The following is a 55,932-nucleotide window of genomic DNA, read 5'->3' as shown; positions in this document are numbered from 1 at the left end:
AGTTGTCACACCAGCGTGGGCGAATCAATGCTTCGGGGTCTGGTGGCCAGCCACGGGAGGCGTGTTTTGTATTATCTGGTGGTGGAGGGGAATCACTGGCAGCCATCGCCGATGCCGAAAAGGCTGTAGCCGACAACACCAGAAGCAATGGTAAAAATATACGATGTCTCATAATATCACCCGTGAATAATCAGATTATCCTTGCTATTGGCTTCCTTCATTTCCAGCATAACTCACGCTTCATCATTATTGAACAAACAATTGAGTTTGTTGAACGAAAATTTACTTAAAGAAAAAATAATAAGCACTAATATTTTTTGCAGTATTTCAACTTATAGCAGAATAAATGCGCGTAGATGGCGTAAAAACCTGATGAGCAGGAATACTTACACACTAAAAATGCTCCCGCAAACAGAGCAAAATGAGAGAGAGGAACGTTTGCCCCTTACATTTCCACCAAAGATTCTGGCCTTGTCTCTTGTAAAGGGCATACGTATTGCGTTTTATCTCATTAAAAAAGCATGTGACGTGTTAATTATGCATAACGCTCTTTTAATTGCTTCACGTTTGAAATGAATAATTCAAAACCAGTGAGCGCCTCTTCTTCGGTACTGGTTTGCGGCAAGCGATAAAGCGCCACTAAAGCAGTATTGTCTGCGTCAGCGCCGATAGTGACGGTGCTGGCGTAGTTAAGACGTAAAAAATGCTGCAAAGTTAGAGTGTCGTCAGGCAATGGCATAAAGGGACAGCACATTTCCAGTGTATGATCGGATTCATTAAAATAAACCTGTATTCCATCATCAATGATAAGCAGTGGCTCATCTTCTGGCGCATCCAGGCCTAACGCGGCATATAAACGATTTAATAGACTTTCCATATAGTTACCTCAAGACTCAAGATGTGATTAATGAAGAAATGCCTTTTACTGACTGCCAAATATTTTCATCCCCAACTCGTTTTTGATAGGAAAGATTGAGCACCTCTGGCGATAAATTTTTCATTACTTTGTTTCCCGCCCCGCCCGTATTTTGTTTCTGAATCTCCAGGTTACCGCTATTCAGTAATACTTTTTGGAAAATTTTCTGTCCACCGCTATCCGGAAGACTACCAGGCGCACTTAACATATGGGTCTGATGTAAGGAAATGATCTCTCGCTTGATTTCTGAATCCATCATTCCTGTACGATCTTTGCCGCTTTTACAATTCCAGGCGGGCACCGCGTCAATTTCATGGGCTAACATGGCAAGGCGTTGTGCGAGTTTATAGGGTTCGCCGCCATCTTTATGATGTTGGTTATTTTTCCAGATATCCTTAATCTGGCGCGCTAATGTATTTACGACCTCATAATTATCCGGGTATTGCGCCAGCCATTCGCCAACCCAGCCACCTGGTCTGGCTTCAGGGCGTAAATCATTGCCTAATAACTGATGTAGCGCTTCGGCATTATATCTATCCGATGCCTTAAGGCCAAAGCCGAGCTTGAGCGCCAGCTCATTAACCCCCATATTAAATGCGGCAACGTCCGGTTTTATTTTTACCGTCTGTAGATCGCCATCTTTATTGCGGATTTTTAAATGAATCATTTTTCCCGGCTGGGTCAACGATTGCCATGCGCGCATTTGATCCTCGACCATCGTTCCCTCTTTGCCGAAAATATTCGACGCGGTGAGTAACCCGACGGATACCAGTTTAAGGCTTACCGCTTCGCCCTCTAAGGCTCTGTTAAGCAACTCAGGTTTACTATAAAGTGCCGCAGTTAATACTTCTTTGGCTTTGTTTTCAGCGCCGACCTGACGCAGAAGCGGATCTTTTTCATGATAGGGGGAAAGCACGCCATGACGTATCCCACAAAAAAGCGTTTTATCTTTACCGTCCTCATGCACACTCACCGTGGACATCCACAAATTATTGGCGTGATGAATATTCCTGGTATCCCAACTGCATACGCCCTTTCCCTGATAAGCACTGGGAAAGATATCTTTTGCGCCGATTTTCATCTCTGCGGCAGGGAGCTGCGTGTTGGTATAGTGATGCCCGTTATGCGTGAGTGTATGTTTTATGGTTTGCCAGGGCTGGTTATTAAGCTGCTTGACCTGAGCGTCTCTAAACGCTACTGCCGCAAAGCGATGAGCTTCTTTTGCAGGTAAGCCATCCTGCTGCTGAGTGCGTGCTGCAATAAGTTCGATAAGATTTTTCTTCAATGCTTTTGCCGCGGCTTCTTCTTGTTTTGTTGCTGGCCGGTCCGCTTTAACTTTGGCTAACTCCATTTGGTTTGCCATTGACGCCAGGACTGGGTCTTGTTTACCCAGAACGGTTGCCGCGACGGTAAGAAGATCGCGCTGTAAGTTATAGAGGTTATGCAGCGAGTGGTTAGATGCCTTCTGATGCTGTAGATAATTCCCCCATGTCGCGCCGGGTTCTCGCAGGACAATAATTTCCGGGCGAACGTCGGACGCTTTAGCCGGTGCTTTGCCCTGGCCTGATAGAATCTGCATTCCGTTGTATAAGGTTTTTTGTAGGCTTTTAAAAGCCTCCTGGGTTTTTAGTGAAGCTGAGTGATAGAAGCTCTGTATTTGCATAGCGTTTTTAATATTCCTGAATAGGGGAGTGGGAACATTCAACAGGGTTAACAACCCTTTAAAAGGATGTGACTTTTATGCACCAGGAACTTTAAAAAAATGTCCTTTTTAATGAGGAAACGCTTCTGATCAGGCGGGGAGGCATCCTGACGTCCATACGTAGTGGCGATCATGGGGGAGAGATCGGTACATCAAATGTTCATAAAATCTACAAACTTCACAATTTAGGGCACAACTTTTATTGAAAACCCACCTTCTTGACTCAGATCAAATTCACCGATTTACTCCTGCGTAAAGTAACGGCGTTACATCAAATGTTATACAGGTGTGTGTATGCCAGCAAAGCCCCGGACAAGTAAGACCGTGACGAAGAATATTCGTTTTTCCTATTCCATGCTTGAACAGATAGAATTCGCGTTGAAATCTGAAAAGACGCGGAATTTTTCAGCATGGGTAAAAGAGGCCTGTCGGGAAAAGTTATGTAACACGGGACATAAGCTGTAGTTATCGTCTTATGTGGAGGAGGCGGCCATTTTGAAAAGAACAACGTGCTTATATACCTCCTGGGTCTTTGCCGCTTTTGTCTCTCTGCTGATATTTGTCTGGAGTGTCATAAATTATCCTCTCTATGAATCCATAATAATTATTGTCTTTTATATCTGGCTAATTCTGGTGCCGCTTTATCTTATTGTGTATGAGTGGCTAATAGATTGTCATTAAATTTATGGTTGCGTACTTGAAAAGTGATATTTCATATCTGTGCGGTAAGTCATTGTCGTAATAATATTATTGGTCAGACGACGGGCGAGCGTTTGCGCATTTTGCATCGTTTTATCTTCAAAATTTTGCAGTAAGCGTTGCGCTTCTTTCGGATGCGACGCATATAATCTCAGATAGCTCTGCTCCACCTTATACTGCTGCTTAGCTGTTTGCTGTTCAAATGTTTTCCAGGCGTGTTGCACATCTGGCGCAAACGCATTGTAGTCCTGCATAACCAGCGTTTGCAACGTGCGGAATGTCCAGTAGGTAGAGTCGTTGCTCGCCCGATCGGTTCCTTTATCATCTCCGGGTTGATAATGACGCATTCCCTGATAATAGGGGAGATAGACGCTAAGAGATGGCATTCCATAGGCGATGTATTCTACGTTACCGATAGCCTGCGGTAATTTCGGTCTGACCTGTAAAATATGTGACTCCTGGGTACGAAAAACGGATATGGGTCGCCATGGTTCTTGTGGGTTATGACTGGCATAAGGGTCGTGCGACGTTCCCTGATAGTGATTGCGTAACGCGTTTTTTACTGCCGCTACGCTAATTTTCGTTATTGGCGTTAAAAAAACAGGAAATGTTTCCCCTTCGCTAACGACCGTATCCAGATGCGGATTAAACTGATGTTGTAGCGTCCAGACGCGCGGATAATTATAGGTGGTATCGTTTTTGTTATCCTGCGAATAGGCTTGATGAAAGTCGAATTCGCCGCGGGCCGGATCATATAATCCCTGCTTTTTCGCAAAGCTTACTAACGTTGGTGACGCCATATAATTCGCGTTATCATTCGGATCGTAATGGCGTAAACGTCCCTGATTGGCGGAAACGAAATAGCTATCTGCCGGAAGTCGTACTGCCAGCCATTGATGACCGCTTCCCGTCTCCAGATACCATATCTCTTTGCTATCAATAAACGCGACGCCGAAACCTTCGCCCGCGCCTTTTTGTTCAATAATGTCTCCCAGTAATTTGGCGCCCTGACGCGCCGATTGCGCCACTGGCAGGATCACGGACTCAATGGCGTCTTCCGTGATTCCCGTTTTTGTCACGTAAGGATCGGCAGCCAGCGCCGCTCTGCCGTTATAAATGGTTTCCGTTGCGCTCATTCCGACGCCCGCCGAATTGAAACCGGCTTCACCCATGGCGTTATCGTTAGTATCAAAGTCATGAATCGCCGTATAGCGCATCGCTGTCTCCGGAAGCGGCCAGCTAAAATTGTTCCGATGTGCTTTATACTCGCCTTGTTGATGAAACGCGATGGGATGAATAACCTTATGCTTGGCGTTATTTGCCGAGCCATCTTCGTTGCGCGCGATAATGAAGGAGCCGTCAGCCGAAGCCTGATTGCCTACCAAAAGGGTAGTACAGGCGATGACTTTACCCATACCCAGCAGCGTAACGGCGAATGCAAGATACTTTTTCATAAAGGTTCCCACTGAATAACGCGTTATGGGATGAATTGACCCTGGATTGGAAACCGAGAAAGTGATCGAGCCAGCAATATTCTTTGCCGGCATCCTTTATTTTCTCTTTATTGAGGTTGTATTGATAACCACAGCCCTGTGGCAGGGAAGGGGAACAGAACCTGTACTGACCTTAGCTATCACCGCTATCAGGCAGACGAACCGAAAAGATATTATGTTCATCGGCATAGCGGTAAGATGCCGCGCCACCGTGCAATAGAGCAATCGCATTAACCAACGATAGCCCCAGACCGAAGCCGGCAGTGTGGCGGGCATTATCTCCTCGCCAAAAACGCCGGAAAAGCTTATCCGCATCGGCGGGGTGGCTGCCCGGATTAGCGACCCGAATTTCTGCAACGTTATCATCATAAGCGCTTTCAATACGTATCACGGCGTTTTCATCAGAATAACGGATGGCATTCGTCAGCAGGTTTGAGAGCACTCTTTGTAATAATATTTCGTCAGCCCATACCGTTCCCTGACATTGATTTATAAAACAGATGCGCTTCTCCTCGGCAAGGGGGCTAAGATAATCCAGCATATTTTCGACCAGCGCATTGAGCGAAACAGGCTGTTTTTTTACCGCTATATTCTGGTGCTCCGCGCGTGCCAGAAAGAGAATATTTTCTGTCAGTCGCGACAGTCCCTCCAGCTCTTCAATATTATCGACAAGGGCTTGTTGATACTCTTCGGCGCTGCGTTCCTGACTCAGCATCACCTGGTTTTTCCCCAGTAAAATATTAACCGGCGTGCGCAGCTCATGCGCCAGATCGTCGGCAAATTGGTTCAGGCGTTCAAAATCGTCGGAAAGCTTCTGGCGCATGGTATTTAGCGCTTGCCCAAGCGGCCTGAGCTCAACGGGTAACGCCTGTTCCGCCAGCGGCTGGCGAAGTGTGCCGCTATCTGTCGCCGCGGTGAGTCGGCTGAGCGACGTAATGGCCCGCAGCCCGTTTCTGATGACTAATGGACTGAGCGCCGAACAGACGAGGATCGCGATAAGGCTAATCAGCAAACTGTTGCGGCGATATTGCGCCAGCATTTGCCGCCTTTCCGTCGCCAGCCTGGCGATAGTAAGGGTCAGCGGGTCATCGCCGCTTCTGGCATTTACTCGTACCGCGGTCAGCTCCGTGCCTTGTACCGCCTGGCGAAATAAGGTTTCGCGGGTGAGGTTTTTAGCCAGCGGAATTTCGTTAAAGCGTTGGTCGGGGATGCCGCTATGATTAATCGCAACATTGTGGCCTGTTGCTGAATGAATCAATAAGATATCCTGCTTCGTATCCACCATCCGATTGAAATAGAGCGGCAGATTTTCCGGCCTGGCGCCATCCAGTAACAGTTGCTGCATTTGCGCCGCCCGATTTATTAGCGTCATATCATCCCGATACGTTAATTCTTTGCTCAGCGCGTTATAGAGCGTCCAGCTAATGCCGGTACAGGCGAGGATAAGGATGGCGATAAAAGAAATTGTCAGGCGCAGCGTCATTGATAACTTAACCATTCTGCGACGTTTCCGCCTGTAATCGATAACCCATCCCCCGGACGGTCATAATGAGCTTCTTTTCAAATGGATCGTCTACTTTGGCGCGCAGCCGACGAATCGCGACATCAACGGTGTTGGTTTCACTATCAAAGTTAATTCCCCAAACTTCGCTGGCGATCGCGGTTCGGGGCACGATTTCTCCTGCCCGGGACGCCAGTAACCAGAGGAGCAGGAATTCTTTGCGGGTCAGGGAAATCGGTTTGCCATTTCGTGACACCGATTGCTTTGTGGCATCCATGTCCAGACCATTGATCGTCAGTCGGGTAAAGACCGGGACGTGCTGTCTGAGTTGAGCTCTCACCCGGGCCAGCAGTTCGGCGAAGGAAAAAGGCTTAACAAGGTAATCATTAGCGCCCGCCTCAAGACCTTTGACGCGATCCTCAACCGAGTCGCGCGCCGTCAGGCAAATGACAGGGGATTGATGCGCAGTGCGTAACGCGCGTAAAACCTGCCATCCATCAAGCCCCGGCAGCATAATATCAAGAATAATCAATGAATAATGTTCCTGAAGGGCCAGGTGTAATCCGTCTCGTCCATCACAGGCATAATCAACCACATAGCCTGCCTCCGTGAGTCCCTGACGTACCCACTCAATGGTTTTCTGGTTATCTTCAATCAATAAAATCTTCATCGACGCAGTATGCCATAGGCTTGTTAGCGAATCCGTAAATCTCCAACAAGATGACATAATTGTCATGTCCGTGTAAGGTTAATCCTGGACGCGCCAGATATATTTTCCTGCATCAATACCGTAAAGGAGTGAAGCATGAAACGATATATACTGGCTACCGTGATAGCATCTCTTGTTGCAGCCCCGGCAATGGCGCTGGCCGCTGGCAACAATATTCTCAGCGTACATATTCTCGATCAGCAAACAGGCAAACCGGCGCCCGGCGTGGAGGTGGTACTGGAGCAGAAAAAGGATAACGGATGGACGCAATTAAACACCGGGCATACCGACCAGGATGGACGTATTAAAGCACTGTGGCCCGAAAAAGCTGCCGCGCCGGGGGATTATCGCGTTATTTTTAAAACCGGCCAGTATTTTGAAAGTAAAAAACTGGATACGTTTTTCCCGGAGATTCCCGTCGAGTTTCATATCAGCAAAACGAATGAGCACTATCATGTGCCGCTGTTATTAAGTCAGTATGGTTATTCAACCTATCGCGGGAGCTAATTTAGAGCCTATCCCATTAGGGCTATTTTACTTGCCATTTTGGACCTGGGCAGTGCTCGCCAAAACGCGTTAGCGTTTTGAACGCCGCTAGCGGCGGCCCGAAGGGCGAGCGTAGCGAGTCAAACCTCACGTACTACGTGTACGCTCCGGTTTTTGCGCGCTGTCCGTGTCCAAACTGGCTGCGCCAATAACGCCTGGTGGGATAGGTTCTTAGATTGTATTAATCGCCGCGATTTATGGCGAGCAAACATCGCGGCGGGAATAAAAATCTTCAGCGTATCGACTCTTCTCCCACAAGCGGTGGTTATCCCGCTTGTGGGCATGAGTGACGGTTAAACAGGCGCTTCCATCTCAAGTCTGACCGGATGAAAACGGCGTTTGAAATAAATCAGGCCATGCCCATCCTGGCTAAGAATAATATTTTTGATCGCCACCAGATACACCAGATGCGTGCCAATGGTTTGTACCTCGCTGATCTCGCCTTCAAGACCGGCCAGCGCGCCGTTAAGTACCGGCTGGCCTAGCGGCCCGTTTTGCCAACATGGCTGGTGAAAACGCTCTTCCATTGCCATCCCCGTCATACCGGCAAAGTGGCGCGCCATCAGCTCCTGCTCATGGTTAAGTACATTAATGCACAGCCTGCCGTTGCCCTGAAAGACGGGGTTCATGGCGCTATTGGCATTAATACATACCATCACGGAGGGCGGCGTATCGGTGACGGAACAGACCGCTGTTGCGGTGATACCGCAGCGTCCGGCGTGACCCGCCGTGGTTACGATGTTGACCGCTGCCGCCAGACTTGCCATCGCATCGCGAAAACGCAGACGTTGTTCATCTACTTGCATGAGAACCTCCTGCCGCGTTATTTCAGCAGCTTATCCAGTTGATTGATGTCGTCGTTATTGTGCAAATGCGAAACCGTCCAGCCATTCTGATCGTATTCGGAGAGGCAGCGATCGACCATTGCCATCATCTTATCCATATTGCCGGAGCTCTGGGCCTGACGCAGGCACTGCAGACGAATTTCATCCTGGCTGCCCGAGTAGTTAATCTCGTACAGCTCATGGCGACCGCCAAACTCGCTGCCGATGGCATCCCACATCAATTTAAGAATTTTGATACGTTCAACATGGTCCATTCCGTTAGAGCCGCGTACGTATTTCGCCAGGTACTGGTCGATTTGCGGATTATTCAGATCGCGGGCGCTGGAAGGCAGGTAAATCAGGCCGCTGGTAACGTTACGTTCAATAATATTTTTAATTTTCGCGTAGGCCATTGGGGCCATGACACGATAGGTTTGCAGCGCGGCGTGGTCCGGTAGCCAGGCGCCGTTTACCCACGGGGTTGCTTCAGAACACATAGAATCGCTCAATGCCCAGAACATATTGCGCCAGGCCACGACTTCGCCGAGATCGGCCTGCACGCCCCGGAACTCTACGGTACCCGTACATTCGAGCGATTTTTTCAGCAGCGCGGTAATGAAATCAAGTTTAACCGCCAGACGAACACAGGCTTGCAGTGGATACATACGGGCAAAGCCGCCTTCCATCGTCCAGCGACGGCAACGATCGAAATCACGGTAAATTAATACGTTTTCCCACGGGATCAGCACCTTGTCCATCACCAGAATGGCATCGTTTTCATCAAAGCGGCTGGAGAGGGGATAATCAAACGGCGAGCCCGTCGCGCCCGCGACCATTTCATACGAGGCGCGCGAAATAAGTTTTACGCCTTCGGCATCCATTGGCGCGACAAACATCAGAGCGAAATCCGGGTTTTCGCCCATCACCTGGGCTGAGCCGAAACCAATCATGTTGTAGTGAGTCAGGGCGGAGTTAGTGGCGACGACTTTCGCCCCGCTGACAATAATCCCGGCGTCCGTCTCTTTCTCCAGCTTGATATAGACGTCTTTCACTTCGTCGGCAGGTTTGTGGCGGTCAATGGGCGGGTTGACGATTGCATGGTTAAAGTACAGGCCGGTCTCCTGAATACGGGTGTACCAGTTGCGGGCGTTCTGCTCAAACTGGCCGTAGAAGGCTGGGTTAGCGCCCAGAGCGCAACCAAAGGCGGCTTTGTAATCCGGTGTGCGTCCCATCCAGCCGTAACTCAGGCGTGACCACTCGGCGATAGCATCACGCTGTTGGCGCAGATCGTCAGCGCTTTTCGCCACGCGGAAAAATTTATGCGTATAACCGCCGCTGCCGGTATCAGTATTCCAGCACAGGGTATCTTGCATCGACGGTTTATGTAATGCGTCATACAGTTGTGCGACAGAGGCTGCGGCATTGCGGAATGCCGGATGTGTCGTAACATCTTTAACGCGTTCGCCGTAAATATAAATTTCCCGCCCGTCCTGCAGGCTTTTTAAATACTCTTCGCCCGTTAACGGACGCTTGTTATCAGTACGAAAATCTTCAGGTTTCATTGCGGCCTCTTCCTCGTTAATCGGAATGTTTTGTTAATAATATGTTTCTTATTTGTTGTTTAATTGAATAGACAGAAGCGTAAACTGTGAAGAGACTTTCAGGACAACGGCGGGTACTTTTCAGATGAACGTCGAAGAAGAAGAGTAAAATGCGATCGCCGTCAACGTTGTAAGCGGGAGGGGATTCCCGTGTCGGCGGCGTGGGAAGGTAAGAATACTATGCTTCCGCTTCGCTATCAGGATGCTGGCGCCCCAGAGCAATAAGATCGTCCAGCAGTAGCATCAATTGCTGTGTTTTTTCGGGCGTGAAATCGGCCTCAATTTTTCGATAAGCCTCTTCTACCTGGCTCCGGGCACGGGCGTACAACGTTTGTCCCTGCTCCGTCAACATGACATATAACTTACGCTGATCGTTAACCGGCTTGAGTCGCAACACCAGTCCGTCTCGCTCCATGCGCGTCAATATTCCGGTCAGACTTGGACGCAAAATACAGGTACGAAAGGCCAGCTCGTGAAAATCCATAGAGGGGCTATCGGCCAGGATTCGCACAATGCGCCATTGCTGGTCGGTCAGATTGTGGCTTTTAACGATGGGGCGGAAATAGGTCATTGCCGCTTCGCGCGCCTGAAGCAAGGCGATGGTTAATGAATCATGCATAAGCGTTTCTCTTTTGCAGAATTATTAATACCTGAATAATCGTGTTTACCGATGTGAGCTATGACATCTGTTTTATGTCCAAAGTTTAACAGAAACAAGGAGTTTTATTTAACTCTTTGATATGTATGCATTTAATAATAAAATTGTGAAAATATTGTTAATCACATCACAAATACTTTACTTCAGCTTGCTAAATGTACAGCGAAAGCATAAATCTAATCATTAATATATTAATGAAATCACAGCCCGTTAAATCGGCCTGAGGAGTTTATGTATGAAGGGTACTGTTTTCGCCGTTGCGTTAAACCATCGCAGTCAGCTTGATGCCTGGCAAGAGGCTTTCTCTCAGCCTCCCTATAATGCGCCGCCTAAAACCGCAGTGTGGTTCATCAAGCCGCGTAATACGGTGATTCGTCACGGCGAACCCATTCCTTATCCGCAGGGAGAAAAGGTATTGAGCGGCGCGACAGTGGCGCTCATTGTGGGGAAAACCGCCAGCCGGATACGCCCTGAAGCGGCGGCGGACTATATCGCCGGGTATGCGCTGGCTAACGAGGTCAGCCTGCCGGAAGAGAGCTTTTATCGCCCGGCGATTAAAGCGAAATGTCGCGATGGCTTTTGCCCGCTGGGTGAAATGGCGCCGCTGAGTGATGTGGATAACCTCACCATTATCACTGAAATCAACGGACGAGAAGCGGACCACTGGAATACTGCCGATTTACAGCGTAGCGCCGCACAACTGCTTAGCGCGTTAAGTGAGTTCGCTACGCTTAACCCTGGCGATGCGATCTTACTTGGTACGCCGCAGAATCGCGTTGCGCTGCGTCCCGGCGATCGGGTGCGTATTCTGGCGAAAGGTTTACCCGCTCTGGAAAATCCGGTTGTCGCAGAAGATGAATTCGCCCGCCACCAGACTTTTACGTGGCCGCTGTCAGCGACGGGTACGTTATTTGCGTTGGGGTTGAACTACGCCGATCACGCCAGCGAGCTGGCATTTACGCCGCCGAAAGAGCCGCTGGTATTTATCAAAGCGCCAAACACCTTTACCGAACATCACCAAACGTCGGTGCGCCCGAACAACGTCGAATATATGCACTATGAAGCCGAACTGGTCGTGGTGATTGGCAAAACGGCGCGTAAGGTGAGCGAAGCCGAAGCCATGGAGTATGTGGCCGGTTACACCGTCTGTAACGACTACGCGATCCGCGACTATCTGGAAAACTACTACCGTCCGAATCTGCGGGTAAAAAGCCGCGACGGCCTGACGCCGATAGGCCCGTGGATTATGGATAAAGAGGCGGTTTCTGATCCGCATAACCTGACGTTACGCACCTTTGTTAACGGTGAGCTGCGGCAGGAAGGGACGACCGCCGATCTGATCTTCAGCATCCCGTTCCTGATTTCTTATCTGAGCGAATTTATGACGTTGCAACCGGGCGACATGATTGCCACCGGTACGCCGAAAGGGTTGTCCGATGTGGTGCCGGGGGATGAAGTTGTCGTGGAAGTAGAAGGCGTGGGTCGCCTGGTTAACCGAATCGTCAGTGAGGAGAGTGCAAAATGAAGAAGATAAATCATTGGATTAACGGCAAAAACGTTGCAGGTAACGACTACTTCCAGACCACTAACCCGGCGACCGGTGACGTGCTGGCGGAAGTAGCCTCCGGCGGTGAAGCAGAAGTGAACCAGGCTGTCGCGGCGGCCAAAGAGGCGTTCCCGAAATGGGCCAATCTGCCGATGAAAGAGCGCGCGCGCCTGATGCGTCGTCTGGGTGACCTGATTGACCAGAACGTACCGGAAATCGCGGCGATGGAAACCGCCGACACCGGCCTGCCTATTCACCAGACTAAAAACGTGCTGATCCCGCGCGCCTCGCATAACTTCGAATTCTTCGCCGAAGTGTGCCAGCAGATGAACGGCAAGACCTATCCGGTTGACGATAAAATGCTCAATTATACGCTGGTGCAGCCCGTCGGCGTCTGCGCGCTGGTGTCGCCGTGGAACGTGCCGTTTATGACCGCGACCTGGAAAGTCGCGCCGTGCCTGGCGCTGGGTAACACCGCGGTGCTCAAAATGTCCGAGCTGTCGCCGCTGACTGCCGACAGGCTGGGCGAGCTGGCGCTGGAGGCAGGAATTCCGGCAGGGGTGCTGAACGTGGTGCAGGGCTACGGCGCGACGGCGGGCGATGCGCTGGTACGCCACCATGACGTGCGTGCGGTGTCGTTTACCGGCGGTACTGCCACCGGTCGCAATATCATGAAAAATGCCGGCCTGAAAAAATACTCGATGGAGCTGGGCGGTAAATCGCCGGTGCTGATTTTTGAAGATGCCGACATTGAGCGCGCGCTGGACGCCGCGCTGTTCACCATCTTCTCAATCAACGGCGAACGCTGCACCGCCGGGTCGCGCATCTTTATCCAGCAGAGCATTTACCCTGAGTTCGTGAAGCGCTTTGCCGAACGCGCGAATCGCCTGCGTGTCGGCGATCCGACCGACCCGAACACTCAGGTCGGCGCGCTGATTAGCCAACAGCACTGGGAAAAAGTCTCCGGTTATATCCGCCTCGGCATTGAAGAGGGCGCAACGCTGCTGGCGGGCGGTGCGGAAAAACCCACTGACCTGCCTGCGCATCTGAAAGGCGGTAACTTCCTGCGCCCAACCGTGCTGGCCGATGTCGATAACCGTATGCGCGTCGCGCAGGAAGAGATCTTTGGGCCAGTTGCCTGCCTGCTGCCATTCAAAGACGAAGCGGAAGGGTTACGCCTGGCGAACGACGTGGAATACGGTCTGGCCTCTTATATCTGGACCCAGGACGTGAGCAAAGTGTTGCGCCTGGCGCGTGGGATTGAAGCCGGCATGGTCTTCGTCAACACCCAGAACGTCCGCGACCTGCGCCAGCCGTTCGGCGGCGTGAAAGCCTCCGGTACCGGGCGCGAAGGCGGCGAATATAGCTTCGAAGTGTTTGCGGAAATGAAAAACGTCTGCATCTCAATGGGCGACCATCCTATCCCAAAATGGGGAGTTTGATATGGGCAAGTTAGCGTTAGCAGCAAAAATTACCCACGTGCCGTCGATGTATCTTTCTGAACTGCCGGGAAAAAATCACGGTTGTCGTCAGGCAGCCATTGATGGGCATATTGAAATAGGCAAGCGTTGCCGCGAAATGGGCGTTGACACCATTATCGTATTCGACACCCACTGGCTGGTGAATAGCGCTTACCACATTAATTGTGCCGACCATTTCCAGGGCGTCTATACCAGCAACGAATTGCCGCACTTTATTCGCGACATGACCTATGACTATGACGGTAATCCGGAGCTCGGCCACCTGATCGCCGACGAGGCAGTCAAACTGGGCGTGCGCGCTAAAGCGCATAACATCCCGAGCCTGAAGCTGGAGTATGGCACGCTGGTGCCGATGCGCTACATGAACAGCGACAAGCACTTCAAAGTGGTCTCCATCTCGGCGTTCTGCACTGTGCATGATTTTGCCGACAGCCGCAGACTGGGCGAAGCCATTCTCAAGGCGATTGAGAAATATGACGGTACCGTAGCGGTATTCGCCAGTGGTTCTCTGTCGCACCGTTTTATTGACGACCAACGGGCGGAAGAGGGGATGAACAGCTACACCCGCGAGTTCGATCATCAGATGGACGAGCGCGTGGTCAAACTGTGGCGCGAAGGCAAATTCAAGGAGTTTTGCACCATGTTGCCGGAGTACGCCGACTACTGCTACGGCGAAGGCAACATGCACGACACGGTCATGCTGCTGGGAATGCTGGGTTGGGACAAATACGACGGCAAGGTGGAGTTCATCACCGACCTGTTCGCCAGCTCCGGTACCGGCCAGGTAAACGCTGTTTTCCCGCTGCCTGCGTAAGGGGGTGTTTATGCCGCACTTTATTGCTGAATGTACTGAAAATATTCGCGAGCAGGCTGATTTACCCAGCCTGTTCAGCAAGGTAAACGAGGCGCTGGCCGCCAGCGGGATTTTCCCCATCGGCGGTATCCGCAGTCGCGCCCACTGGCTGGATACCTGGCAGATGGCTGACGGTAAGCATGATTACGCGTTTGTGCATATGACGCTGAAAATCGGCGCCGGGCGCAGCCTGGAGAGCCGTCAGGAAGTCGGCGAAATGCTGTTTGGGCTGATTAAAGCCCACTTCGCCGACCTGATGGAGAACCGCTATCTGGCGCTGTCGTTTGAGATTGCCGAGCTACATCCGACGCTCAATTACAAACAAAACAACGTACACGCGTTATTTAAATAGCACACTCTTTCGCCCGGTGGCGCTGCGCTGACCGGGTCTACAAAAAAACGATGCACGAAGCAATACCGAACCGTAGGCCGGGTAAGACGCACCCGCGTCGCTACCCGGCGCAGCAGCACCGAATGACGTAACAGGAAGCAACTATGCTCGATAAACAGACCCATACCCTGATCGCCCAGCGACTTAATCAGGCTGAAAAACAGCGTGAACAGATTCGCGCAGTGTCGCTGGATTATCCCAACATCACTATTGAAGATGCCTATGCCGTACAGCGCGAATGGGTCAATATCAAAATTGCCGAAGGGCGCACGCTCAAAGGCCACAAAATCGGCCTGACCTCAAAAGCGATGCAGGCCAGTTCGCAAATCAGCGAACCGGATTACGGCGCGCTGCTTGACGATATGTTCTTCCATGACGGCGGCGATATCCCCACCGACCGTTTTATCGTCCCGCGTATTGAAGTGGAGCTGGCGTTCGTGCTGGCGAAACCGCTGCGCGGCCCTCACTGCACGCTGTTCGACGTCTACAATGCCACGGATTATGTGATTCCGGCGCTAGAACTGATTGACGCCCGCAGCCACAACATCGACCCGGAAACCCAGCGCCCGCGCAAAGTGTTCGACACCATTTCCGACAACGCCGCCAACGCCGGGGTGATCCTCGGTGGTCGTCCCATCAAACCAGACGAGCTGGATCTGCGCTGGATCTCCGCGCTGCTCTATCGCAACGGCGTGATCGAAGAAACCGGCGTCGCCGCAGGCGTGCTGAATCATCCGGCCAACGGCGTGGCGTGGCTGGCAAACAAGCTTGCCCCCTACGATGTCCAGCTTGAAGCCGGGCAGATCATCCTCGGCGGCTCGTTCACCCGCCCGGTGCCGGCGCGCAAGGGCGACACTTTCCATGTCGATTACGGCAACATGGGCGCGATCAGTTGCCGGTTTGTGTAAGGAAAAAACGATGAAAAATGCTTTCAAAGACGCGTTAAAAGCGGGGCGTCCGCAAATCGGTTTGTGGCTGGGGCTTGCCAACAGTTACAGCGCTGAACTGTTAGCGGGCGCCGGCTTCGACTGGCTACTGATCGACGGTGAACACGCGCCAAACAACGTGCAGACGGTGTTGACCCAGTTGCAGGCGATTGCGCCTTATCCCAGCCAGCCGGTGGTGCGTCCGTCATGGAACGATCCGGTACAGATTAAGCAACTGCTCGACGTCGGCGCGCAAACGCTGCTGATACCGATGGTGCAGAATGCTGATGAAGCGCGAAACGCCGTGGCGGCTACGCGTTATCCGCCTGCCGGTATTCGCGGCGTGGGCAGCGCGCTGGCGCGGGCATCGCGCTGGAACCGCATTCCGGACTATCTCCACCAGGCCAACGACGCCATGTGCGTACTGGTGCAGATTGAAACGCGTGAGGCGATGAGCAATCTGGCGTCAATTCTCGACGTGGATGGCATTGACGGCGTGTTTATCGGCCCGGCGGACCTCAGCGCCGATATGGGCTTTGCCGGCAATCCGCAGCACCCGGAAGTGCAGGCGGCGATTGAGAACGCCATAGTGCAGATACGCGCGGCGGGGAAAGCGCCGGGGATTCTGATGGCCAATGAAGCACTGGCGAAACGTTATCTGGAACTGGGGGCGCTATTTGTCGCCGTCGGCGTTGACACCACGCTGCTGGCGCGCGGCGCGGAGGCGCTGGCGGCGCGCTTTGGCGCAGAAAAAAACCTGTCCGGTGCGTCCGGCGTCTATTAAGCCTGGCCCGGTAAGCGTAGCGCTACCGGGCAACCGTAGTACCCTACAAAAATTCCCATCAGAGGAAAAAAAATGAGCGACACATCATCTGCACTTCCGGAAAGCCCCGAGTCTGTCCGTTCGCACAACGCGCTCAGCACGGGTCAACAAACCGTCATAAATAAACTGTTCCGCCGACTGATCGTATTTTTATTCGTGTTGTTTATCTTCTCGTTTTTAGACCGTATCAACATCGGTTTTGCCGGGTTGACGATGGGGCAGGATCTGGGGTTAAGCGCCACCATGTTTGGTCTTGCCACGACGCTGTTTTACGCCACTTACGTCATTTTCGGCATTCCCAGCAACGTGATGTTGAGCATCGTCGGCGCCCGCCGCTGGATTGCGACCATTATGGTGCTATGGGGCATTGCATCTACCGCCACGATGTTCGCGGTGGGACCGAAAAGCCTGTATGTGCTGCGAATGCTGGTGGGCATTACCGAAGCGGGCTTTTTGCCAGGAATATTGCTCTATTTAACCTACTGGTTCCCGGCATTTTTCCGCGCCCGCGCCAACGCATTATTTATGATTGCCATGCCGGCCACTACCGCGTTGGGGTCGATTGTCTCCGGCTATATTTTATCGCTGGACGGCATATTCAATCTGCATGGATGGCAGTGGTTATTCCTGCTGGAAGGATTTCCGTCAGTTTTGTTAGGCATTATGGTCTGGTTTTACCTGGATGATACCCCGGCAAAAGCCAAATGGCTGACGGCAGAGGATAAAAAATGTTTGCAGGAGATGATGGATAATGACCGCCTGACGCTGGTTCAGCCGGAGGGGGCCATCAGCCATAACGCCATGCAGCAGCGTAGTCTGTGGCGCGAAGTATTCACGCCAATTGTACTGATGTATACGCTGGCCTATTTTTGTCTTACCAATACGCTTAGCGCCATTAGTATCTGGACGCCGCAAATCCTGAAAAGTTTTAATGAAGGCAGCAGCAATATCACCATCGGCCTGCTGGCGGCGATCCCGCAGATTTGTACTATTCTGGGCATGATTTACTGGAGCCGCCATTCGGACAAACATCAGGAGCGTAAACATCACACGGCGTTGCCGTTCCTGTTTGCCGCCGCGGGCTGGCTGCTGGCGTCGGCGACCGACCATAACCTGATCCAGCTCCTGGGGATCGTGATGGCATCCACGGGTTCCTTTAGCGCGATGGCGATCTTCTGGACCACGCCGGATCAGTCGATCAGTTTACGCGCCAGGGCGATAGGCATTGCGGTCATCAATGCCACCGGCAATATTGGCTCCGCACTTAGCCCGTTTATGATTGGCTGGCTAAAAGATATAACCGGTAGCTTCAATAGCGGCCTCTGGTTTGTCGCTTCTCTGTTAGTCGTCGGCGCCGCCATTATCTGGCTTATTCCCATGAAAGCATCGCGTCCGCGCGCCACCCCTTGAGGAGAAACTATGTGCCAACGTGCGATCGCCAATATTGATATCAGCAAAGAGTATGACGAAAGCATGGGCAGTAACGATGTGCATTATCAGTCGTTTGCTCGTATGGCGGATTTCTTTGGTCGTGATATGCAGGCGCATCGCCACGACCAGTTTTTTCAAATGCACTTTCTTGATACCGGGCAGATTGAGCTACAGCTCGACGATCATCGCTATTCGGTGCAGGCGCCGCTATTTGTGCTTACGCCGCCCTCGGTGCCGCATGCTTTTATTACCGAATCGGATAGCGATGGTCATGTTCTGACGGTACGCGAAGAGCTGGTTTGGCCGCTGCTGGAAGTGCTTTATCCCGGCACCAGAGAGGCCTTCGGCCTGCCGGGAATCTGTCTGTCGCTGGCGGATAAACCCAACGAGCTGGCGGCGCTCAAACATTACTGGCAGCTAATTGAGCGGGAGTCCACGGAACAACTGGCTGGCTGCGAACATACCCTGGTGCTACTGGCGCAGGCGGTATTTACCTTGCTGTTGCGTAATGCGAAGCTGGACGATCACGCCGCAACCGGGATGCGCGGTGAACTGAAACTTTTTCAGCGCTTTACCCTGTTAATTGACAACCACTTCCATCAGCACTGGACGGTGCCCGATTATGCCTGCGAGCTGCATATTACCGAATCTCGTTTGACCGATATTTGCCGACGTTTTGCTAATCGCCCGCCTAAACGCCTGATTTTTGATCGGCAATTACGCGAGGCGAAACGACTGCTGCTTTTTTCCGACAATGCTGTCAACGAGATCGCCTGGCAATTAGGTTTTAAAGATCCGGCTTATTTCGCCCGTTTCTTTAATCGCCTTGCTGGCTGTTCTCCTTCGCAGTTTCGCCAACGTGAAGTTCCCTCTTTTCTCAACTAAGAAGAGTAAAAACATGATGAAAAAAAGCGTCGCTATGCTGGCGGTTTGTATGCTGGCGCAAAGCCACCTTGCCATTGCTGCCGGTACTCCTGCGCCTCAAGAGATCAACATTGTTTTACTGGGCACCAAAGGCGGGCCTTCTTTGCTCAATACAGCCAGACTACCGCAAGCGACGGCGCTCACTATCGGCGATAAAATATGGCTGATAGATGCCGGCTACGGCGCCAGTCTGCAACTGGTGAAAAACGGCATTCCACTGCGCAACATCAATACTATTTTGCTCACCCATCTGCACAGCGACCACATACTGGATTATCCTTCCTTGCTGATGAATGCCTGGGCAAGTGGTCTGAAAGACCATACCATACAGGTGTATGGCCCGCCGGGAACCCAGGCGATGACGAAGGCTAGCTGGAAGGTCTTTGACAGGGATATCACGCTACGCATGGAGGAAGAGGGGAAACCCGATCCGCGCAACCTGGTTAAGGCGACCGATATTGGCCAGGGCGTCATCTATAAAGATGAACTGGTCACAATAAGCGCGCTAAAAGTGCCTCATTCCCCTTTCCCGGACGGTGAAGCGTTGGCTTACCGTTTTGATACCCAGGGTAAGCGAATCGTCTTCTCTGGCGATACGTCCTGGTTTCCGCCGCTTGCAACGTTTGCCCAAGGGGCGGATATCCTGGTACATGAGGCGGTACATGTCCCTTCGGTAGCAAAACTGGCTAATAGTATTGGCAACGGAAAAACGCTGGCTGAAGCGATTGCGTCGCATCACACCACGATTGAAGATGTCGGTAAGATTGCTCGCGAGGCCCACGTGAAAAAACTGGTGTTAAGTCATCTGGTGCCTGCGACGGTTGCGGATGACGTCTGGCAACAGGAAGCCATGAAAAATTACCCGGGCCCTGTCATTGTCGGTCATGACAATATGACGATAAGCGTACCGTAAGTATCAGGGCAGGGGTAAACCCACGGGCTGACATGATGTCAGCCCGTTATGCTTTTGGCGATCAGCATGACGCGCAGAGCTTTTGTCTAAAACATTATTTTTTCTAAACACTACTTGCTGATTTTTATGCACAATAAAGGTAAGATGATTGCTCTGGTGAAATATTACTAAATAAGAATGTCACGGATGGAATTTATACAGTGTTAAAAGCAATGCGTTTCTTTGTCTGCCGGCCATCAGTAATATCCTCTGTACCGGCTCCTCGTTGCCAAAGTGAAGGTTAGATTAAACGAATCAAAAAATATCCGAACTGTACAATTTTTATATCAAACATATTTAACTGCAAAATACTGCAAACGTGCGCGAATACACTTAATCAGTAGTATGGCTAATGCATACTTTATTTCCTAAACTTTCTTATTATCTATTTGAATATTTCTGGTTAAACCAAATGGACAAACGGATACCAGACACTCGAAAGGATAACTGCAGGCTTCTGGTTTAGGATTGCAGTTACCAGGACAGTGGCTATTTTCTTTAAGCGATTTCCATAGAACAGGATTAAACCTGGTAACGTTGTAAACAGTAACGGGATAAAGTTTATCGTTTATTAAGACCCCCTTATTAAAGGGGATGATAATGCTACCTGGAGGCATGTAAACATCTGCCTGATACCATAAGGTCAATCTAAGATTTTTTAGGCTATGTATGCATGAGAACGACACTCCGGTAGAGGGACTTATAACTGTATCAACGACCTTCCATTCCATTACAGAAACCTTTTAAGTGAAATAGTCAATGGTGTAAATTACATTTTCCGCAAGCCTATTCAGGATAGATGAAAATCTGAGAAACATAACTCGTTGAAAACGATCGTTTTTTATTGACCACTCTATTTATATTGATTTTTTAATAAGTTATTTATTTTATGCTCTTATTTTGTTTACATTCTATTACATTTTTGTATTTTAGGCGTGGTGTAAATATTGGGCGGTAGTGGATGTTATAACGCTCAATTATTAAACTGTAAGTGACTGTTGTATTTCTTATTTATAAATACCGCAACCTGTAAGCGCAGCGGTACATTTTACCCGGCATTGACAGGGAGAAGGTACGTATCAACCAGAGAGTACAAAACAGTGAAAGAATATATTCTTCAGGCAATAAATGATCGCTAACGTGTAAAAATAACCGACGTATCTAAAAAATGTGAACGTGTGGCTGGTCTTTATTTAAACGATGATCTTCGCAATGGCGCATTAATGGCTGACATTGGCGGTTCGTTGATCGGGTTGTGCGCGGTGAAAGGCTATATTTCTTCCGTTGAGGGAAGTATGTCAGAGGCATTCTGGTATTATACCGGGTGCATGTAAATCCGGGGTGGGCAGAAAGCCCACCCTCGGTTTATTGCCTTTATCGTGGATTAGGGATGCGAGATAAAGCGAGAAAGGCGTTGCAGCAGTAACCGGTTTTCTTCGCGCAGCCGTGAATTCTCTTCCAGCAGCGTTAACGCGACCGCGATCCCAGGCCAGTCGAGCGCCAGCTCCTCGCGTAAGCGTAGCGCGCGTTGTACCACGCTCGCTGCGCGATCGTCGAATTGCCAGTCGGCGTTATCGTCTTCGTAAGGCTCAATTACGCCAAGTCCGACGATTTCGTTTAGCTCCTCTTCCGTCACGCCGGTGTGCAAACAAAATTCGGTGATGGTAAAGGTGACAGTGATGTTAGCCATTATGCTTTCCCCCATTGCTGGCGTGGGTCAAAGGACGACTGCGCGTCCGCCAGTTGTTGCCACAGGGCAGCTGTTTTCTCGTCAGGTTTCGGCGGCATAACGATTTTGATGATGGCATAGAGATCGCCAGTGTGCTTTTTACTGGCTAATCCTTTTCCTTTGATACGCAGCCGCTGACCTGCCTGGCTGCCGGGGGGAATGGTCAGCAAAATACGCTCTTTAAGCGTTGGCACAGACACCTTAGCGCCGAGCGCCGCCTCCCATGGGGCAAGCGGAAGGACGACTTCCAGATCCTGATTGACGATATCAAAGAGCGGATGCGGGGCAATATGGATAACGAGCCATAAATCGCCATTAGGTCCGCCGTTTTCCCCCGGCGTGCCCTGGCCTTTCAGTCTGATTCGTTGCCCGTTGCTGACGCCAGCCGGGATTTTCACATTCAATGTTTTGGGAATTTCCCGCTCCACCAGGCCGAACGCGTTATAAACGGGGACGGAATAGCTAATCGTACGCTGGTGCTCTTCCAGCGTTTCTTCCAGGAATACCGCCACTTCAATTTCGATATCATGACCGCGTGCGGCGTGGCGGTGGTGCGAATGGCGACCGTGCTGACCAAAAATAGACGAGAAAATATCATCAAAATCTTCGGCGTTATACGGCTGGCCTTCGTGTTGCTGGAACTGGCGATTAAATTGTGGATCGTTACGGTGTTGCCATAACTGGTCATACTCGGCGCGCCGTTGCTCATCACTCAGCACTTCCCATGCTTCAGCAACCTCTTTGAAACGGGCTTCGGCATCGGGTTCTTTGCTGACATCTGGATGGTACTTGCGGGCCAGTCGGCGATAGGCGGTCTTAATCGTCTTGAGATCGTCCGTCGGTTTCACGCCCATAATGGCGTAATAATCCTTAAGTTCCATAGCATCATCTCGCTAAATCAATACATACAGAAGGGACCCCAAAAAGGTTTCTCCACTAAGTGTAGGGTAAACCTGAAAAGTGCGTATGAAAACACCAGTTATATCATTAGTAAGAATAAATTACGTTGTTCGACTATCAGAAGGTTGCGCAGCGCGCCGACATAACTTTACAGGGGAAAGGTTGCCAAAACCGTGCCAGTGGCTAAGATAACTCGCGTTAAACAGTGAGGGCGCAATGGCGAAACAACAACGGATGGGCTGGTGGTTTCTTTGCCTTGCATGTGTCGTGGTAATGGTTTGTACCGCGCAACGCATGGCGGGCCTGCACGCCTTGCAGATGCAGGCGACGGCCTCTGCTGCGGTGGTCAGCGCTCCCTCCTCGACAGATGACGGCTCGCCGGTCACCCCCTGTGAATTAAGCGCCAAGTCGCTGCTGGCGGCGCCTCCGGTACTCTTTGAAGGCGCTATCCTTGCGCTTTGTCTACTGCTTTCCTTACTGGCGCCTGTCCGGGTCATGCGCCTGCCGTTTTCGCCTCCACGGGCTATTTCGCCGCCCACATTACGGGTACATCTACGATTTTGTGTCTTCCGTGAATGACAGACCGGTTATTGCTAACGGTTAATTACTCATTCACGGAGAAAAAATATGATGATTTTGTTCAGGCGGATACTGTTCTGCCTGTTATGGCTTTGGCTGCCCGTCTCCTGGGCGGCGGAAAGCGGCTGGCTGCGTTCGCCCGATAACGACCATGCCAGCATACGGCTACGTGCCGATACGTCCGCTAACGGTGAGACCCGGCTGTTGCTGGATGTCAAACTGGAAAACGGCTGGAAAACCTACTGGCGCGCGCCGGGGGAAGGGGGCGTGGCGCCCTCTATCGCCTGGAAAGGCGACATGCCTGAGGTAAGCTGGTTCTGGCCAACTCCCTCGCGCTTTGATGTGGCGAATATCACCACCCAGGGATATCACGACGAGGTGACCTTTCCGATGATCGTGCGCGGTACGCCGCCCGCGACCTTGAGCGGTGTGTTGACGTTATCAACCTGCAGCAATGTTTGTCTGTTGACCGATTACCCCTTTTCCGTGACGGCCACTGTGCAGAATGCCGATTTTGCCCATGACTATGCGCGGGCGATGGGTAAAGTTCCGCTCCGCAGTGGACTAACGGACTCGCTTGACGTCGGCTATCGCCCGGGAGAACTGGTGGTCACTGCTACGCGAGCGGCGGGCTGGTCATCGCCCGGGCTCTATCTTGACACCGTAGATGACGTCGATTTTGCGAAGCCTCGTCTGCGCGTAGAGGGCGACAGGTTACAGGCGACGGTGCCGGTGACGGACAGTTGGGGCGAAAAGGCGCCCGATTTGCGCAACAAATCGCTGACCCTCGTGTTAGCCGATGGCGCTATCGCCCAGGAGAGCACGCAAACCATTGGCGCTGCGCCAGCGCAAACGCCGGACAATGCGGCGCTACCTTTCTGGCAAGTTGTAATGATGGCGCTGATCGGCGGACTGATTCTTAATTTAATGCCCTGCGTACTGCCGGTTCTGGGCATGAAACTTGGCTCTATTTTATTGGTAGAGGAAAAAAGCCGCTCTCACATCAGGCGACAATTTTTGGCTTCGGTCGCCGGTATCATTGCGTCATTTATGGCGCTGGCGGCGTTTATGACCCTCCTTCGCCTGTCAAACCATGCGCTGGCCTGGGGAGTCCAGTTCCAGAATGCATGGTTTATTGGTTTTATGGCGCTGGTGATGTTGTTGTTTAGCGCCAGCCTGTTCGGGCTTTTTGAGTTCAGGCTTCCCTCATCTATGACCACGAAACTGGCCACTTACGGCGGTAACGGTATGTCGGGACATTTCTGGCAGGGGGCATTCGCCACGCTGCTGGCGACGCCTTGTAGCGCGCCGTTTCTGGGCACGGCGGTCGCCGTGGCGCTCACGGCGTCGTTGCCGACGCTGTGGGGGCTGTTCCTTGCGCTAGGCCTGGGGATGAGCGCGCCGTGGCTACTGGTCGCGATACGACCAGGGCTTGCGCTACGTTTACCGCGCCCCGGGCGTTGGATGAATGTCCTGCGCAGGATCCTCGGTCTGATGATGCTGGGGTCGGCTATCTGGCTGGCGACGTTACTCCTGCCGCATTTCGGCTTCACTGCGTCAAAGAGCGCGCAAGACACGGTTCAGTGGCAACCGTTGAGTGAACAGGCAATCCAGTCGGCGCTGGCGCAGCATAAGCGGGTATTTGTCGATGTCACTGCGGACTGGTGTATTACCTGTAAAGTGAATAAATACAACGTCCTGCAAAAAGAGGATGTGCAGGCCGCCTTGCAACAGCCGGATGTTGTGGCGCTGCGGGGAGACTGGACGCTGCCGTCCGATGCCATTACAGATTTTCTGAAAACGCGCGGCCAGGTCGCCGTGCCGTTTAATCAGGTATATGGCCCCGGCTTGCCGGAAGGGGAGGCACTGCCCACTTTGCTGACCCGCGATGCGGTATTACAAACGTTGAAAAAAGCGAAAGGAATAACCCAATGAAATACATGATTGTTTTGCTGCTGGCGCTGTTTTCGACGCTGAGCATCGCGCAAGAAACCGCTCCTTTTACGCCGGATCAGGAAAAGCAGATTGAAAATCTGATCCATGCGGCGTTGTTTAACGATCCTGCCAGCCCGCGGATAGGCGCTAAACACCCTAAGCTGACGCTGGTGAACTTTACGGATTACAACTGCCCGTACTGCAAACAGCTCGATCCGATGCTGGAAAAGATTGTGCAGAAATATCCTGACGTTGCGGTCATTATTAAACCGCTGCCATTCAAAGGAGAGAGTTCCGTACTGGCGGCGCGTATTGCGCTGACCACCTGGCGCGAGCATCCGCAACAGTTCCTCGCGCTACATGAAAAACTCATGCAAAAGCGCGGTTACCATACGGATGACAGTATTAAACAGGCCCAGCAGAAAGCAGGGGCTACGCCAGTGACGCTGGATGAAAAAAGCATGGAAACGATACGTACTAATTTGCAGTTGGCAAGGCTGGTCGGCGTGCAAGGAACGCCAGCGACGATCATTGGCGACGAGCTGATTCCGGGCGCAGTGCCCTGGGATACGCTGGAAGCGGTGGTGAAAGAAAAACTGGCGGCTGCCAATGCCGGGTAAACTGCGGCGTTGGCTGCGTGAAGCCGCGGTTTTTCTGGCGCTCCTCATCGCGATAATGGTGGTCATGGACGTCTGGCGCGCGCCGCAGGCACCTCCGGCGTTTGCCGCGACACCATTACGTACGCTGACGGGAGAGTCGACAACTCTGGCGACCTTGAGCGAGGAACGCCCCGTACTGCTCTATTTTTGGGCCAGCTGGTGCGGGGTATGCCGCTTTACTACGCCTGCGGTCGCTCGCCTGGCGGCGGAAGGGGAAAACGTCATGACCGTTGCGCTCCGCTCCGGCGATGACGCTGAGGTTGCCCGCTGGCTGGCGCGCAAGGGCGTTGACTTCCCGGTCGTCAATGATGCTAACGGCGCCTTATCCGCTGGCTGGGAAATCAGCGTGACGCCAACGCTGGTGGTGGTTTCACAAGGTCGGGTTGTGTTCACCACCAGCGGCTGGACCAGCTATTGGGGCATGAAGCTTCGACTGTGGTGGGCAAAAACGTTCTGAATATGCGCCGGGGTTTCCCGGCGCTAACGCGTTTACTGTAAGAAAAACCCCCGTTTTGCGAAATCGTTCCCGGAAAAATGATCCATTTCTGTCACACTCAGAACGATTTGATAACAACAAGAGGTCATAGGGATGAAAAAATCATTACTCGCTGTTGCTGTGGCAGGGGCTGTTTTGTTGTCATCCGCCGTACAGGCGCAGACAACGCCGGAGGGTTATCAATTACAACAGGTGCTGATGATGAGCCGCCATAATCTGCGGGCGCCGCTGGCGAATAATGGCAGCGTACTGGCGCAGTCGACGCCGAACGCCTGGCCGGCGTGGGACGTTCCCGGCGGGCAACTGACGACGAAAGGCGGCGTGCTGGAAGTCTATATGGGACACTACACACGTGAATGGCTGGTCGCGCAGGGGCTGATACCGTCGGGAGAATGTCCGGCGCCCGACACGGTATATGCCTATGCGAATAGTTTGCAGCGCACCGTCGCCACCGCGCAATTTTTCATTACCGGCGCTTTCCCCGGCTGTGATATTCCTGTTCATCATCAGGAAAAAATGGGCACTATGGACCCTACCTTCAATCCGGTAATTACCGATGATTCCGCCGCGTTCCGGCAACAGGCCGTACAGGCGATGGAAAAGGCGCGTAGTCAGCTACATCTTGATGAGAGTTATAAACTGCTTGAGCAGATAACGCATTATCAGGACTCGCCGTCCTGCAAAGAGAAGCATCAGTGTTCGCTAATCGACGCGAAAGATACCTTCAGCGCGAACTATCAGCAAGAGCCTGGCGTGCAGGGGCCGCTTAAAGTAGGGAACTCGCTGGTGGATGCGTTTACCCTGCAATATTACGAAGGGTTTCCGATGGATCAGGTCGCCTGGGGCGGGATCCACACCGATCGGCAGTGGAAGGTGCTGTCAAAACTGAAAAACGGCTATCAGGACAGCCTGTTTACCTCACCCACGGTGGCGCGCAATGTCGCTGCGCCGCTGGTGAAATATATCGATAAGGTGCTGGTTGCCGATCGCGTTAGCGCGCCGAAGGTTACCGTGCTGGTGGGGCATGATTCCAATATCGCGTCGCTGCTGACGGCGTTGGATTTTAAACCCTATCAGCTCCATGACCAGTATGAGAGAACGCCGATTGGCGGTCAGCTTGTCTTCCAACGCTGGCATGACGGCAACGCTAACCGGGATTTGATGAAAATCGAGTATGTCTACCAGAGCGCCCGGCAGTTACGTAACGCGGAAGCGTTAACGCTCAAATCGCCCGCGCAAAGGGTAACCCTGGAACTGAAAGGATGTCCGGTGGATGCGAACGGCTTCTGTCCGCTGGATAAGTTCGATAACGTCATGAACACTGCCGCAAAATAGCCGTATGCCCCCGCGCAGGCGGGGGCGTTTGTGTTATACGTTCTTACGTTCGATGATTTGTTCGCCCCAGAAGAGCGAGTCTTTGTCCGTTTTCTCAAAGGCTTTGATCAGCACCTCATCGCTACCTTCTTCCCATATTTTTTCTGCCAGTTTCTCGTCATAGTGAGCGACTTCAAAAATGGCTTCGGCAATTTCCGGCGACGTATTACGCAGGCTTGCCCATTCGCCGACGCGGTGCGCTTTTGCTTCTTGAGTTGGCATTCGAATCCTCCTGTTGAAGATTAGCCGTTGAGTTTGACTGCCAGACCGGCGACGTATTCCCCCTGATAGCGAGCGATAGAGAGTTCCTCCTGGCTTGGTTGACGTGAACCGTCGCCTCCGGCGATAGTCGTTGCGCCGTAAGGCGTGCCGCCGCGAACCTGGGAGACGTCAAAGAGTTCCTGTGCGGCATAGCCTATTGGGACGATCACCATCCCATGATGGGCAAGCGTAGTCCAGGTCGAGGTGATGGTCTGCTCCTGGCCGCCGCCCGTTCCGGTAGAACTGAACACGCTGCCGAGCTTGCCGTATAGCGCGCCGGATGCCCACAGTCCGCCGGTTTGGTCCAGGAAGGTACGCATCTGGCCTGACATATTGCCAAACCGGGTTGGCGTACCAAAAATAATGGCATCGTAATCCGCCAGCTCCTGTGGGGTGGCAACCGGTGCGTTTTGCGTTTTACCGCCAGCTTTTGCGAAGATTTCAGGCGGCATTGTTTCTGGCACACGCTTTATAATGACCTCTGCGCCGTCGACTTTCTTTGCCCCTTCCGCCACCGCGTGCGCCATGGTTTCAATGTGTCCGTACATGGAATAATAGAGCACCAGAATCTTTGCCATTTGTACTACTCCTCAGATTAATCAGGTGTGTAGCGATTCGCTACGTCTATTTAAAGATATGCTCTCCTGTGAAGAGTGCAAATTTCAGCGCCATTTCTTTGATTTATAACAATAATTAATTTGGCGACCTTTGTTGCAAAATGATACATTTTTAAGCGCTTTGATTTTCCCAAATATAAGAATAACTTATTTATTTCTTATGGTTATTATTCTGCGTATTCGGCTTCCAATGTTGCAGAATATTTCGGTAAGCGGCCTACCACGACGTTTTTCACTATGCTTAATGTTACGCGGCGTTACTGATGATATCGTTCATACGCTGCGCGAGGAGATACTCCTCATTACCTATGCAATATGATGTCTAATCTATGACGGAGGTCAGTAATGGCAAACCATCGTGGCGGTTCCGGTAATTTTGCGGAAGACCGCGAAAGAGCATCAGAAGCAGGTCGTAAAGGTGGTCAGCACAGCGGGGGCAATTTTAAGAATGACCCGCAGCGTGCATCCGAAGCAGGCAAAAAAGGGGGCAAAAGCAGTAACCGTAATAGCTAGCCTGCGTCACAACAGCAAGACGCTGAGCGTTTCACGCTAAAAAGCGTCATGCGCCACCGCCGCCGGATTTCCGGCGGTTTTTTTGTTTATAAGCCGGATTTGGTATGCTTGCGTCCTGACAAAAAGGAGAGGGCGCATGTCGCAACGCACAGAGAAAAAAATCGGGAAACGCTCGCAGGCCACCGGTGCAAAACGGCAGCTTATCTTAACCGCCGCGCTTGCCGTTTTTTCCCAGTATGGCATTCATGGCGCGCGTCTTGAGCAGGTCGCCGAGCGGGCAGGCGTCTCCAAAACCAATCTGCTTTATTATTATCCCTCGAAAGAGGCGCTGTATGTCGCAGTAATGCGACAGATCCTGGATGTCTGGCTGGCGCCGCTCAAGGCGTTTCGCGCAGAATTTTCCCCTCTGGAGGCCATCAAAGAGTATATCCGTCTCAAGCTGGAGGTTTCGCGTGATTATCCGCAGGCGTCGCGGCTCTTCTGCATGGAGATGCTGGCGGGCGCGCCGCTCTTAATGGAGGAACTGACCGGCGATCTAAAAGCGTTGATAGATGAAAAATCCGCGCTGATTGCCGGATGGGTGCACAGCGGGAAACTGGCGCCCGTCCCCCCGCACCATTTGATCTTCATGATTTGGGCTGCCACGCAACATTACGCCGATTTTGCCCCTCAGGTTGAGGCGGTAACCGGCGCGACGCTTCGCGATGAAGCCTTTTTCAACCAAACGGTCGAAAGCGTTCAGCGCATTATTATTGAAGGGATTCGCGTGCGTTAACCGGCTGGCGGCAGTGGGCAGCTCAAATCACCCTCTTCACATTGCAGCAGCGAGGCTAAAAACGCTTCGCGTTCGTTCGTTTTATCGGTCAGGCACTGGCTGGCGATCATGGGTTGCACGCTGCCGCCCTCCGTACCTGAACGAATCAGAGCGCAATCGGCGTCGCGCAGGGCAATCCAGGCCACCTGCGCTTTTTGTAACAGCTCGCGCTGCGGCGGTTGCGCACGCTTAAGCGCGCTTTGATAGGTTTCGTTCAGCTTTTTATCTGCCGCCTGGTATTGCGCGGCGGCGCAGCGATTCATTTCCAGCTGCGTACTGGCGCTGGCACACTCATCGGCCAACGCCTGACTGCTGAACAACAACGCCGCGCAGGTAAGGAAAATTCGTTTCATACGGTCCTCTGACGCGAGTAAAAAGGCTCCATTGACGGAGCCTTAATTAACCACAGTATTAGCCAATTGTCATCAGGCTGGCATTACCGCCAGCGGCGGCAGTGTTTACGCTCAGCGAACGTTCAATATAGAGCCGTTCCAGCAGTATATTGCTTTCGCCGCGGGCGAACCCCTGTACCGACACTATCGCGCCTTCGCGGGCGGCGACGGCTTCGCACACGGTCCGCAGCTTGTCGGAGTCGCCGTGGAAAATCACCGCGTCAAACGGCTGCGCCATCAGCGTTTCCGCTTTCGCAAACTGGACACGCGCCGCAACGGCGGCGGGGAGACGCTTCGCCAGATCGCGGTGGAAGGCGTCGTCTGACCATAGCGCCTGACTGCCGACGGCGAGAACGGCGGCAAGCTGCGTCAACGCGTCCTGTTCGTCATCAGCCAGGCATAATACCCGTTCACGCGGCAACAGCGTCCAGGTATTACGCTCGCCGGTCGGCCCCGGTAGCAGGCGCTGCGTGCCGGCCTGCGCCAGATCGGCGAATTGTCGGCAGCGCGTCTGTAGCGCCGGGCGATCCGCCGCCCATTGCGTCAGGGCGGTCAACGGCGCGAGTAGCGTGGTTTTAAGCTGCGCATCCACCGGGTAACGCGCATCCTGACGAGTCAGCGTCGTATTGAGCGCATTGGGCGGGCGGTGTGCCAGCAGACGGTAGAGATAGAGCGGTCCTCCCGCTTTTGGCCCGGTGCCGGACAGTCCTTCGCCGCCAAACGGCTGGACGCCGACGACCGCGCCCACCATATTACGGTTAACGTACAGGTTGCCGACATGGGCGGAACCGGTGACTTGCGCAATGGTTTCATCAATACGGGTATGTACGCCCAGTGTTAGCCCGTAGCCGGAAGCGTTAATCTGTTCGATAAGCTCCGCCAGTTGGTTACGGTTATAACGCACGACGTGCAGCACGGGCCCGAAGACCTCTTTTTCCAGCTCTGCGAAGTTTTCCAGCTCAATAAGCGTGGGCATAACAAACGTACCGGTCTGCCATTCCTGCGCGTCATCGCTGTTTTCACGCGCGGCCTGGAAAACCGGGCGGCCTTTGGCGCGCATTGTCTGGATATGACGTTCAATGTTGGCTTTGGCCTCGCTATCGATCACCGGCCCGATATCGGTCGTCAGACGGCCTGGATTCCCCATCCGACACTCCGCCATCGCGCCGCGTAACATTTTCAGCGTATGTTCGGCGATATCGTCCTGCAAACACAGCACGCGGAGCGCAGAACAGCGTTGTCCGGCGCTGTCGAAAGCGGAAGCCAGCACATCCACGACCACCTGCTCGGTGAGCGCGGAAGAGTCGACAATCATAGCGTTCATACCGCCGGTTTCCGCAATCAACGGAATAGGGCGGCCCTGGGCGTCAAGACGCGTGGCGATGTTGCGCTGCAACAACGTCGCGACCTCCGTGGAACCGGTAAACATCACGCCGCGTACACGCGCATCGGCGGTAAGCTGGGCGCCGACGGTTTCTCCCCGTCCCGGCAACAGTTGCACGACGCCCGGTGGTACGCCCGCTTCCAGCAAAATGGCAATGCCCTGGGCGGCAATCAGCGATGTCTGCTCTGCCGGTTTCGCCAGAACGCTGTTACCTGCCGCCAGCGCGGCGGCGATTTGGCCGGTGAAAATGGCCAGCGGGAAGTTCCACGGACTGATGCAGACTACCGGCCCTAACGGGCGATGCGTTTCGTTATCGAAATCGTCACGCACTTGACCGGCATAATAATGGAGGAAGTCTACCGCTTCGCGCACTTCGGCAATGGCGTTGCTGAACGTTTTCCCCGCTTCGCGCACCAACAGGCCAATCAACTGCTGCATTTGGTCTTCCATCAATACCGCCGCCCGCTGCAAAATGGCGGCGCGTTCTTGCGGCGGCGTCGCAAACCAAACCGGCGCCTGATTGACCGCGTTTTGCAATGCCTGTTCAACCTCGCTTTCTGTCGCTTCGCGTCCCCAGCCGACAATATCTTTCGGTTCCGCCGGGTTGATAACCGGCGTCATCTCACCGTCGGCCACCGGTTGTTCCAGCACAGGTTTGGCCTGCCATTTCTGCATGGCGTTGCTTAACAGGGCAGAAGAAAGCGAGGCGAGGCGATGTTCATTCGCTAAATCAAGTCCGGCGGAGTTTATCCGACCTTCGCCGTACAGATCGCGCGGCAGCGGAATTTTCGGATGCGGTATGCCAGCCTGACCTTCCTGCTGCGCCAGTTTTTCCACGGCCTCGACCGGGTCGGCCACCAGTTCATCGAGCGGTAGGGTGGCATCGGCGATGCGGTTGACAAAAGAGGTGTTGGCGCCGTTTTCCAGCAGGCGTCGTACCAGATAGGCCAGCAGGGTTTCGTGTGTTCCCACCGGCGCGTAAATACGGCAGGGACGGTTAAGTTTTCCGTCCGCTACTTTACCGGTGACCTGTTCATACAGCGGTTCGCCCATGCCGTGCAGGCACTGGAATTCGTACTGACCCGGATAGTAATTTTGCCCGGCCAGATGATAAATCGCCGCCAGTGTGTGAGCGTTATGGGTCGCGAACTGCGGGTAGATCAGATTAGGTACGGCGAGCAGTTTTTTCGCGCAGGCCAGATAAGAGACATCGGTATACACTTTGCGGGTATAAACCGGATAGCCCTCCAGCCCTTCTATTTGCGCGCGTTTGATCTCGCTATCCCAGTAGGCGCCTTTCACCAGACGAATCATCAGCCGACGGCGGCTACGGGAGGCCAGATCGACTAAATAATCAATGACCAGCGGGCAGCGTTTTTGATAAGCCTGGATCACAAAGCCAATGCCGTTCCAGCCCGCCAGTTCGGGTTCGAAGCAGAGTTTTTCCAGCAGATCGAGCGAGATCTCCAGACGATCCGCCTCTTCGGCGTCGATATTGAGACCAATGTCGTACTGGCGCGCCAGCAGCGTCAGGGATTTCAGGCGTGGATAAAGCTCCTCCATTACCCGATCGTATTGCGCGCGACTATAGCGTGGATGCAGGGCGGACAGCTTAATCGAGATGCCTGGCCCTTCGTAAATACCGCGACCGTTAGACGCTTTGCCGATGGCATGAATCGCTTGCTGGTAAGAGACCATATAGGCCTGCGCGTCGGCGGCGGTTAACGCGGCTTCGCCCAGCATATCGTAAGAATAGCGGAACCCTTTCTCTTCCAGTTTTCGGGCATTCGCCAGCGCCTGAGCAATGGTTTCGCCAGTCACGAACTGCTCGCCCATTAAACGCATCGCCATGTCGACGCCTTTGCGGATTAACGGCTCGCCGCTCTTGCCGATAATGCGGTTCAGCGAGCGCGAAAGATTGGCTTCGTTATGCGTTGAGACCAGTCGGCCGGTAAAGAGCAGCCCCCAGGTGGCGGCGTTTACAAACAGCGACGGGCTACGGCCAATATGCGACTGCCAGTTGCCATTACTGATTTTGTCGCGAATTAACGCATCGCGCGTAGCTTTGTCGGGAATACGCAGCAGCGCTTCCGCCAGACACATCAGCGCAACGCCTTCTTGCGAAGAGAGGGAAAACTCCTGCAACAGGCCTTGCACCATACCCGCGCGACCGCTGGCGGATTTTTGATTGCGCAATTTCTCCGCCAGTTGATACGCCAGTTTATGCGCCTGCTCAGCGACAGGCGGCGACAGGCGCGCCTGTTCCATTAGCATTGACACCGCATCGGTTTCCGGGCGGCGCCAGGCGGCGGTGATGGCGGCGCGAGAGACGGATTGGGGAAGAATCTGTTCGGCAAACTCCAGAAAGGGCTGATGCGGCTCATCCTGCGGCGCGACCGGCTCCTCGCTTTCATTTGCCGCGCCGGCAAACAGCGCAGGTAGCTCCGGTAGCGTATCGCTATTTTCCAGCTTGTCCAGATAGCTAAAGATTGCCTGTTTTATTAACCAGTGCGGCGTGCGATCGATACGCGACGCGGCCATTTTGATCCGTTCGCGCGTGGCGTCGTCCAGCTTAACCCCCATCGTGGTGGTTCCCATACCCTCTACTCCTGTTATTCGCTCTATCTGCTAACCAATAGTTAGCGGAAAATATCCACCATGTTGCAACTTTGTGCAACCGCGTTAAATGTGACCTGCGTTGCAAGCTTAAAAATGAATAAATTGTTAAAAAAAGAAAGAGGGAGTCTGACGGGGAAAACCATCTGGATTTATTTTCTCTGCGGTAGTTAACACTTTTAAAAGGTGCAACCGCAAAAAATGTGAGAGAGTGCAACCTGGAGAAAAATAGTATCCCTCTGCAATCAAATTTGATGTAAATGGTGTGTTAAATCGATTGTGAATAACCACCGCTTCCGGCAGGATACGGTCGCCCTGGTAAACATAACACCCTTGCCACGTTCCGGCAGGGTACAAAACGGCACGCTACGGTAGTGCCAATAAATAAATTTGGAGAACCTTGATGGCTATTAGCACACCGATGTTGGTGACATTCTGTGTCTATATTTTTGGCATGATATTGATTGGGTTTATCGCCTGGCGCTCAACCAAAAACTTTGATGACTATATTCTTGGCGGTCGCAGCCTGGGGCCGTTTGTTACGGCTTTATCAGCCGGCGCGTCGGATATGAGCGGCTGGCTGTTAATGGGGCTGCCTGGCGCTATCTTTCTGTCGGGGATCTCTGAAAGCTGGATCGCCATTGGCCTGACGTTAGGCGCATGGATTAACTGGAAGCTGGTGGCCGGGCGCCTGCGCGTGCATACCGAATTTAACAATAACGCGCTCACGCTGCCGGACTATTTTACCGGTCGGTTTGAGGATAAGAGCCGAGTCCTGCGTATTATTTCCGCGCTGGTCATTCTGCTGTTTTTCACTATCTATTGCGCATCAGGTATTGTCGCTGGGGCACGACTGTTCGAAAGCACCTTCGGTATGAGCTATGAAACCGCACTGTGGGCGGGGGCCGCGGCAACCATTATTTATACCTTTATCGGCGGGTTTCTTGCCGTTAGCTGGACGGATACCGTTCAGGCCAGCCTGATGATTTTTGCGTTAATCCTGACGCCGGTGATGGTTATTGTCGGCGTAGGCGGTTTTAGCGAGTCGCTGGAAGTGATCAAGCAAAAGAGCATCGAGAATGTCGACATGCTCAAGGGGCTGAATTTTGTCGCTATTATTTCTCTGATGGGCTGGGGACTGGGTTACTTCGGTCAGCCGCATATCCTGGCGCGCTTTATGGCGGCGGATTCCCATCACAGTATTGTTCATGCGCGTCGTATCAGTATGACCTGGATGATTCTGTGTCTGGCGGGCGCGGTGGCGGTGGGCTTCTTTGGCATTGCGTACTTTAACAATAACCCCGCGCTGGCCGGGGCGGTGAACCAAAACTCAGAACGCGTATTTATTGAACTGGCGCAGATCCTGTTTAACCCGTGGATTGCCGGTGTTCTGCTGTCTGCTATCCTGGCGGCGGTGATGTCGACGTTGAGCTGTCAGTTGCTGGTATGCTCCAGCGCGATTACGGAAGATTTATATAAGGCTTTTCTGCGTAAAAGCGCCAGCCAGCAAGAGCTGGTATGGGTAGGGCGAGTGATGGTGCTGGTGGTAGCGCTGATCGCCATTGCGCTGGCGGCGAACCCCGATAACCGTGTGCTGGGGCTGGTGAGCTACGCCTGGGCTGGATTCGGCGCGGCATTTGGACCTGTTGTCCTGTTTTCTGTGATGTGGTCGCGTATGACACGTAACGGCGCGCTGGCGGGAATGATTATTGGCGCGGTGACGGTTATCGTCTGGAAACAATATGGTTGGCTGGATCTGTATGAGATCATCCCTGGCTTCATTTTCGGCAGCCTGGGGATCGTAATCTTTAGCCTGCTTGGCAAAGCGCCGACAGCAGCGATGCAGGAACGCTTTGCAAAAGCGGACGCGCATTATCATTCCGCGCCGCCGTCGAAGCTACAGGCGGAATAACCGACATGTCCGATAGCATTATTGCCATCGGACATATTTTACCAGGCGGCGTTATACGCCTGCCTGGTCCTCTGATAAGTCCCGGACCGATTGACTGAAGATGTTCAGGTAAATGAGGACGCTCTCTCAAACTATTTTTAGCCCTTGAGCGCCGTTAACGCGGGCGTAATACGTCTCGAGTAATCACTAACTGGCCATATATGAAATCGCCTGTTAATGGTACCAATAGCCTTGACGCAAGAGAGTAATGACAAAAATTAAAACGAGTCAGCGTTACTGGCGTAAGTATGCCGCACAAAATTTTGCATAAATAATGCCGTTTTAGCGATGGGAGATAGGACACGTTAATTACTCCATTTTAACCTTTTATATATTGAATATTCAATTGGTTATGGGTAGTTTCACCATTAATACCCGCAGTAGCTAATGATTATCTTTTTTAGTCTCCTGCCGATGAAATAATCGTGTAATCTTTCTGTAAGAGACTGACAATGACGCAATAATTTTTGGTTAATGCTTGGTGAATATATTGTTGCATTATTGATGTTTTGTGTTGTACTTAGTAGTAATAGCGGTAGTTCCCCGGCAGTGATGGTCACTCACTATGGAGATCGCGAATGGTAATGTCCGCACCAGGACACATTGTTTACAGTAGTTACAACACCCTGTACGGACATTCTCTCTCCGGTGGTGATCTTGTCACCTTAAAAGCTCTCATCATTTCTCTTACTGTCCATACCCATGACGTCATATGTGGTGCGCGTAGCCGTGTGTGGCGTCGTTTCAAAAAGCAAGCTAAGGCTTACAAGGAAGCCAACCCTCAGATGTGTGTGCGCATAATCGCGTTCAAGAGAACGCGGGTGATGTATACCTACAACTCAAGGTGCTATCCATGGGAAGACAAAAAGCAGTGATCAAAGCTCGTCGTGAAGCAAAGCGTGTGTTGAGACGAGATTCGCGTAGTCATAAGCAACGTGAAGAAGAATCGGTCACGTCACTGGTACAGATGGGCGGAGTAGAAGCCATTGGCATGGCGCGCGATAGTCGCGATACCTCTCCTGTTAAGGCGCGAAATGAAGCACAGGCGCATTATCTGAACGCTATTGACAGTAAACAGCTTATTTTTGCGACCGGCGAAGCCGGCTGCGGGAAAACATGGATCAGTGCGGCAAAGGCGGCAGAAGCATTGATTCATAAGGACGTCGAGAGGATCATTGTGACGCGTCCGGTATTGCAGGCTGATGAAGATCTTGGTTTTTTGCCCGGTGATATCGCTGAAAAATTCGCGCCTTATTTTCGGCCCGTCTACGATGTCCTGCTTAAACGGTTGGGCGCGTCCTTTATGCAATATTGTTTGCGCCCGGAAATCGGTAAGGTAGAAATTGCCCCGTTCGCCTATATGCGTGGGCGTACTTTTGAAAATGCGGTCGTGATCCTCGACGAGGCGCAAAATGTGACTGCGGCGCAAATGAAAATGTTTTTGACGCGACTAGGCGAAAATGTCACGGTCATTGTCAATGGCGATATTACGCAATGCGACCTGCCGCGCGGCGTGCGTTCCGGGTTGAGCGATGCGTTGGAACGCTTTGAAGAAGATGAAATGGTAGGGATTGTGCATTTCAACAAAGACGACTGCGTGCGCTCGGCGCTTTGTCAGCGAACGCTTCACGCATACAGCTAATATAGCATTGACTCTCAGAGCCCGGGAGACCGGGCTTTGTTGTCTATAAAGCGTCCAGCAGACTCATGAACAAAAAAGGAAAATGACGCCTGTACGTGAAGGGAATTATTTTGTCATGTCCAGGGCATTCATTGTCCGTAATTTGCTTTCTCGGGCCTGTTCCGGCGAGGACTGTACAAGAAGGGTATAGAGCAGGTCAAAGACGAAAAGCTGCGCGGCTTTCGTACCGATCGAGTCACCCTGCAACATTCCTTGCCGATTACCATTGATCAGGCAAAAATCGGCCTCTTCACATAATGGAGAACCCAGATTATGGGTAATGGCGACTGTGGTGGCGCCAGCCTGTCGGGCCAATCGGAGTGAATGCACTGTTTCTGGCGATGTGCCCGAGTGACTGACACCCATCGCGACATCGCCTGCTTTTAATAGCGTAGCCTGCATGTACATAAAATGGTTATTGCTTACCGCATCGCCCCGTAAACCAATACGCATTAGCTTGTGTTTCATATCCAGCGCCGTGATCCCCGATGAGCCCACACCAAAGATATAAACTGAGTGACAGTGACGTAGGGCGTCCACGACACCGAGAACCTGTTGCATATCAAGCAGATTTAGCGTTTCAGATAATACATTACTAATGGTGTTCTGCAATTTTAAACCAATGGCGTGGGCATCGTCGGATTCGCTAACTTCGGCATCCAGTAGAGGACTACTGTCATCAGACTCGGTAGTGGCAAGTTCAATGGCCAGGTCCATTTTAAAATCCTGAAAACCTTTATAGCCCAGGGTGCGACAAAAGCGAATAACCGTGGCTTCTCCGGCCTGTGTGTCGCGCGACAAATCGGCAATAGATGACTGTGTCACCTGTCTGGGGAAGGCTAAAATATATTGCGCTATACGCTGGGAGGCACGTGTCAGGCTTTTTTGCATAGCACCCAGAGTGTCAAGGATTTTTCCGGGTTTAAGACGTGGGGGTTGAGGCTCCATATAGTTCCTGCTCTTGAGGGCTGATTGCGGCACAAAGCCTGCAATATCGAACAGAGCAGAGCCTATCAAGTCTGCGGCATGAAAAAAAGCGCGATGTAAGTAAAGGAGGGGGAATATTTACATCGCGTTGCCAACTTATGACAGAACATCACTGGAGAGTAATCTGTTTGCTCTTACGGTGTTTATAGCGCGCCATCTGACGGATGGTTTATATCTGGCCCGGTATTGTCGCCCCGGGCGTTGGCGTCACCGTGTGCTGTGTCGGTATAGCGTGGTATCATGAAATCATAATGTCACCTTTGGTTCAGGTTTTTCATCCAGCGTCAATGGCGGTGCCGGGGCAAATAACGGGGCGAAAATAACGCCGCTGATCACCACGCTTAGCGAGCCAATGACCCCATAAAAGAAGAAGTTAAGGTCAGTGGCATAGCGTGCGCCCAGCACGGTAATGACGCTGATAATAATTCCTAAAACCGCACTCCCGGCATTTGCTCGTTTAAAGAAAATGCCCAGCATGAACAGACCGGTCATTGGCCCTCCCATCAGACCTATCAGACTATTAAATGCATCCCAGATTTCTGATTCATCGGCCATGACCAGCCATACCGAGGCCGCGCTACTTATCAGGCCCGCGACCAGAATAACTAACTTAGCTATTTTCATACGGTTTTCTGGCGTTCTTTTTTTATGACTCAAACGCTGATAGATATCGGAATTAAAACAACTGGAAATGCTGTTTAAGCTGCTGGAGATGCTGGACTGCGCGGCAGCGAAAATAGCGGCGATTATCAACCCTGCAATGCCGACTGGCATTTCGGTGACCACGAATAAGGGTAAAATGCCGCCAGTGTTGAATCCCGCCGGTAATAATTGTGGATGTTGCTGATAGTAGACAAACAATGCCGAGCCGATAGCAAAAAAGAAAACAGGGATCACAGCAACCAGTTTGGCATTTGTAAGTAATGTTTTCTTCGTTTCCTCTATGGAGTCAGTCACGATATAGCGTTGGACCACATCCTGACTGGCAGTAAATTGCTGAATATTGGCAAACAGAAAACCAATCATCAATACAGGTACTGTGCTTTCCGTCCAGCTCCAGTGGAACTGCGTAGCCGGAAAGAATTTATCCGCCTGCTGCGTCACCGTAAAAATTTCACCAATGCCGCCCTGGACTTTGAGACATATCACTATAAAAATCAGTATCGCGCTGCCAGAAAGTAAGAGGCCTTGAATAACATCAGTCCATATTACTCCTTCAATTCCACCCATCCAGGTATAAATGATACACATCACGCTAATCAACAGTACCAAAATCACCGGGTCTATAGCGATGAAGGGGCGCAAGGCCAGCACGGTGAGGAAAGTGATAATGGCGATACGTCCGATATGAAACAACATAAATGACATGCTGGCGAATAGACGGCAGCGCACATCGAACCGTGCTTCGAGATATTCATAGGCTGATGTGACTTTCAATTTCCGAAAAAACGGAATATAGAAATAAAAAACCAGCGGTAAAATTGCGATAGCCAGATACTGACCAATGATAAACGTCCAGTCGGAAGTAAACGCTTTGGCAGGAATTGACATAAATGTAATTGAGCTTAACGTAGTAGCAAATACACTGACCCCAGCCGCCCAACCAGGAACCCGGCCACCACCGCGAAAATAATCGTCTGCTGTTTTTTGCCGTCTGGAAAAATAGACACCGACTAACATCATGGCCAGGAGGTAGCCAAATAATACAAGATAGTTAACGATGCCGAAAGAATGTGTAATCATAGTTCTTTCCTGCTTATGGTTTTGAGTAGAGTTGCGGTCATCGTCTGTGTATTTTTATCTTCCCATCATTCAGACGATACGATATTCAGATCAAGTAATAGTTTTTTTACTCTCAATGACGGTAATCATGAGATGTAAAAGGCAGAGCATTTATGCTCCACCAATGGTGATGCCCAGACGTATGTCCTGCCGGATACCTGAAATAGCAGATATCCGATATTGCGTTCAAACAGGCTTCAGGCCTGGGGATCGTATTTGCCGATAGCATTATTAACGTCGGATTATTATCTGAGACATAAATATCAATAGTAAGCGTGTTCATTTTCTTTTCCTGTTCAGCGTGTTACTGCGTGACTGAACCACTGACAGATATGCTCGATACGGGTGATAGCGGAACCAACGGTAACTGCCCAGGCACCATGCTCAATAGCATTGGCCGCCAGTGCAGGCGTGTTATAGCGCCCCTCGGCAATAACACGACAACCTGCATGGCTCAGTTGTGTCACCATTGCCAAATCTGGCTCAACCGGCGTGATGGGGCCGGTATAGCCAGACAGTGTTGTACCAATGAATTCGATTCCTTTCTGATGGCAACTTATGCCTTCATTCACGGTTGAACAGTCTGCCATCGCCAGTAATCCATGCAGGCGAATACGTGTCAGTAAACTATCAATATCAACCGGGCGAGAGCGGAATGAGGCATCAAAAGCGATAATATCGGCACCTGCCTGCGCCAGGGCGTCAACATCCTGTAAATATGGAGTGATACGGACTGGCGACCCTGTAAGGTCACGTTTAATTATCCCAATAATAGGAACAGAAAGATGGGGACGAACAGTCCGCAGATTCTCAATGCCTTCAATGCGCACAGCGACCGCACCCGCCGAAGCCGCTGCCTGTGCCATTGCAGCCACAATTTCAGGTTTATCCATAGGGCTGCCTGGTACCGGTTGGCATGAGACAATCAGCCCACCGTTTTCGTGTACACTTTGTTCCAGCCTGGCTAATAGTGACATCCAGTTCCGCCTTATATGTTTTGAAGTTTTGCTCCGTTTTATGTTATGTTGTGGAGTGTTGCTGCATCAAGCAAAAAGATAGAAAAATGTGAACACAGTCATAAGGTATGTTTGTTATTCAATTACTGCGCCAGCGGATTTGAGGCTATAACCTGAAGCTACAAGACAAATACAATTCACTCTGATGGCAGCATGCTGTATTTTATTAACTGCTTCCGGCATAAAGATAAAATGCTCAGAAGGAGCTTATACGCCACGGGATAGCCAGTATGAAATGCATCACATAATTCTTGTTGTATTTATTCGAATGCTATCACTAATGAGTTTGACCATAACAGGTCACCCATAATCACTTCTAACATCACCATGGTGTGCTTTTACCTCGCACATGATAACCCCATGTAATTATTTTTAGCGCTTGGTCACATTTTGTCATTATCATTGTTGAAATTGTGCACCATAAGATCACTAATGATGAAGCTTTACTCCAATTGTATTTCTTCGCATGGGGATGCAGATGAAAAATTTTAAGAAAATGATGACGCTAATGGCGCTATGTTTATCAGTCGCTATCACCACATCAGGATATGCAACGACGCTTCCTGATATACCAGAACCACTGAAAAATGGTACTGGCGCTATTGATAATAATGGCGTGATTTATGTCGGCTTAGGTACCGCAGGGACATCCTGGTATAAAATTGATCTTAAAAAGCAACATAAAGACTGGGAGCGTATAAAGTCGTTTCCTGGTGGAGCTCGTGAGCAATCCGTGTCGGTATTTTTAAATGATGAGCTTTATGTTTTTGGTGGCGTAGGGAAAAAAAACAGTGAATCACCGTTGCAGGTTTATAGCGATGTGTACAAATACTCACCGGTGAAAAATACATGGCAAAAAATTGACACTATATCTCCAGTTGGATTAACAGGGCATACGGGAGTAAAATTAAACGAAACGATGGTACTTATTACCGGAGGGGTTAATGAGCATATCTTTGATAAGTATTTTATTGATATAGCGGCTGCGGCTGCGGATGAAAGTGAAAAAAATAAAGTCATCTATAATTATTTTAATAAACCTGCCAAAGATTATTTTTTTAATAAAATCGTATTTATCTACAATGCTAAAGAGAACACATGGAAGAATGCCGGTGAGCTGCCAGGCGCGGGGACGGCAGGATCGTCATCGGTAATGGAAAATAATTTCCTGATGCTGATTAATGGTGAGCTCAAACCGGGTTTACGTACCGATGTGATTTACCGCGCCATGTGGGATAACGACAAGCTAACATGGTTGAAGAACAGCCAGTTACCGCCATCGCCTGGAGAACAACAGCAAGAAGGGTTGGCCGGAGCATTTTCGGGCTATAGTCACGGTGTCCTGCTTGTCGGTGGTGGCGCGAATTTTCCGGGAGCAAAACAAAATTATACCAATGGAAAGTTTTATTCCCACGAAGGAATAAATAAAAAATGGCGAGATGAAGTCTATGGTTTGGTTAATGGTCATTGGCAATATATGGGTAAAATGAAACAACCTCTCGGCTATGGTGTATCAGTAAGTTATGGTGATGAAGTTTTCCTTATTGGTGGTGAAAATGCTAAAGGGAAACCTGTTTCGTCTGTAACCTCCTTTACCATGCGTGATGGTAATTTATTAATAAAATAATTTTTTAAATACAAAAATAAAGTTAATTGATGAGCGGAGTATTTTATGAAAATCAACAAATATCTTCTGGGTATGGTTTCGTTTATAGCATTTTCATCATATCTACAAGCGGCAACCCTTGATTATCGGCATGAATATGCTGATAGAACCAGAATTAATAAAGACCGTATTGCTATAATTGAAAAGCTTCCTAACGGCATTGGTTTTTATGTCGATGCCAGCGTTAAATCGGGAGGAGTAGATGGTGAGCAGGATAAGCATTTAAGCGATCTCGTCGCAAACGCTATAGAACTGGGCGTAAGTTATAATTATAAAGTTACGGACAATTTTGTTTTGCAGCCTGGATTTATATTTGAAAGCGGTCCAGACACTTCAATTTATAAGCCTTATTTAAGGGGGCAATATAATTTTGATTCTGGTGTTTATATGGCTGGTCGTTACCGTTATGACTATGCAAGGAAGACAGCTAACTATAGTGATGATGAGAAAACGAATAGATTTGATACTTATATAGGTTATGTTTTTGATGAGTTGAAATTAGAATATAACTTTACCTGGATGGATAGCGATCAAATTAAATTTGATAACAAAAAAACAAACTATGAACATAATGTGGCTTTAGCCTGGAAACTGAATAAGTCATTTACACCATACGTTGAGGTCGGAAATGTAGCGGTGAGAAATAATACCGATGAGAGACAGACCCGTTATCGCGTTGGATTACAATACCACTTTTGAGAAAGGTTAAAGAGTTACTGTACTAATCTTTGCTTAGTATTCATATCGATAATCTTATAGCCCGTGGCTACGTTACAGAACGTTAGACTTTGTCTTGAGTATTCACGTCCTCAACGTAGCTACGAATAAGGATGATAAACAATGAATATACGTCTTACATAGCTACGATCTCAGGCGGTTGTCGGAAAGTGCCGGTTGATTGTGTCTTATTCGGCAATTGATATGACTTAAAAATTAATTCCGTAAGCATTTCAGACGGTAACAGCAAATAAGGGTTTTATTGTGATAGCAAAATTCTTCCCGTGGTATAGCGAGATAACTCGTCCACAAAAAAATGCTTTATTTTCAGCATGGCTGGGTTACGTTTTTGATGGCTTCGACTTTATGCTGATTTTCTACATTATGTATCTGATCAAGGCTGACTTAGGATTGACAGATATGGAGAGCGCATTCCTTGCCACAGCGGCCTTTATTGGGCGACCATTTGGCGGGGCGCTATTTGGTCTGCTGGCAGACAAATTTGGCCGTAAGCCGTTAATGATGTGGTCGATAGTTGCCTATTCTGTAGGTACAGGGTTAAGTGGCCTGGCTTCCGGTGTAATTATGCTGACGCTTAGTCGCTTCATTGTCGGTATGGGGATGGCGGGGGAGTATGCTTGCGCTTCTACTTATGCCGTGGAAAGTTGGCCAAAGCATTTAAAATCTAAAGCGAGCGCATTTCTGGTTTCAGGTTTCGGTATTGGTAACATCATAGCAGCCTATTTTATGCCGTCATTTGCCGAAGCGTATGGTTGGCGTGCTGCTTTTTTTGTCGGTTTGCTACCCGTTCTTTTAGTAATCTACATCCGGGCCAGGGCTCCTGAATCTAAAGAGTGGGAAGAAGCTAAACTCAGTGGTCCCGGAAAGCATTCACAAAGTGCCTGGTCAGTTTTCTCTTTGTCAATGAAAGGGCTATTTAATCGAGCTCAATTTCCACTGACATTATGTGTATTTATTGTTCTGTTCTCTATTTTCGGCGCAAACTGGCCGATCTTTGGTCTACTGCCTACATATTTGGCGGGAGAGGGCTTTGATACGGGCGTGGTCTCTAATTTAATGACGGCGGCGGCATTCGGCACTGTATTGGGAAATATCGTTTGGGGTCTGTGCGCAGATAGAATTGGTTTGAAGAAAACGTTCAGCATTGGTCTTCTCATGTCCTTTTTATTCATTTTCCCGTTATTCAGAATTCCGCAAGATAATTATTTACTGCTGGGCGCATGTTTATTCGGTTTAATGGCGACTAACGTAGGTGTTGGCGGGTTGGTTCCCAAATTTCTCTACGACTACTTTCCTCTTGAGGTTCGTGGTTTGGGTACCGGGCTGATTTATAATCTTGCTGCGACATCAGGCACATTCAATTCAATGGCGGCGACCTGGCTTGGAATAACAATGGGGCTAGGCGCTGCGCTAACGTTCATTGTTGCTTTCTGGACCGCAACAATTCTACTCATTATTGGCCTATCCATTCCGGATAGACTAAAAGCACGTCGTGAAAGTTTTCAATCAACAAAAGAATTTTAATAGAGGATAAATGATGACGAAATACGGTGTTGTAGGTACAGGTTATTTTGGCGCTGAACTGGCGCGATTTATGTCTAAGGTTGAAGGGGCGAAAATCACTGCGATTTACGATCCGGTAAATGCGGCTCCGATAGCGAAAGAGTTGAACTGTGTCGCCACTGCAACGATGGAGGCGCTTTGTACCCATCCTGATGTGGATTGCGTAATTATTGCTTCACCAAATTACTTACATAAAGCGCCAGTCATTGCGGCGGCTAAAGCGGGTAAACACGTGTTTTGTGAAAAACCTATCGCCTTAAATTACCAGGATTGTAAGGATATGGTTGATGCCTGCAAAGAAGCTGGTGTTACCTTTATGGCGGGTCACGTTATGAACTTTTTTCACGGGGTTCGCCACGCTAAAGCGCTCATCAAAGCTGGTGAAATTGGTGAAGTTACACAAGTTCACACTAAACGTAATGGTTTTGAAGACGTGCAGGATGAGATCTCATGGAAGAAGATTCGCGCAAAGTCAGGTGGGCATCTGTACCATCACATTCACGAGCTAGATTGTACACTGTTCATCATGGATGAAACCCCATCCCTGGTTTCAATGGCGGCGGGGAATGTTGCGCACAAAGGTGAAAAATTTGGTGATGAAGATGATGTTGTCCTAATCACCCTTGAGTTTGAAAGCGGTCGTTTCGCGACACTTCAGTGGGGATCATCGTTCCACTACCCTGAGCACTATGTATTAATTGAGGGCACGACAGGTGCAATTCTCATTGATATGCAAAACACGGCGGGTTATCTAATAAAAGCGGGCAAAAAAACACACTTTCTTGTGCATGAAAGCCAGGCGGAGGATGATGATCGTCGCAACGGTAACATATCCAGCGAGATGGATGGCGCAATCGCTTATGGTAAACCCGGTAAACGTACGCCGATGTGGCTCTCATCAATTATGAAACTGGAGATGCAGTACTTGCATGATGTGATAAACGCTCTGGAGCCAGGCGAGGAGTTTGCTAAATTGCTAACGGGAGAAGCGGCGACAAATGCCATTGCTACCGCTGATGCTGCGACGCTTTCCTCAAACGAGGGGCGCAAAGTTAAACTCACTGAAATTCTTGGCTAAAATTGAAAGCCGGATGGTGGTGTTATTGGCCGGTGGCGCTGCGCTTATGTAGACCGGATAAGGCGCCCGTGAACTGTGCCGCCATCCGGCAATGGACGGGTCATATGTGAAAAAAAAGCCCGTACTTCTGTACAGGCTCTCAACTTAAATATGGCGGTGAGGGGGGGATTCGAACCCCCGATACGTTGCCGTATACACACTTTCCAGGCGTGCTCCTTCAGCCACTCGGACACCTCACCATATTGTCGCTCCAGCATTACTGGAACGGGCGCTAATGTAGGGAAATATCCATTCTACGTCAATCAACTTTTTTCAAAAAAAAGCGCGTTTATACAAACTTCCACCAATCTGTGGCTTTAATAAGCGAAAACTGCTTTTTTTGCCCGCGCCGGGAAATTTGCTATGCTGCACATCCCGTTGAAAACGCTGATAACAGGCGCAATCACATTCCGCACAATACTGCTCAGGAGATAACATGGAGATAATTTTTTATCACCCGACATTTAACGCCGCCTGGTGGGTAAATGCGCTGGAGAAGGCTCTCCCACATGCGCGCGTTCGTGAATGGAAGGTCGGTGATAATAACCCCGCAGACTATGCGCTTGTATGGCAGCCCCCGGTTGAAATGCTGGCCGGAAGACGCTTGAAAGCCGTCTTTGCGCTGGGCGCGGGGGTGGATGCAATTCTGAGTAAATTAAATGCGCATCCGGAAATGCTGGACGCCTCCATTCCTCTATTCCGTCTGGAAGATACCGGAATGGGCCTGCAAATGCAGGAGTATGCCGTCAGCCAGGTATTACACTGGTTCCGTCGTTTCGATGATTATCAGGCGCTGAAAAATCAGGCGCTATGGAAACCGTTGCCGGAATATACCCGCGAAGAATTTAGCGTCGGTATCATGGGCGCAGGGGTGCTGGGCGCAAAAGTGGCAGAAAGTCTAAAGGCATGGGGGTTCCCGTTACGTTGCTGGAGTCGTAGCCGCAAATCCTGGCCTGGCGTGGAAAGTTATGTGGGGCGTGAAGAGCTGCACGCTTTCCTGAACCAGACGCGGGTGCTGATTAATCTGCTGCCGAATACGGCCCAAACGGTAGGAATTATTAATAGCGAATTGTTGGATCAATTGCCGGATGGCTCTTACGTGCTGAATCTCGCGCGCGGCGTTCATGTTCAGGAGGCGGATCTGCTGGCTGCGCTTGATAGCGGTAAGCTAAAAGGCGCGATGTTGGATGTCTTTAGCCAGGAACCGTTACCGCAGGAAAGTCCATTATGGTGCCATCCGCGAGTCGCCATGACGCCGCACATTGCGGCAGTCACCCGTCCGGCGGAAGCCATCGATTATATTAGCCGCACCATTACCCAGCTGGAGAAGGGAGAGCCGGTGACGGGGCAGGTGGATCGGGCGAGAGGATATTGATATCAACCCGGCGCGGGCCGGGTTTCGCTAAAAAACGCTGGCGATACCTGCTATCCTTGTCGGAAATGACTACAGGAGAGAGCAATGTATCCCGTTGACCTGCATATGCATACCGTCGCCAGCACTCATGCCTACAGTACTCTGAGCGATTATATCGCGGAAGCCAAACGCAAAGGCATTAAACTTTTTGCGATTACCGATCATGGTCCGGACATGGAAGATGCGCCGCATCACTGGCATTTTATTAACATGCGCATCTGGCCGCGTCTGGTTGACGGCGTGGGGATACTGCGTGGCATTGAGGCGAATATCAAGAACATTAACGGTGAAATTGATTGTTCCGGAAAGATGTTCGACTCGCTGGATCTGATTATCGCAGGCTTCCATGAGCCTGTTTTTGCGCCACATGATAAAGAAACCAATACCCAGGCGATGATCGCGACCATCGCCAGCGGCAAGGTGCATATAATTAGTCACCCCGGAAATCCAAAGTATCCAGTGGAGGTTAAAGCCATCGCGCAGGCGGCGGCGAAACACCATGTAGCGCTGGAAATCAACAACTCTTCTTTTCTGCATTCGCGTAAAGGAAGCGAAGATAATTGCCGCGCGGTCGCTGCCGCCGTACGCGATGCGGGAGGCTGGGTAGCGTTAGGCTCTGATTCCCATACGGCCTTTACGCTTGGCGATTTCACCGAATGCCGGAAAATTCTGGATGCGGTGAATTTTCCGGAAGATCGAATCCTGAACGTCTCGCCGCAGCGCTTACTGGCCTTTCTCGAATCACGCGGTATGGCGCCTGTACCGGAATTTGCCGAACTTTAATCGTTATTTACGGGAAGATATCAATGAATGAGTTTTCAATCCTGTGCCGTGTGCTGGGATCGTTGTATTACCGCCAACCGCAAGATCCTTTACTGGTTCCGCTGTTTACGTTAATTCGTGAAGGTAAACTGGCGGCAAACTGGCCGCTGGAGCAGGATGACATGCTGGCGCGTTTACAGAAAAGCTGCGATATCACGCAGATTTCCACTGATTACAATGCGTTATTTGTTGGGGAAGAGTGCGCGGTAGCGCCATACCGCAGTGCGTGGGTCGAAGGCGCGGAAGAGTCTGAGGTGCGCGCTTTTTTAACGTCGCGAGGGATGCCGCTGGCCGATACGCCTGCCGATCACATTGGCACTTTATTGCTCGCGGCCTCCTGGCTGGAAGATCAGTCTGCCGAAGATGAAAGTGAAGCGCTGGAAACCTTATTTGCCGATTATCTGCTTCCCTGGTGCAATACCTTCCTCGGTAAAATTGAAGCCCATGCCGTTACGCCATTCTGGCGCACTCTGGCGCCGCTAACGCGTGATGCGATAGGGGCCATGTGGGATGAACTTCAGGAAGAAGATGAAGAATAATGTGATGTAAATCACTTTTAACTGCAACTTGTTTTACATCATTGCATAAAATGTGTGCGTGATCTCATTAATGTGCCGCTTTTCTGTTATGATGCGCGCCATGAACATACTTCTTTCTATTGCTATCACGACGGGCATCCTTTCTGGAATATGGGGATGGGTGGCCGTCTCCCTGGGGTTACTAAGCTGGGCCGGTTTTTTAGGCTGTACGGCTTATTTCGCCTGTCCGCAGGGCGGCTTTAAGGGATTGTTGATTTCCGCCTGTACGCTGTTAAGCGGTATGGTGTGGGCGCTGGTCATTATTCACGGTAGCGCGTTGGCGCCGCATCTGGAAATTGTCAGTTACGTGTTGACGGGGATCGTGGCATTCCTGATGTGTATCCAGGCAAAGCAGCTATTGCTTTCTTTTGTCCCGGGAACATTTATCGGCGCCTGTGCGACATTTGCAGGGCAGGGTGACTGGCGGTTGGTATTACCGTCGCTGGCGCTGGGGCTAATCTTTGGCTATGCCATGAAAAATAGTGGGCTATGGCTGGCATCACGCCGCGAGCAACATTCAGCGAATACGGCGGTCACAAAATAAAAAAGCGTGGGGTTCTTCCCCACGCTTTGTCGTATTCATCAGGATTCTGGCGGTACTGACAGCTCACGGTATTTCACCAGAATATCATTTTGCCTGTCCGCTTTATTCTGCAAATCCCACAGGCCGCGATCGATACCATCATTAATGAGGAAGATAACGCCGGTTTCAATGGCTGACATCAGACACAGCATCACCGGTTCGTTCGAGGTATAGCCGATTTCGCCTTCCAGTAAACGCTGGTAATCAATAAAACGGAACACGCCTGCCTGTACTTCATAGGAAAGGATTGTTTTACTGGTGTTCACCGAAGAAAGGATCTCGCCCGTACTGACGTTAACTACGCGCAGGTTGACAGCAATCTGATCCAGCTGATACTGCGTATCGGCGCCAATACCGAAATATCTTGCGCCGACCCCGCCGGATTTGACGTTACTTTCATAACCAATAATAGAACCTTCCACCATAATATTTGCCGCCGTCAGCGACTGAAGCGGGATACGGTTATTCATCGCCACGGTGCCGTTTTCCTGGGCTGCGCGAATAATTTTCCGTTCATTCAAAAGATTCTGTAAGCCTTGTCGTTCCAGTGGGATAAACCAGCGCGAATCTTTCAGCGCGGTGACCAACATAGCGGTGGCGCTCTGCGGCACAGCCGTGGAAAAGTTACTTGCCGGGTAAGGTTTAAATTGGCCCGTTTCATCCTGAATGTTATATACCGAAACAAAGATCTTACCGGTGGGAGCAGGTAAGTGCGTCAAATCTTTGTAACTTTGTGCGCGGGGCATTAATGTCGGTTTCGCAGCTTGTTTCGGCGGGGCAGTTAAGCATCCGCTCAACAATAAAACGGCAACCAAAATAAGTAAGCGCGGCATGATTTATATCCTTTAGTGACTGTAGCTTAAAAATCGGTTGACTGAGTTTGTAAACCTGACACTTCGATGGTCGAGGTTCTTCCCGTTTTTCTGTCCGTGACGTTGAGCTGGAGCTGTCCGTCGCGATTAGCGATATCGATAATAAAATCGTTGGTCACCATACGTCCTGGTTTCCCGGTATTAATATTGGTCAACAAGCCGCCCAGAATTTGCGATTGAATAGCCTGTGTAAAGTTATCCAACGCTGAGGGGGTTTCGATACCAAAATCGTTATCATAAGCGGGGTCTTTATATGAATTTTGCGCCTGGGCGCTATTCAATAAAAAGGAACCGTTATTGGGGTTTCCACCAAAGTTAGGATTACGGAACTGGAACGTCATATTTCCAGCCCAGGTTAATGGCGAAAAAAGCATGAGTAGCACTACTGCATGTTTAACACGCATGACAGCCTCCGGATAAAAATCATGTTTTAGAATTCATCACGCGCTAAATCACTCGTACTTAATAGCGTTTGATCTATTTGTCGGCGATTTAATGCTTCCTCTGTTTGCGCTAATGCGAAGACGACGGTTTTCTCGAAGTCTCTTTTCATTGGAAATAAAAAGGTCTGGAAAATAACGTCCTGATTTACCGTTATGGTGATCCAGCTTCCCCAACGCGCACTGGGTCTTTCATTAATGGTCAGATTGCCGGTGTATTCGCTTTCCCATTTGTCGCTGAATGCACGATAGAATTCATGTCCTATCGAAGAGACGGTATGGTCGGTTAACAATCCGGGAACCTCGACTTCAACTTCATTGGCATGCAGGTTTCCGGTAGCGAACAGTAACTCTGCTGCTACAATCCAGGTCAGATAGCGTTTCATGGCCTTACCGCCTGAGATTATCGTTTGCCCATGAAACTGCCTGGGTGCGATTTTTGACAGCTATCTTTTTGAAAAGATTATAAAGATGTGTCTTAACCGTATTCTCGCTGATAAATAGCGACCTGGCGATTTCATTATTAGAGGCACCAATACGTAACTTATTGAGGATCTCTTTTTCGCGATGAGTGAGTAATGCGGACTCGGTGCTGTTGTAGCGGTAATTTCCTGAGTGTGTAATCAGGTAACTGGCTAATTTTTGTGAAAAATAGCATTCGCCCCGCAGAATACCCTGTAATCCGCTGACCACGTGTTCCTGGTCTTCAGTGGCGTAAAACACGCCGTTAATATGAGGCCAGTTTTCAATTTCACGGTAGGGATAATCGTCAGGGGTATTTAACAATAATGTTTTTATATTATTGTTTTTGCGGCTTAAATTATCCTGCCAATAGTGGATAAGCTTCTTATCCGCTTCCATCATATCCATTAAAACAATGCAACCGGCTGAGATATCTTCCAGAGAACGTTGAATATTATGCAGTTTTCCGGTTATGGCCAGCGATTGCTTTAAATGTTGCAATAATGCCGTAGCTTGCAGAGATGGCTTTGTGATCAACAATAGTGTGTGACCATGACTACTATGGACTTCATTAAACATGATGAAACTCCACTTTTTTTAATCGCACATCTGACAGCTGCCCCCATAAAATAAAGGCACCAGAAGTACTGACAGATGTTGCACTGCTGTGGGTTGAAATAGCCCATTATCCAGAAAGAGAAAAATATTTACGAAAATACTTTTAACTGTTTTCAATCTAGCCATTACAAATCTTAAAGCAAGTGTTAAACTTGTAACAATATGTAAAAATATATATTAAAATGTTGTTTTTGGGTTTTTTTGAAGTTTAGATTTGATAGTAAAGTTGTACATTTCGCTGTTATTGCATAGATTTAAAAAATCATACAAATTATAATAATTCATTGATTTTTAATCATTTTAATTATTATATGTTATGTTTTGATTTTATTTTTTCTTAAAATTTGAGACGTGGCATTAACCTGGACAGCACAAAGACAAAAAAAACGAAGTGTGTCACGTCTTGTGCGTATTGCCCCCCATAGGAAGCATAAGAACATCCCCATGGCGGCATAACACACAACAACACTTCATTTTTTGGGTTCGCGATACACTATCTTCTATGGCCAAAAATCAATTATAAAAAATCACATGGCTATCGTTTTATTAGCACTTTGGTATGAGCTTAAATAACAAAATACCACGCGTGGGTGAGTTATTAAAAATGTTTCCACGGACATACTCTTCATCGTAACGACGCGTTAACAAAAAACGCATGTCGCTAACAAGGTAATAGATAATTTTCGCTATGTACGACCAGGTCCAGGGTGACAGCATGAAAAACAAATTGTTATTTATGATGTTGACAATACTGGGTGCGCCTGGGATTGCAACCGCGACAAATTATGATCTGGCTCGTTCAGAGTATAATTTTGCGGTAAATGAATTAAGCAAGTCTTCATTTAATCAGGCGGCCATTATTGGTCAAGTCGGCACGGATAATAGTGCCAGAGTACGCCAGGAAGGATCAAAACTATTGTCCGTTATTTCACAAGAAGGAGGAAATAATCGGGCGAAAGTCGACCAGGCAGGGAATTATAACTTTGCGTATATTGAGCAAACGGGCAATGCCAACGATGCCAGTATATCGCAAAGCGCTTACGGTAATAGTGCGGCTATTATCCAGAAAGGTTCTGGAAATAAGGCCAATATTACCCAGTACGGTACGCAGAAAACAGCAGTTGTAGTGCAGAAACAGTCGCATATGGCTATTCGCGTCACCCAACGCTAATACCGTTACGACTTTTAAATCAATCCGATGGGGGTTTTACCATGAAACTTTTAAAAGTGGCAGCATTCGCAGCAATCGTAGTTTCTGGCAGTGCTCTGGCTGGCGTCGTTCCACAATGGGGCGGCGGCGGTAATCATAACGGCGGCGGCAATAGTTCCGGCCCGGATTCCACGTTGAGCATTTATCAGTACGGTTCCGCTAACGCTGCGCTTGCTCTGCAAAGCGATGCCCGTAAATCTGAAACGACTATTACCCAGAGCGGTTATGGTAACGGCGCCGATGTAGGCCAGGGTGCGGATAACAGTACTATTGAACTGACTCAGAATGGTTTCAGAAATAATGCCACCATCGACCAGTGGAACGCTAAAAACTCCGATATTACTGTCGGCCAATACGGCGGTAATAACGCCGCGCTGGTTAATCAGACCGCATCTGATTCCAGCGTAATGGTGCGTCAGGTTGGTTTTGGCAACAACGCCACGGCTAACCAGTATTAATTTAGCGTCTGCGCTAATAAAAAAACAGGGCATAAGCCCTGTTTTTTTTCGGGAGGAAATTATGCATACTTTATTGCTCCTTGCCGCACTTTCAAATCAAATTACGTTTACCACGACTCAGCAAGGCGATATTTACACGGTGATCCCTCAGGTCACATTAAACGAACCCTGCGTCTGTCAGGTGCAAATTCTCTCTGTGCGCGACGGCGTCGGGGGACAAAGCCATACACAGCAAAAACAAACGCTATCTTTACCTGCTAATCAACCGATTGAGTTGTCTCGTCTTAGTGTAAATATATCTTCAGAGGACTCGGTTAAAATTATTGTTACTGTTTCGGACGGACAATCACTGCATTTATCACAACAATGGCCGCCTTCTGCACAGTAGTTTTTGATGGTGGCGGAAATGGATTGGCTGACCTGGGTATAAAGAGGCGATAAAAGCGTCTCATCGTCTCGGCATGTCGCTAAAAGGTAACGCCGAACCCTCGAGGATGACTAATCATTGAGGAGTTAACATGTCCGTAATCAAGAAAAATATCCCTGGCATAGGCCTGTGTATCTGCGCTTTTTTTATCCATTCTGCGGTAGGGCAACAAACGGTACAGGGCGGCGTTATCCATTTTCGCGGCGCGATTGTTGAGCCACTGTGCGATATTTCTACTCACGCCGAAAATATTGATTTAACCTGCCTACGCGAAGGTAAAAAGCAAATGCACCGGATTGACCTTCGGCAGGCATCTGGATTACCGCAGGATATTCAGTCCATTGCGACGGTGCGGCTGCATTATCTCGATGCGCAAAAAAGCCTGGCGGTGATGAATATTGAGTACCGTTAACGGCGGTGTCATAGATATAAAAAGAGCGACTCTGTTGAAAGCCCTGCTGTACACTTTGCAGATAAGGTGAGACAAAGGGGGGGTTATGACATCACGTCTTCAGGTCATACAGGGTGATATCACTCAACTTAGCGTCGATGCGATTGTGAATGCCGCTAACGCATCATTAATGGGCGGCGGTGGCGTAGACGGCGCGATTCATCGCGCGGCGGGGCCGGCATTACTGGACGCCTGTAAACTCATCCGTCAGCAACAGGGCGAATGTCAGACGGGACATGCGGTTATCACGCCTGCTGGCAAGCTTTCGGCAAAGGCGGTTATTCACACAGTGGGGCCCGTCTGGCGAGGCGGCGAACACCAGGAAGCTGAGCTACTCGAAGAGGCATACCGGAATTGTTTGCTGCTTGCCGAGGCGAATCACTTTCGTTCCATCGCTTTTCCGGCAATCAGTACCGGCGTTTATGGCTATCCACGCGCCCAGGCCGCTGAAGTCGCCGTCAGGACGGTTTCAGATTTTATTACCCGTTACGCTCTGCCTGAACAGGTATACTTTGTCTGTTATGATGAAGAAACTGCCCGGCTTTACGCAAGATTACTTACTCAGCAAGGCGACGACCCTGCCTGATAAAACACGCCTGGAGCGTGCCGTTGAACCGCTATGCGCGCGCCATCCCGGAGAGTGCGGCATTCTCGCGCTGGATAACAGTCTGGACGCTTTTGCCGCCCGCTACCGCCTGACCGAAATGGCGGCGCGGACGCTGGATGTGCAGTATTATATTTGGGAAGACGATATGTCCGGGCGGCTGCTCTTTTCGGTACTGCTGTCGGCGGCGAAGCGCGGCGTTCATGTTCGTCTGCTGCTGGATGATAACAATACGCCTGGTCTGGAT

The 55,932-nt window shown here is 50.4% G+C and carries 58 protein-coding genes and 1 tRNA gene (1 of these 59 running past the window's edge); 35 read left to right on the top strand and 24 right to left on the bottom strand.

What is annotated here, in order from left to right; all coding sequences use genetic code 11:
- Positions 1 to 207: 207 nt before the first annotated feature.
- Entirely contained in the window at positions 208 to 576 is a 369-nt protein-coding gene (locus QEN32_RS13600; protein WP_077957233.1) for a hypothetical protein, read from the top strand.
- On the opposite strand, the gene sigE is transcribed toward QEN32_RS13600, so the two are convergent.
- Both sigE and sopB read right to left on the bottom strand, forming a co-directional pair.
- Complete coding sequence (gene sigE / locus QEN32_RS13595; RefSeq protein ID WP_023181918.1) at positions 536 to 877, bottom strand: type III secretion system chaperone SigE; 342 nt, start codon at positions 875 to 877, stop codon at positions 536 to 538. The genes QEN32_RS13600 and sigE overlap by 41 nt on opposite strands.
- 16 nt (positions 878 to 893) lie before the next feature.
- Positions 894 to 2,579 carry an SPI-1 type III secretion system effector inositol phosphate phosphatase SopB gene (sopB, locus tag QEN32_RS13590; RefSeq protein WP_265322324.1) on the bottom strand — a complete coding sequence of 562 codons (1,686 nt, stop codon included), beginning with the start codon at positions 2,577 to 2,579 and terminating at the stop codon, positions 894 to 896.
- 333 nt (positions 2,580 to 2,912) lie between these two features.
- On the opposite strand from sopB, the gene QEN32_RS13585 reads away from it, so the two are divergent.
- Positions 2,913 to 3,083 (top strand): YlcI/YnfO family protein, encoded by a 171-nt coding sequence (locus QEN32_RS13585; protein ID WP_001111006.1) that lies wholly within the window; start codon positions 2,913 to 2,915, stop codon positions 3,081 to 3,083.
- 8 nt (positions 3,084 to 3,091) lie between these two features.
- On the opposite strand, the gene QEN32_RS13580 is transcribed toward QEN32_RS13585, so the two are convergent.
- The 4 genes from QEN32_RS13580 to hprR all read right to left on the bottom strand — a co-directional run bounded on the left by QEN32_RS13580 (position 3,092) and on the right by hprR (position 6,981).
- Positions 3,092 to 3,193 (bottom strand): hypothetical protein, encoded by a 102-nt coding sequence (locus tag QEN32_RS13580; protein ID WP_265322323.1) that lies wholly within the window; start codon positions 3,191 to 3,193, stop codon positions 3,092 to 3,094.
- A gap of 108 nt (positions 3,194 to 3,301) precedes the next feature.
- Positions 3,302 to 4,771, bottom strand: a complete 1,470-nt coding sequence (locus QEN32_RS13575; RefSeq protein WP_265322322.1) for a C69 family dipeptidase — start codon at positions 4,769 to 4,771, stop codon at positions 3,302 to 3,304.
- A gap of 172 nt (positions 4,772 to 4,943) precedes the next feature.
- Positions 4,944 to 6,308: a heavy metal sensor histidine kinase gene (locus QEN32_RS13570; RefSeq protein WP_265322321.1), complete on the bottom strand. Its 1,365-nt coding sequence runs from the start codon at positions 6,306 to 6,308 to the stop codon at positions 4,944 to 4,946.
- Positions 6,301 to 6,981 carry a response regulator transcription factor HprR gene (hprR, locus tag QEN32_RS13565; RefSeq protein WP_000698207.1) on the bottom strand — a complete coding sequence of 227 codons (681 nt, stop codon included), beginning with the start codon at positions 6,979 to 6,981 and terminating at the stop codon, positions 6,301 to 6,303. Before hprR ends, QEN32_RS13570 begins: the two co-directional genes overlap by 8 nt.
- 135 nt (positions 6,982 to 7,116) lie before the next feature.
- Between hprR and hiuH the strand changes: the two genes are divergently transcribed.
- Complete coding sequence (gene hiuH, locus QEN32_RS13560) at positions 7,117 to 7,527, top strand: hydroxyisourate hydrolase (RefSeq protein WP_000833188.1); 411 nt, start codon at positions 7,117 to 7,119, stop codon at positions 7,525 to 7,527.
- Between the two features lie 332 nt (positions 7,528 to 7,859).
- On the opposite strand, the gene QEN32_RS13555 is transcribed toward hiuH, so the two are convergent.
- From QEN32_RS13555 to hpaR, 3 genes are all read right to left on the bottom strand, one after another.
- On the bottom strand, positions 7,860 to 8,372 hold the full coding sequence (locus tag QEN32_RS13555; RefSeq protein WP_001195556.1) for a 4-hydroxyphenylacetate 3-monooxygenase reductase subunit: 513 nt from the start codon (positions 8,370 to 8,372) through the stop codon (positions 7,860 to 7,862).
- 17 nt (positions 8,373 to 8,389) lie between these two features.
- A complete protein-coding gene (hpaB, locus tag QEN32_RS13550; RefSeq protein ID WP_000801496.1) occupies positions 8,390 to 9,952 on the bottom strand; it encodes a 4-hydroxyphenylacetate 3-monooxygenase, oxygenase component in 1,563 nt (520 codons plus the stop codon).
- 217 nt (positions 9,953 to 10,169) lie between these two features.
- Positions 10,170 to 10,610 carry a homoprotocatechuate degradation operon regulator HpaR gene (gene hpaR / locus QEN32_RS13545; RefSeq protein WP_000543922.1) on the bottom strand — a complete coding sequence of 147 codons (441 nt, stop codon included), beginning with the start codon at positions 10,608 to 10,610 and terminating at the stop codon, positions 10,170 to 10,172.
- A 274-nt stretch (positions 10,611 to 10,884) separates the two neighbouring features.
- Here hpaR and hpaG point away from each other — a divergent pair, with 274 nt between their 5' ends.
- The 9 genes from hpaG (at position 10,885) to QEN32_RS13500 (ending at position 19,937) form a co-directional block, all read left to right on the top strand.
- The gene (hpaG, locus tag QEN32_RS13540; protein ID WP_265322320.1) at positions 10,885 to 12,174 is read left to right on the top strand and encodes a 4-hydroxyphenylacetate degradation bifunctional isomerase/decarboxylase; all 1,290 of its coding nucleotides are present in this window, start codon (positions 10,885 to 10,887) and stop codon (positions 12,172 to 12,174) included.
- Positions 12,171 to 13,637 (top strand): 5-carboxymethyl-2-hydroxymuconate semialdehyde dehydrogenase, encoded by a 1,467-nt coding sequence (gene hpaE / locus QEN32_RS13535; protein ID WP_000723529.1) that lies wholly within the window; start codon positions 12,171 to 12,173, stop codon positions 13,635 to 13,637. The genes hpaG and hpaE overlap by 4 nt, the downstream gene beginning before the upstream one ends.
- A 1-nt stretch (position 13,638) precedes the next feature.
- Positions 13,639 to 14,490 carry a 3,4-dihydroxyphenylacetate 2,3-dioxygenase gene (hpaD, locus tag QEN32_RS13530; protein WP_000516978.1) on the top strand — a complete coding sequence of 284 codons (852 nt, stop codon included), beginning with the start codon at positions 13,639 to 13,641 and terminating at the stop codon, positions 14,488 to 14,490.
- Between the two features lie 10 nt (positions 14,491 to 14,500).
- Positions 14,501 to 14,881: a 5-carboxymethyl-2-hydroxymuconate Delta-isomerase gene (locus QEN32_RS13525; protein ID WP_001119857.1), complete on the top strand. Its 381-nt coding sequence runs from the start codon at positions 14,501 to 14,503 to the stop codon at positions 14,879 to 14,881.
- A gap of 143 nt (positions 14,882 to 15,024) precedes the next feature.
- A complete protein-coding gene (hpaH, locus tag QEN32_RS13520; protein WP_000884795.1) occupies positions 15,025 to 15,828 on the top strand; it encodes a 2-oxo-hept-4-ene-1,7-dioate hydratase in 804 nt (267 codons plus the stop codon).
- 10 nt (positions 15,829 to 15,838) lie between these two features.
- On the top strand, positions 15,839 to 16,630 hold the full coding sequence (gene hpaI, locus QEN32_RS13515) for a 4-hydroxy-2-oxoheptanedioate aldolase (protein WP_000785062.1): 792 nt from the start codon (positions 15,839 to 15,841) through the stop codon (positions 16,628 to 16,630).
- 72 nt (positions 16,631 to 16,702) lie between these two features.
- Complete coding sequence (gene hpaX, locus QEN32_RS13510; RefSeq protein ID WP_001285795.1) at positions 16,703 to 18,079, top strand: 4-hydroxyphenylacetate permease; 1,377 nt, start codon at positions 16,703 to 16,705, stop codon at positions 18,077 to 18,079.
- A 9-nt stretch (positions 18,080 to 18,088) separates the two neighbouring features.
- On the top strand, positions 18,089 to 18,985 hold the full coding sequence (gene hpaA, locus QEN32_RS13505) for a 4-hydroxyphenylacetate catabolism regulatory protein HpaA (protein WP_000336602.1): 897 nt from the start codon (positions 18,089 to 18,091) through the stop codon (positions 18,983 to 18,985).
- Positions 18,986 to 18,998: 13 nt separating this feature from the next.
- Complete coding sequence (locus QEN32_RS13500; protein ID WP_265322319.1) at positions 18,999 to 19,937, top strand: MBL fold metallo-hydrolase; 939 nt, start codon at positions 18,999 to 19,001, stop codon at positions 19,935 to 19,937.
- A gap of 407 nt (positions 19,938 to 20,344) precedes the next feature.
- Here the strand turns inward: QEN32_RS13500 and QEN32_RS13495 are convergent, their stop codons facing one another.
- From QEN32_RS13495 to cbpA, 3 genes are all read right to left on the bottom strand, one after another.
- Positions 20,345 to 20,707: an anti-adapter protein IraM gene (locus QEN32_RS13495; RefSeq protein ID WP_001537781.1), complete on the bottom strand. Its 363-nt coding sequence runs from the start codon at positions 20,705 to 20,707 to the stop codon at positions 20,345 to 20,347.
- A gap of 653 nt (positions 20,708 to 21,360) precedes the next feature.
- Positions 21,361 to 21,666: a chaperone modulator CbpM gene (gene cbpM, locus QEN32_RS13490; protein ID WP_001284251.1), complete on the bottom strand. Its 306-nt coding sequence runs from the start codon at positions 21,664 to 21,666 to the stop codon at positions 21,361 to 21,363.
- Entirely contained in the window at positions 21,666 to 22,586 is a 921-nt protein-coding gene (gene cbpA / locus QEN32_RS13485) for a curved DNA-binding protein (RefSeq protein ID WP_000420603.1), read from the bottom strand. Before cbpA ends, cbpM begins: the two co-directional genes overlap by 1 nt.
- Positions 22,587 to 22,821: 235 nt before the next feature.
- On the opposite strand from cbpA, the gene QEN32_RS13480 reads away from it, so the two are divergent.
- From QEN32_RS13480 to agp, 5 genes are all read left to right on the top strand, one after another.
- The gene (locus QEN32_RS13480; protein WP_001118902.1) at positions 22,822 to 23,184 is read left to right on the top strand and encodes a copper resistance protein; all 363 of its coding nucleotides are present in this window, start codon (positions 22,822 to 22,824) and stop codon (positions 23,182 to 23,184) included.
- A 48-nt stretch (positions 23,185 to 23,232) separates the two neighbouring features.
- Positions 23,233 to 25,119: a thioredoxin family protein gene (locus QEN32_RS13475; RefSeq protein WP_265322318.1), complete on the top strand. Its 1,887-nt coding sequence runs from the start codon at positions 23,233 to 23,235 to the stop codon at positions 25,117 to 25,119.
- Positions 25,116 to 25,739, top strand: a complete 624-nt coding sequence (locus QEN32_RS13470; protein WP_023201792.1) for a DsbA family protein — start codon at positions 25,116 to 25,118, stop codon at positions 25,737 to 25,739. The genes QEN32_RS13475 and QEN32_RS13470 overlap by 4 nt, the downstream gene beginning before the upstream one ends.
- On the top strand, positions 25,729 to 26,235 hold the full coding sequence (locus QEN32_RS13465) for a protein disulfide oxidoreductase (protein WP_023201793.1): 507 nt from the start codon (positions 25,729 to 25,731) through the stop codon (positions 26,233 to 26,235). The genes QEN32_RS13470 and QEN32_RS13465 overlap by 11 nt, the downstream gene beginning before the upstream one ends.
- A gap of 132 nt (positions 26,236 to 26,367) precedes the next feature.
- Positions 26,368 to 27,609, top strand: a complete 1,242-nt coding sequence (agp, locus tag QEN32_RS13460) for a bifunctional glucose-1-phosphatase/inositol phosphatase (RefSeq protein ID WP_000749201.1) — start codon at positions 26,368 to 26,370, stop codon at positions 27,607 to 27,609.
- A gap of 33 nt (positions 27,610 to 27,642) precedes the next feature.
- On the opposite strand, the gene QEN32_RS13455 is transcribed toward agp, so the two are convergent.
- Together QEN32_RS13455 and wrbA are read right to left on the bottom strand one after the other, a co-directional pair.
- Positions 27,643 to 27,870, bottom strand: coding sequence for a YccJ family protein (locus tag QEN32_RS13455; RefSeq protein ID WP_001143125.1), 228 nt, complete (start codon positions 27,868 to 27,870; stop codon positions 27,643 to 27,645).
- 20 nt (positions 27,871 to 27,890) lie between these two features.
- Complete coding sequence (gene wrbA / locus QEN32_RS13450) at positions 27,891 to 28,487, bottom strand: NAD(P)H:quinone oxidoreductase (RefSeq protein WP_001062898.1); 597 nt, start codon at positions 28,485 to 28,487, stop codon at positions 27,891 to 27,893.
- A gap of 384 nt (positions 28,488 to 28,871) precedes the next feature.
- Here wrbA and QEN32_RS13445 point away from each other — a divergent pair, with 384 nt between their 5' ends.
- Together QEN32_RS13445 and rutR are read left to right on the top strand one after the other, a co-directional pair.
- Entirely contained in the window at positions 28,872 to 29,039 is a 168-nt protein-coding gene (locus tag QEN32_RS13445) for a general stress protein (RefSeq protein WP_001273663.1), read from the top strand.
- Positions 29,040 to 29,175: 136 nt separating this feature from the next.
- Positions 29,176 to 29,814 (top strand): HTH-type transcriptional regulator RutR, encoded by a 639-nt coding sequence (gene rutR, locus QEN32_RS13440; RefSeq protein ID WP_076937345.1) that lies wholly within the window; start codon positions 29,176 to 29,178, stop codon positions 29,812 to 29,814.
- Here rutR and QEN32_RS13435 read toward each other — a convergent pair.
- Together QEN32_RS13435 and putA are read right to left on the bottom strand one after the other, a co-directional pair.
- Positions 29,811 to 30,206, bottom strand: a complete 396-nt coding sequence (locus tag QEN32_RS13435) for a lysozyme inhibitor LprI family protein (RefSeq protein ID WP_000821064.1) — start codon at positions 30,204 to 30,206, stop codon at positions 29,811 to 29,813. The genes rutR and QEN32_RS13435 overlap by 4 nt on opposite strands.
- A 58-nt stretch (positions 30,207 to 30,264) precedes the next feature.
- Positions 30,265 to 34,227 (bottom strand): trifunctional transcriptional regulator/proline dehydrogenase/L-glutamate gamma-semialdehyde dehydrogenase, encoded by a 3,963-nt coding sequence (gene putA / locus QEN32_RS13430; RefSeq protein ID WP_265322172.1) that lies wholly within the window; start codon positions 34,225 to 34,227, stop codon positions 30,265 to 30,267.
- 421 nt (positions 34,228 to 34,648) lie between these two features.
- Between putA and putP the strand changes: the two genes are divergently transcribed.
- Positions 34,649 to 36,157, top strand: a complete 1,509-nt coding sequence (gene putP / locus QEN32_RS13425) for a sodium/proline symporter PutP (RefSeq protein ID WP_001018467.1) — start codon at positions 34,649 to 34,651, stop codon at positions 36,155 to 36,157.
- An 892-nt stretch (positions 36,158 to 37,049) separates the two neighbouring features.
- Positions 37,050 to 37,838 (top strand): phosphate starvation-inducible protein PhoH, encoded by a 789-nt coding sequence (phoH, locus tag QEN32_RS13420; RefSeq protein ID WP_000533527.1) that lies wholly within the window; start codon positions 37,050 to 37,052, stop codon positions 37,836 to 37,838.
- A gap of 105 nt (positions 37,839 to 37,943) precedes the next feature.
- Here the strand turns inward: phoH and QEN32_RS13415 are convergent, their stop codons facing one another.
- The 3 genes from QEN32_RS13415 to QEN32_RS13405 form a co-directional block, all read right to left on the bottom strand.
- Complete coding sequence (locus tag QEN32_RS13415) at positions 37,944 to 38,825, bottom strand: MurR/RpiR family transcriptional regulator (RefSeq protein WP_000433673.1); 882 nt, start codon at positions 38,823 to 38,825, stop codon at positions 37,944 to 37,946.
- A 285-nt stretch (positions 38,826 to 39,110) separates the two neighbouring features.
- Complete coding sequence (locus tag QEN32_RS13410; protein ID WP_000628085.1) at positions 39,111 to 40,607, bottom strand: sodium:solute symporter; 1,497 nt, start codon at positions 40,605 to 40,607, stop codon at positions 39,111 to 39,113.
- Between the two features lie 335 nt (positions 40,608 to 40,942).
- Positions 40,943 to 41,623: an N-acetylmannosamine-6-phosphate 2-epimerase gene (locus QEN32_RS13405; RefSeq protein ID WP_001521709.1), complete on the bottom strand. Its 681-nt coding sequence runs from the start codon at positions 41,621 to 41,623 to the stop codon at positions 40,943 to 40,945.
- Between the two features lie 505 nt (positions 41,624 to 42,128).
- On the opposite strand from QEN32_RS13405, the gene QEN32_RS13400 reads away from it, so the two are divergent.
- The 4 genes from QEN32_RS13400 to QEN32_RS13385 all read left to right on the top strand — a co-directional run bounded on the left by QEN32_RS13400 (position 42,129) and on the right by QEN32_RS13385 (position 46,707).
- Positions 42,129 to 43,289, top strand: a complete 1,161-nt coding sequence (locus QEN32_RS13400; RefSeq protein ID WP_023206261.1) for an N-acetylneuraminate epimerase — start codon at positions 42,129 to 42,131, stop codon at positions 43,287 to 43,289.
- Positions 43,290 to 43,334: 45 nt separating this feature from the next.
- Entirely contained in the window at positions 43,335 to 44,027 is a 693-nt protein-coding gene (locus tag QEN32_RS13395) for an oligogalacturonate-specific porin KdgM family protein (RefSeq protein ID WP_000700610.1), read from the top strand.
- Between the two features lie 282 nt (positions 44,028 to 44,309).
- Complete coding sequence (locus tag QEN32_RS13390) at positions 44,310 to 45,590, top strand: MFS transporter (protein ID WP_280144431.1); 1,281 nt, start codon at positions 44,310 to 44,312, stop codon at positions 45,588 to 45,590.
- A 10-nt stretch (positions 45,591 to 45,600) separates the two neighbouring features.
- Positions 45,601 to 46,707 carry a Gfo/Idh/MocA family oxidoreductase gene (locus tag QEN32_RS13385; RefSeq protein WP_265322171.1) on the top strand — a complete coding sequence of 369 codons (1,107 nt, stop codon included), beginning with the start codon at positions 45,601 to 45,603 and terminating at the stop codon, positions 46,705 to 46,707.
- Positions 46,708 to 46,858: 151 nt separating this feature from the next.
- Here QEN32_RS13385 and QEN32_RS13380 read toward each other — a convergent pair.
- Positions 46,859 to 46,946 (bottom strand) — tRNA-Ser (locus QEN32_RS13380).
- 236 nt (positions 46,947 to 47,182) lie between these two features.
- On the opposite strand from QEN32_RS13380, the gene ghrA reads away from it, so the two are divergent.
- From ghrA to QEN32_RS13360, 4 genes are all read left to right on the top strand, one after another.
- Positions 47,183 to 48,121, top strand: coding sequence for a glyoxylate/hydroxypyruvate reductase GhrA (gene ghrA / locus QEN32_RS13375; RefSeq protein WP_265322170.1), 939 nt, complete (start codon positions 47,183 to 47,185; stop codon positions 48,119 to 48,121).
- A gap of 84 nt (positions 48,122 to 48,205) precedes the next feature.
- The gene (locus tag QEN32_RS13370; RefSeq protein ID WP_000283643.1) at positions 48,206 to 48,943 is read left to right on the top strand and encodes a phosphatase; all 738 of its coding nucleotides are present in this window, start codon (positions 48,206 to 48,208) and stop codon (positions 48,941 to 48,943) included.
- Positions 48,944 to 48,966: 23 nt separating this feature from the next.
- On the top strand, positions 48,967 to 49,521 hold the full coding sequence (locus tag QEN32_RS13365; protein WP_265322169.1) for a molecular chaperone: 555 nt from the start codon (positions 48,967 to 48,969) through the stop codon (positions 49,519 to 49,521).
- Positions 49,522 to 49,621: 100 nt separating this feature from the next.
- Positions 49,622 to 50,104, top strand: a complete 483-nt coding sequence (locus QEN32_RS13360; protein WP_001546652.1) for a DUF1097 domain-containing protein — start codon at positions 49,622 to 49,624, stop codon at positions 50,102 to 50,104.
- A 38-nt stretch (positions 50,105 to 50,142) separates the two neighbouring features.
- On the opposite strand, the gene csgG is transcribed toward QEN32_RS13360, so the two are convergent.
- From csgG to csgD, 4 genes are read right to left on the bottom strand one after another with little or no spacing between them, the layout of a single operon-like run.
- Positions 50,143 to 50,976 (bottom strand): curli production assembly/transport protein CsgG, encoded by an 834-nt coding sequence (gene csgG, locus QEN32_RS13355; protein WP_001137620.1) that lies wholly within the window; start codon positions 50,974 to 50,976, stop codon positions 50,143 to 50,145.
- 26 nt (positions 50,977 to 51,002) lie between these two features.
- The gene (csgF, locus tag QEN32_RS13350; RefSeq protein ID WP_001264073.1) at positions 51,003 to 51,419 is read right to left on the bottom strand and encodes a curli production assembly/transport protein CsgF; all 417 of its coding nucleotides are present in this window, start codon (positions 51,417 to 51,419) and stop codon (positions 51,003 to 51,005) included.
- 26 nt (positions 51,420 to 51,445) lie between these two features.
- Positions 51,446 to 51,841 (bottom strand): curli production assembly/transport protein CsgE, encoded by a 396-nt coding sequence (gene csgE, locus QEN32_RS13345; protein ID WP_000833307.1) that lies wholly within the window; start codon positions 51,839 to 51,841, stop codon positions 51,446 to 51,448.
- Between the two features lie 4 nt (positions 51,842 to 51,845).
- Complete coding sequence (csgD, locus tag QEN32_RS13340) at positions 51,846 to 52,496, bottom strand: biofilm master transcriptional regulator CsgD (protein WP_000481517.1); 651 nt, start codon at positions 52,494 to 52,496, stop codon at positions 51,846 to 51,848.
- 754 nt (positions 52,497 to 53,250) lie between these two features.
- On the opposite strand from csgD, the gene csgB reads away from it, so the two are divergent.
- The 6 genes from csgB to QEN32_RS13310 all read left to right on the top strand — a co-directional run.
- Positions 53,251 to 53,706 (top strand): curli minor subunit CsgB, encoded by a 456-nt coding sequence (csgB, locus tag QEN32_RS13335; RefSeq protein WP_000791655.1) that lies wholly within the window; start codon positions 53,251 to 53,253, stop codon positions 53,704 to 53,706.
- A 41-nt stretch (positions 53,707 to 53,747) separates the two neighbouring features.
- Positions 53,748 to 54,203, top strand: coding sequence for a curli major subunit CsgA (gene csgA / locus QEN32_RS13330; protein ID WP_000771416.1), 456 nt, complete (start codon positions 53,748 to 53,750; stop codon positions 54,201 to 54,203).
- A 61-nt stretch (positions 54,204 to 54,264) separates the two neighbouring features.
- Positions 54,265 to 54,591, top strand: a complete 327-nt coding sequence (gene csgC, locus QEN32_RS13325; protein WP_000557256.1) for a curli assembly chaperone CsgC — start codon at positions 54,265 to 54,267, stop codon at positions 54,589 to 54,591.
- Between the two features lie 130 nt (positions 54,592 to 54,721).
- Positions 54,722 to 55,042, top strand: a complete 321-nt coding sequence (locus QEN32_RS13320; protein WP_000111257.1) for a type 1 fimbrial protein — start codon at positions 54,722 to 54,724, stop codon at positions 55,040 to 55,042.
- Between the two features lie 85 nt (positions 55,043 to 55,127).
- Positions 55,128 to 55,667 (top strand): O-acetyl-ADP-ribose deacetylase, encoded by a 540-nt coding sequence (gene ymdB / locus QEN32_RS13315; RefSeq protein WP_000203944.1) that lies wholly within the window; start codon positions 55,128 to 55,130, stop codon positions 55,665 to 55,667.
- On the top strand, positions 55,603 to 55,932 hold the 5' end (the start) of the coding sequence (locus QEN32_RS13310) for a phospholipase D family protein (RefSeq protein WP_000976323.1). The gene runs 1,158 nt beyond the window's last position; the window shows 330 of its 1,488 coding nt (coding positions 1-330); the start codon lies at positions 55,603 to 55,605; its stop codon lies beyond the right edge, outside the window. The genes ymdB and QEN32_RS13310 overlap by 65 nt, the downstream gene beginning before the upstream one ends.

The sequence above is a fragment of the Salmonella sp. SA14318 genome, from assembly GCF_029866905.1.
GTDB classification, from domain to species: domain Bacteria; phylum Pseudomonadota; class Gammaproteobacteria; order Enterobacterales; family Enterobacteriaceae; genus Salmonella; species Salmonella enterica.
The sequence above is the reverse complement of the archived record's forward strand: the minus strand, read 5'-3'. Positions and strand labels throughout refer to the sequence as shown.

Excerpts from the sequence above, each read along its gene's own strand:
- rutR (WP_076937345.1), top strand. The coding sequence starts at position 29,176 with ATGTCGCAACGCACAGAGAAAAAAATCGGGAAACGCTCGCAGGCCACC.
- QEN32_RS13455 (WP_001143125.1), bottom strand. The coding sequence starts at position 27,870 with ATGCCAACTCAAGAAGCAAAAGCGCACCGCGTCGGCGAATGGGCAAGC.
- hpaB (WP_000801496.1), bottom strand. The coding sequence starts at position 9,952 with ATGAAACCTGAAGATTTTCGTACTGATAACAAGCGTCCGTTAACGGGC.
- hpaG (WP_265322320.1), top strand. The coding sequence starts at position 10,885 with ATGAAGGGTACTGTTTTCGCCGTTGCGTTAAACCATCGCAGTCAGCTT.
- QEN32_RS13475 (WP_265322318.1), top strand. The coding sequence starts at position 23,233 with ATGATGATTTTGTTCAGGCGGATACTGTTCTGCCTGTTATGGCTTTGG.
- cbpA (WP_000420603.1), bottom strand. The coding sequence starts at position 22,586 with ATGGAACTTAAGGATTATTACGCCATTATGGGCGTGAAACCGACGGAC.
- hiuH (WP_000833188.1), top strand. The coding sequence starts at position 7,117 with ATGAAACGATATATACTGGCTACCGTGATAGCATCTCTTGTTGCAGCC.
- QEN32_RS13365 (WP_265322169.1), top strand. The coding sequence starts at position 48,967 with ATGAATGAGTTTTCAATCCTGTGCCGTGTGCTGGGATCGTTGTATTAC.
- QEN32_RS13415 (WP_000433673.1), bottom strand. The coding sequence starts at position 38,825 with ATGGAGCCTCAACCCCCACGTCTTAAACCCGGAAAAATCCTTGACACT.
- QEN32_RS13580 (WP_265322323.1), bottom strand. The coding sequence starts at position 3,193 with ATGACACTCCAGACAAATATCAGCAGAGAGACAAAAGCGGCAAAGACC.
- hpaE (WP_000723529.1), top strand. The coding sequence starts at position 12,171 with ATGAAGAAGATAAATCATTGGATTAACGGCAAAAACGTTGCAGGTAAC.
- QEN32_RS13525 (WP_001119857.1), top strand. The coding sequence starts at position 14,501 with ATGCCGCACTTTATTGCTGAATGTACTGAAAATATTCGCGAGCAGGCT.
- QEN32_RS13500 (WP_265322319.1), top strand. The coding sequence starts at position 18,999 with ATGATGAAAAAAAGCGTCGCTATGCTGGCGGTTTGTATGCTGGCGCAA.
- QEN32_RS13480 (WP_001118902.1), top strand. The coding sequence starts at position 22,822 with ATGGCGAAACAACAACGGATGGGCTGGTGGTTTCTTTGCCTTGCATGT.
- QEN32_RS13405 (WP_001521709.1), bottom strand. The coding sequence starts at position 41,623 with ATGTCACTATTAGCCAGGCTGGAACAAAGTGTACACGAAAACGGTGGG.
- putA (WP_265322172.1), bottom strand. The coding sequence starts at position 34,227 with ATGGGAACCACCACGATGGGGGTTAAGCTGGACGACGCCACGCGCGAA.
- QEN32_RS13370 (WP_000283643.1), top strand. The coding sequence starts at position 48,206 with ATGTATCCCGTTGACCTGCATATGCATACCGTCGCCAGCACTCATGCC.
- ymdB (WP_000203944.1), top strand. The coding sequence starts at position 55,128 with ATGACATCACGTCTTCAGGTCATACAGGGTGATATCACTCAACTTAGC.
- putP (WP_001018467.1), top strand. The coding sequence starts at position 34,649 with ATGGCTATTAGCACACCGATGTTGGTGACATTCTGTGTCTATATTTTT.
- QEN32_RS13395 (WP_000700610.1), top strand. The coding sequence starts at position 43,335 with ATGAAAATCAACAAATATCTTCTGGGTATGGTTTCGTTTATAGCATTT.
- hprR (WP_000698207.1), bottom strand. The coding sequence starts at position 6,981 with ATGAAGATTTTATTGATTGAAGATAACCAGAAAACCATTGAGTGGGTA.
- phoH (WP_000533527.1), top strand. The coding sequence starts at position 37,050 with ATGGGAAGACAAAAAGCAGTGATCAAAGCTCGTCGTGAAGCAAAGCGT.
- QEN32_RS13570 (WP_265322321.1), bottom strand. The coding sequence starts at position 6,308 with ATGGTTAAGTTATCAATGACGCTGCGCCTGACAATTTCTTTTATCGCC.
- sigE (WP_023181918.1), bottom strand. The coding sequence starts at position 877 with ATGGAAAGTCTATTAAATCGTTTATATGCCGCGTTAGGCCTGGATGCG.
- QEN32_RS13410 (WP_000628085.1), bottom strand. The coding sequence starts at position 40,607 with ATGATTACACATTCTTTCGGCATCGTTAACTATCTTGTATTATTTGGC.
- QEN32_RS13555 (WP_001195556.1), bottom strand. The coding sequence starts at position 8,372 with ATGCAAGTAGATGAACAACGTCTGCGTTTTCGCGATGCGATGGCAAGT.
- hpaD (WP_000516978.1), top strand. The coding sequence starts at position 13,639 with ATGGGCAAGTTAGCGTTAGCAGCAAAAATTACCCACGTGCCGTCGATG.
- csgD (WP_000481517.1), bottom strand. The coding sequence starts at position 52,496 with ATGTTTAATGAAGTCCATAGTAGTCATGGTCACACACTATTGTTGATC.
- QEN32_RS13465 (WP_023201793.1), top strand. The coding sequence starts at position 25,729 with ATGCCGGGTAAACTGCGGCGTTGGCTGCGTGAAGCCGCGGTTTTTCTG.
- wrbA (WP_001062898.1), bottom strand. The coding sequence starts at position 28,487 with ATGGCAAAGATTCTGGTGCTCTATTATTCCATGTACGGACACATTGAA.
- QEN32_RS13495 (WP_001537781.1), bottom strand. The coding sequence starts at position 20,707 with ATGGAATGGAAGGTCGTTGATACAGTTATAAGTCCCTCTACCGGAGTG.
- hpaH (WP_000884795.1), top strand. The coding sequence starts at position 15,025 with ATGCTCGATAAACAGACCCATACCCTGATCGCCCAGCGACTTAATCAG.
- csgA (WP_000771416.1), top strand. The coding sequence starts at position 53,748 with ATGAAACTTTTAAAAGTGGCAGCATTCGCAGCAATCGTAGTTTCTGGC.
- QEN32_RS13575 (WP_265322322.1), bottom strand. The coding sequence starts at position 4,771 with ATGAAAAAGTATCTTGCATTCGCCGTTACGCTGCTGGGTATGGGTAAA.
- QEN32_RS13400 (WP_023206261.1), top strand. The coding sequence starts at position 42,129 with ATGGGGATGCAGATGAAAAATTTTAAGAAAATGATGACGCTAATGGCG.
- ghrA (WP_265322170.1), top strand. The coding sequence starts at position 47,183 with ATGGAGATAATTTTTTATCACCCGACATTTAACGCCGCCTGGTGGGTA.
- hpaI (WP_000785062.1), top strand. The coding sequence starts at position 15,839 with ATGAAAAATGCTTTCAAAGACGCGTTAAAAGCGGGGCGTCCGCAAATC.
- csgB (WP_000791655.1), top strand. The coding sequence starts at position 53,251 with ATGAAAAACAAATTGTTATTTATGATGTTGACAATACTGGGTGCGCCT.
- QEN32_RS13320 (WP_000111257.1), top strand. The coding sequence starts at position 54,722 with ATGTCCGTAATCAAGAAAAATATCCCTGGCATAGGCCTGTGTATCTGC.
- agp (WP_000749201.1), top strand. The coding sequence starts at position 26,368 with ATGAAAAAATCATTACTCGCTGTTGCTGTGGCAGGGGCTGTTTTGTTG.
- csgE (WP_000833307.1), bottom strand. The coding sequence starts at position 51,841 with ATGAAACGCTATCTGACCTGGATTGTAGCAGCAGAGTTACTGTTCGCT.
- hpaA (WP_000336602.1), top strand. The coding sequence starts at position 18,089 with ATGTGCCAACGTGCGATCGCCAATATTGATATCAGCAAAGAGTATGAC.
- QEN32_RS13360 (WP_001546652.1), top strand. The coding sequence starts at position 49,622 with ATGAACATACTTCTTTCTATTGCTATCACGACGGGCATCCTTTCTGGA.
- sopB (WP_265322324.1), bottom strand. The coding sequence starts at position 2,579 with ATGCAAATACAGAGCTTCTATCACTCAGCTTCACTAAAAACCCAGGAG.
- csgF (WP_001264073.1), bottom strand. The coding sequence starts at position 51,419 with ATGCGTGTTAAACATGCAGTAGTGCTACTCATGCTTTTTTCGCCATTA.
- hpaR (WP_000543922.1), bottom strand. The coding sequence starts at position 10,610 with ATGCATGATTCATTAACCATCGCCTTGCTTCAGGCGCGCGAAGCGGCA.
- QEN32_RS13445 (WP_001273663.1), top strand. The coding sequence starts at position 28,872 with ATGGCAAACCATCGTGGCGGTTCCGGTAATTTTGCGGAAGACCGCGAA.
- QEN32_RS13385 (WP_265322171.1), top strand. The coding sequence starts at position 45,601 with ATGATGACGAAATACGGTGTTGTAGGTACAGGTTATTTTGGCGCTGAA.
- QEN32_RS13470 (WP_023201792.1), top strand. The coding sequence starts at position 25,116 with ATGAAATACATGATTGTTTTGCTGCTGGCGCTGTTTTCGACGCTGAGC.
- QEN32_RS13585 (WP_001111006.1), top strand. The coding sequence starts at position 2,913 with ATGCCAGCAAAGCCCCGGACAAGTAAGACCGTGACGAAGAATATTCGT.
- csgC (WP_000557256.1), top strand. The coding sequence starts at position 54,265 with ATGCATACTTTATTGCTCCTTGCCGCACTTTCAAATCAAATTACGTTT.
- csgG (WP_001137620.1), bottom strand. The coding sequence starts at position 50,976 with ATGCCGCGCTTACTTATTTTGGTTGCCGTTTTATTGTTGAGCGGATGC.
- hpaX (WP_001285795.1), top strand. The coding sequence starts at position 16,703 with ATGAGCGACACATCATCTGCACTTCCGGAAAGCCCCGAGTCTGTCCGT.
- QEN32_RS13435 (WP_000821064.1), bottom strand. The coding sequence starts at position 30,206 with ATGAAACGAATTTTCCTTACCTGCGCGGCGTTGTTGTTCAGCAGTCAG.
- cbpM (WP_001284251.1), bottom strand. The coding sequence starts at position 21,666 with ATGGCTAACATCACTGTCACCTTTACCATCACCGAATTTTGTTTGCAC.